The sequence below is a fragment of the Flavobacterium lindanitolerans genome, assembly GCF_002846575.1.
Classification (GTDB): Bacteria; Bacteroidota; Bacteroidia; order Flavobacteriales; family Flavobacteriaceae; genus Flavobacterium; species Flavobacterium lindanitolerans.
Genome location: NZ_PJND01000010.1, coordinates 229,665 through 283,405, shown reverse-complemented (window position 1 = coordinate 283,405; position 53,741 = coordinate 229,665). Strand labels below are relative to the sequence as shown.

At 38.5% G+C, this 53,741-nt stretch carries 36 protein-coding genes and 1 pseudogene (1 of these 37 only partly in view); 12 read left to right on the top strand and 25 right to left on the bottom strand.

What is annotated here, in order from left to right; translation table 11 throughout:
• Positions 1–106: 106 nt before the first annotated feature.
• A complete protein-coding gene (gene gcvP, locus B0G92_RS15435) occupies positions 107–2,956 on the bottom strand; it encodes an aminomethyl-transferring glycine dehydrogenase (protein WP_101472897.1) in 2,850 nt (949 codons plus the stop codon).
• 137 nt (positions 2,957–3,093) lie between these two features.
• On the opposite strand from gcvP, the gene B0G92_RS15430 reads away from it, so the two are divergent.
• Positions 3,094–3,903, top strand: a complete 810-nt coding sequence (locus B0G92_RS15430) for a hypothetical protein (protein WP_101472896.1) — start codon at positions 3,094–3,096, stop codon at positions 3,901–3,903.
• Positions 3,904–3,953: 50 nt separating this feature from the next.
• On the opposite strand, the pseudogene B0G92_RS15425 reads toward B0G92_RS15430, so the two are convergent.
• The 12 genes and pseudogenes from B0G92_RS15425 to B0G92_RS15365 form a co-directional block, all read right to left on the bottom strand.
• Positions 3,954–4,857: pseudogene (locus B0G92_RS15425) on the bottom strand (TIGR01777 family oxidoreductase).
• A 66-nt stretch (positions 4,858–4,923) separates the two neighbouring features.
• A complete protein-coding gene (locus B0G92_RS15420) occupies positions 4,924–5,745 on the bottom strand; it encodes a DCC1-like thiol-disulfide oxidoreductase family protein (RefSeq protein ID WP_101472895.1) in 822 nt (273 codons plus the stop codon).
• A 55-nt stretch (positions 5,746–5,800) separates the two neighbouring features.
• Entirely contained in the window at positions 5,801–6,121 is a 321-nt protein-coding gene (locus B0G92_RS15415) for a hypothetical protein (protein ID WP_101472894.1), read from the bottom strand.
• A gap of 55 nt (positions 6,122–6,176) precedes the next feature.
• Complete coding sequence (locus B0G92_RS15410) at positions 6,177–6,680, bottom strand: GbsR/MarR family transcriptional regulator (protein ID WP_101472893.1); 504 nt, start codon at positions 6,678–6,680, stop codon at positions 6,177–6,179.
• Between the two features lie 109 nt (positions 6,681–6,789).
• On the bottom strand, positions 6,790–10,557 hold the full coding sequence (locus tag B0G92_RS15405; RefSeq protein ID WP_143395057.1) for a T9SS type B sorting domain-containing protein: 3,768 nt from the start codon (positions 10,555–10,557) through the stop codon (positions 6,790–6,792).
• Positions 10,558–10,709: 152 nt separating this feature from the next.
• Positions 10,710–12,737, bottom strand: a complete 2,028-nt coding sequence (locus tag B0G92_RS15400; RefSeq protein WP_101472891.1) for a M3 family metallopeptidase — start codon at positions 12,735–12,737, stop codon at positions 10,710–10,712.
• 182 nt (positions 12,738–12,919) lie between these two features.
• On the bottom strand, positions 12,920–13,402 hold the full coding sequence (gene purE / locus B0G92_RS15395) for a 5-(carboxyamino)imidazole ribonucleotide mutase (RefSeq protein WP_101472890.1): 483 nt from the start codon (positions 13,400–13,402) through the stop codon (positions 12,920–12,922).
• A 31-nt stretch (positions 13,403–13,433) separates the two neighbouring features.
• Complete coding sequence (locus B0G92_RS15390) at positions 13,434–14,591, bottom strand: 5-(carboxyamino)imidazole ribonucleotide synthase (RefSeq protein WP_101472908.1); 1,158 nt, start codon at positions 14,589–14,591, stop codon at positions 13,434–13,436.
• 52 nt (positions 14,592–14,643) lie between these two features.
• Positions 14,644–15,720, bottom strand: coding sequence for a serine hydrolase domain-containing protein (locus B0G92_RS15385; protein ID WP_101472889.1), 1,077 nt, complete (start codon positions 15,718–15,720; stop codon positions 14,644–14,646).
• Between the two features lie 161 nt (positions 15,721–15,881).
• Complete coding sequence (locus B0G92_RS15380) at positions 15,882–16,541, bottom strand: response regulator transcription factor (protein WP_101472888.1); 660 nt, start codon at positions 16,539–16,541, stop codon at positions 15,882–15,884.
• Between the two features lie 2 nt (positions 16,542–16,543).
• On the bottom strand, positions 16,544–17,320 hold the full coding sequence (locus tag B0G92_RS15375; RefSeq protein ID WP_101472887.1) for a sensor histidine kinase: 777 nt from the start codon (positions 17,318–17,320) through the stop codon (positions 16,544–16,546).
• 680 nt (positions 17,321–18,000) lie between these two features.
• Positions 18,001–18,603, bottom strand: coding sequence for a hypothetical protein (locus tag B0G92_RS15365; RefSeq protein ID WP_143395056.1), 603 nt, complete (start codon positions 18,601–18,603; stop codon positions 18,001–18,003).
• 314 nt (positions 18,604–18,917) lie between these two features.
• Here B0G92_RS15365 and B0G92_RS15360 point away from each other — a divergent pair, with 314 nt between their 5' ends.
• On the top strand, positions 18,918–20,639 hold the full coding sequence (locus tag B0G92_RS15360; RefSeq protein ID WP_101472884.1) for a hypothetical protein: 1,722 nt from the start codon (positions 18,918–18,920) through the stop codon (positions 20,637–20,639).
• A gap of 72 nt (positions 20,640–20,711) precedes the next feature.
• Here B0G92_RS15360 and B0G92_RS15355 read toward each other — a convergent pair whose 3' ends face one another.
• Complete coding sequence (locus B0G92_RS15355) at positions 20,712–21,341, bottom strand: hypothetical protein (protein WP_101472883.1); 630 nt, start codon at positions 21,339–21,341, stop codon at positions 20,712–20,714.
• A gap of 134 nt (positions 21,342–21,475) precedes the next feature.
• On the opposite strand from B0G92_RS15355, the gene B0G92_RS15350 reads away from it, so the two are divergent.
• The 3 genes from B0G92_RS15350 (at position 21,476) to B0G92_RS15340 (ending at position 24,369) form a co-directional block, all read left to right on the top strand.
• Positions 21,476–22,921, top strand: a complete 1,446-nt coding sequence (locus B0G92_RS15350) for a sensor histidine kinase (protein ID WP_101472882.1) — start codon at positions 21,476–21,478, stop codon at positions 22,919–22,921.
• On the top strand, positions 22,918–23,595 hold the full coding sequence (locus B0G92_RS15345; protein WP_101472881.1) for a response regulator transcription factor: 678 nt from the start codon (positions 22,918–22,920) through the stop codon (positions 23,593–23,595). The genes B0G92_RS15350 and B0G92_RS15345 overlap by 4 nt, the downstream gene beginning before the upstream one ends.
• Before the next feature lie 66 nt (positions 23,596–23,661).
• Positions 23,662–24,369 (top strand): DUF2461 domain-containing protein, encoded by a 708-nt coding sequence (locus tag B0G92_RS15340; protein ID WP_101472880.1) that lies wholly within the window; start codon positions 23,662–23,664, stop codon positions 24,367–24,369.
• Between the two features lie 124 nt (positions 24,370–24,493).
• Here the strand turns inward: B0G92_RS15340 and B0G92_RS15335 are convergent, their stop codons facing one another.
• From B0G92_RS15335 to B0G92_RS15310, 6 genes are all read right to left on the bottom strand, one after another.
• Positions 24,494–25,537: an NAD(P)-dependent alcohol dehydrogenase gene (locus tag B0G92_RS15335; protein WP_101472879.1), complete on the bottom strand. Its 1,044-nt coding sequence runs from the start codon at positions 25,535–25,537 to the stop codon at positions 24,494–24,496.
• A 156-nt stretch (positions 25,538–25,693) separates the two neighbouring features.
• Complete coding sequence (locus B0G92_RS15330) at positions 25,694–30,712, bottom strand: T9SS type A sorting domain-containing protein (RefSeq protein WP_101472878.1); 5,019 nt, start codon at positions 30,710–30,712, stop codon at positions 25,694–25,696.
• 16 nt (positions 30,713–30,728) lie between these two features.
• Positions 30,729–31,844, bottom strand: a complete 1,116-nt coding sequence (locus tag B0G92_RS15325) for an ABC transporter substrate-binding protein (protein WP_101472877.1) — start codon at positions 31,842–31,844, stop codon at positions 30,729–30,731.
• Between the two features lie 42 nt (positions 31,845–31,886).
• A complete protein-coding gene (locus tag B0G92_RS15320; protein WP_101472876.1) occupies positions 31,887–32,468 on the bottom strand; it encodes a phage tail protein in 582 nt (193 codons plus the stop codon).
• 550 nt (positions 32,469–33,018) lie between these two features.
• Entirely contained in the window at positions 33,019–33,504 is a 486-nt protein-coding gene (locus B0G92_RS15315) for a hypothetical protein (RefSeq protein ID WP_101472875.1), read from the bottom strand.
• 12 nt (positions 33,505–33,516) lie between these two features.
• Positions 33,517–33,918 carry a helix-turn-helix domain-containing protein gene (locus B0G92_RS15310; protein WP_101472874.1) on the bottom strand — a complete coding sequence of 134 codons (402 nt, stop codon included), beginning with the start codon at positions 33,916–33,918 and terminating at the stop codon, positions 33,517–33,519.
• A 416-nt stretch (positions 33,919–34,334) separates the two neighbouring features.
• Here B0G92_RS15310 and ppk1 point away from each other — a divergent pair, with 416 nt between their 5' ends.
• Positions 34,335–36,401: a polyphosphate kinase 1 gene (gene ppk1, locus B0G92_RS15305; RefSeq protein ID WP_218971864.1), complete on the top strand. Its 2,067-nt coding sequence runs from the start codon at positions 34,335–34,337 to the stop codon at positions 36,399–36,401.
• On the opposite strand, the gene B0G92_RS15300 is transcribed toward ppk1, so the two are convergent.
• The 4 genes from B0G92_RS15300 to B0G92_RS15285 all read right to left on the bottom strand — a co-directional run bounded on the left by B0G92_RS15300 (position 36,398) and on the right by B0G92_RS15285 (position 40,437).
• Positions 36,398–37,630 (bottom strand): cation:dicarboxylate symporter family transporter, encoded by a 1,233-nt coding sequence (locus B0G92_RS15300; RefSeq protein WP_101472873.1) that lies wholly within the window; start codon positions 37,628–37,630, stop codon positions 36,398–36,400. The genes ppk1 and B0G92_RS15300 overlap by 4 nt on opposite strands.
• 70 nt (positions 37,631–37,700) lie before the next feature.
• A complete protein-coding gene (locus tag B0G92_RS15295; RefSeq protein ID WP_101472872.1) occupies positions 37,701–38,255 on the bottom strand; it encodes a hypothetical protein in 555 nt (184 codons plus the stop codon).
• A gap of 2 nt (positions 38,256–38,257) precedes the next feature.
• On the bottom strand, positions 38,258–39,004 hold the full coding sequence (locus B0G92_RS15290) for a DUF3667 domain-containing protein (RefSeq protein ID WP_101472871.1): 747 nt from the start codon (positions 39,002–39,004) through the stop codon (positions 38,258–38,260).
• Between the two features lie 170 nt (positions 39,005–39,174).
• Positions 39,175–40,437 (bottom strand): PQQ-dependent sugar dehydrogenase, encoded by a 1,263-nt coding sequence (locus tag B0G92_RS15285; RefSeq protein WP_101472870.1) that lies wholly within the window; start codon positions 40,435–40,437, stop codon positions 39,175–39,177.
• 189 nt (positions 40,438–40,626) lie between these two features.
• On the opposite strand from B0G92_RS15285, the gene B0G92_RS16825 reads away from it, so the two are divergent.
• From B0G92_RS16825 to B0G92_RS15255, 6 genes are all read left to right on the top strand, one after another.
• Positions 40,627–41,157: a phosphoribosyltransferase gene (locus B0G92_RS16825; RefSeq protein ID WP_056068897.1), complete on the top strand. Its 531-nt coding sequence runs from the start codon at positions 40,627–40,629 to the stop codon at positions 41,155–41,157.
• 66 nt (positions 41,158–41,223) lie between these two features.
• Positions 41,224–41,796, top strand: coding sequence for an adenylate kinase (locus B0G92_RS16820; protein WP_056068895.1), 573 nt, complete (start codon positions 41,224–41,226; stop codon positions 41,794–41,796).
• Positions 41,797–41,811: 15 nt separating this feature from the next.
• On the top strand, positions 41,812–43,086 hold the full coding sequence (locus tag B0G92_RS15275) for a hemolysin family protein (RefSeq protein ID WP_082482183.1): 1,275 nt from the start codon (positions 41,812–41,814) through the stop codon (positions 43,084–43,086).
• An 88-nt stretch (positions 43,087–43,174) separates the two neighbouring features.
• Entirely contained in the window at positions 43,175–44,188 is a 1,014-nt protein-coding gene (gene obgE, locus B0G92_RS15270) for a GTPase ObgE (RefSeq protein ID WP_056068891.1), read from the top strand.
• A 527-nt stretch (positions 44,189–44,715) separates the two neighbouring features.
• Entirely contained in the window at positions 44,716–46,761 is a 2,046-nt protein-coding gene (locus B0G92_RS15260) for an LTA synthase family protein (RefSeq protein ID WP_101472868.1), read from the top strand.
• 148 nt (positions 46,762–46,909) lie between these two features.
• Positions 46,910–49,057, top strand: a complete 2,148-nt coding sequence (locus B0G92_RS15255) for a S46 family peptidase (RefSeq protein WP_101472867.1) — start codon at positions 46,910–46,912, stop codon at positions 49,055–49,057.
• Between the two features lie 83 nt (positions 49,058–49,140).
• Here B0G92_RS15255 and B0G92_RS15250 read toward each other — a convergent pair whose 3' ends face one another.
• A protein-coding gene (locus B0G92_RS15250; protein WP_101472866.1) for an alpha-2-macroglobulin family protein crosses the window boundary here: on the bottom strand, positions 49,141–53,741 show its 3' portion. The gene runs 1,936 nt beyond the window's last position; 4,601 of the gene's 6,537 nt are visible here — the last part of the coding sequence; its start codon lies off the right edge, out of view; the stop codon is at positions 49,141–49,143.

Sequence of the window (53,741 nt, the reverse complement as noted above, 5' to 3'; positions counted from 1 at the left end):
CACCTAACTTTATACATGAAAAAAACCAGCCAGGAAACCTGACCGGTTAATATATTTTTATTCTAAAATCTGTCAACCTATTTTAGGACGACTCAATAAATTTCTGTTAGCTTTCCATGTAAGCTTCAATAGGAGCGCAGGAACAAACCAGATTTCTGTCACCATAAGCATCGTCAACTCTGCGAACAGATGGCCAGAATTTGTTTTCTGCAATATATTCCAGAGGGAAAGCCGCTTCTTCTCTTGTGTATGGAAAATCCCAGGTGTCTGCTGTAAGCATAGCCAATGTGTGAGGAGAATTTTTCAAGACATTGTTCTTGTCATCTGCTGAAGCTTTTTCGATTTCTTTACGGATGGAAATCATAGCATCGCAGAAACGGTCCAGTTCTTCCAGATTTTCACTTTCCGTAGGCTCAATCATCAAAGTTCCTGCTACAGGGAAAGAAACTGTTGGTGCGTGGAAACCATAGTCCATTAAACGTTTGGCAATATCTGTAACTTCAATACCTTTTTCTTTGAACGGACGGCATTCGATAATCATTTCGTGAGCCGCACGTCCCATTTCGCCGGAATATAAAGTAGCATAGTGTCCGTTCAATCTTTCTTTGATATAGTTGGCATTCAGGATGGCATGTTGTGTTGAGCTGGTCAAACCTTCAGCGCCAAGCATAGTAATATAGCCGTATGAAATCAAACAAACCAAAGCAGAGCCCCATGGTGCTGCAGAAATTGCGGTGATTGCATGGTTTCCGCCAGTCGGGATTACAGGGTTTGTAGGCAGGAATTCTACCAAATGTGGAGCAACACAAATTGGTCCTACCCCAGGTCCTCCGCCTCCGTGAGGAATAGCAAAGGTTTTATGCAGGTTCAGGTGGCAAACGTCCGCTCCGATTGTAGCCGGATTTGTCAATCCTACCTGTGCATTCATATTGGCACCGTCCATGTAAACCTGTCCGCCGTTTTCATGTATGATTTTTGTTACTTCAATAATTGAAGCTTCATAAACTCCGTGGGTAGATGGATAGGTTACCATCAAACATGCCAGGTTATCTTTGTATTGAATAGCCTTGGCTCTTAAATCTTCAACATCAATGTTTCCGTTTTCAGATGTTTTTGTAACCACAACCTGCATTCCTGCCATAGTTGCCGTTGCCGGATTTGTACCGTGGGCAGAAGCCGGAATTAAGGCAATATTTCTGTGTGATTCACCTCTTGACTGGTGGTAAGCACGAATAACCATTAAGCCGGCATATTCCCCTTGCGCTCCAGAATTTGGTTGTAGGGTAGTGCCTGCAAAACCGGTAATAACATTTAATTGCTGTTCTAGTTTTTTCAGCATAGTTTGGTAACCCTCAGCTTGTTCAATAGGGGCAAAAGGGTGGATATTGTTCCAGTTTGCCATGCTCAAAGGCAACATTTCTGCAGCTGCATTCAGTTTCATCGTACACGAACCCAAAGAAATCATGGAGTGGTTCAAAGCCAAATCCTTTCTTTCGAGCATTTTGATGTAACGCATCAGTGCTGTTTCTGAATGGTGTTTGTTGAAAACTTCATGTGCAAGGAAAGTGCTGGTTCTGTTCAGACTTTCACTGTATTGTGTTTGGGTAGCCAATTCGGCTACTTTTATCGTTTCTTTTCCGGCAGCTTCTGCAAAAATAGAAACGATAGTATTGATGTCTGCCAAACCGGTTGTTTCGTTAAATGAAATGGCAACCGTATTGTTGTCAATATAATAGAAGTTGAATTCGTTTTTCTCAGCAATCGCTTTTACTTTCTGAGCATCTGCCTTTACAACAATTGTGTCGAAGAAAGATGAGTTTGTTTGCTCAATCCCCAATTTGCTTAAAGCATTGGCTGTTGTTACTGCAGAAGCATGTATTTTTCCGGCAATATAATCCAGTCCTTTTGGACCGTGATATACGGCATACATTCCTGCCATGACAGCCAAAAGAACCTGAGCCGTACAAATGTTAGATGTTGCTTTTTCACGTTTGATATGTTGCTCACGAGTTTGCAAAGCCATACGAAGCGCACGGTTTCCGTTAGTGTCGATAGTTACACCAATGATTCTTCCAGGCATACTTCTCTTGTATTCTTCTTTGGTAGCGAAATAAGCAGCATGAGGTCCGCCGTAACCCATCGGAATTCCGAAACGTTGCGTTGTTCCAACAACTACATCTGCACCCATTTCTCCGGGAGAAGTTAGTTTTACCAAACTCATAATATCTGCTGCAACAGCTACTTTTATCTCGTTGGATTTTGCCTGTGCAATGAATGCGGCATAATCGTAAACCTGACCATATTTACCAGGATATTGAAGGATGGCTCCGAAGAAATCATTTCCGAATGTAAATTCTTCGTGATTACCTACTACTAATTCCACTCCAATTGGAGTCGAACGGGTTTCCAAAACCGATAAGGTTTGTGGTAAAATTTCTTCGGAAACAAAGAATTTGTTAGCGTTATTTTTCTTCTGGTCGCGTGTTCTTACATCAAAAAGCAATGCCATTGCTTCGGCAGCGGCAGTTCCTTCGTCAAGTAGGGAAGCGTTTGCAATTTCCATTCCTGTCAATTCAATAACAGTTGTCTGGAAATTCAATAGTGCTTCCAAACGGCCTTGAGCGATTTCAGCCTGATAAGGCGTATAGGCCGTATACCATCCCGGATTTTCAAAGATATTTCTTTGAATAACCGCAGGAACAATTGCAGGATGATAACCCAAACCAATATATGACTTGAATACTTTGTTTTTATTTCCTAGTTTTTGAATATGATTCAAATATTCATATTCGGTCATGGCTGGTTCTAAATTCAGCGGCGCTTTTAGACGGATGTCATCAGGAAGCGTTTCATAAATCAATCGGTCAATTGATTCAACACCAATAGTTTTCAGCATATGCTGCAAATCGTTTTCTCTCGGACCGATGTGTCTTAAAGCAAAAGCATCTGTTTTCATATAATATTGTCGTGGGTTGTTTTTTGTGGCACAAAAATACTTATTAATCTCAAAAATAAATCCTTTTTTAACATGGTTTTTTTAGGAAATTTTCAACGAAAACTCGGTGTTGTTAACAGTTTCGTTATTTTTGCAGTATGCAGGCTATCAGACGACTATTTAATTTTTATATTAATGGCAGCATACACGTTGCGGTAGCCGTTTTGTCACTGGTTTTAATGACCAACCATATGTTCCGAAATCCTTTTGATTTGCACATGGCTGGTTTTGCTTTTTTCGGGACTATTTTCGGATATAATTTTATCAAATATGAAGATTTTTTCAGAAATAAAAAACCTTTACGATTTGAACTTAAAGGGATAGCTGTTTTAAGCCTGATTGCTTTTATAGCAGCTGCTTATTTCTTTTTTCATTTGAAATTCTTCACCCAGGTTACGGCTTTTATTTTCTTTGGACTGACTTTTTTGTATACGGTGCCAGTATTTTCAAGCAGAAAAAATATCAGGAACTGGAGCGGTGTCAAGATTTATATTGTTGCTCTTTGCTGGTCAGGAGTTACTACACTGTTACCGTTAATTAATGCGGGCACCGAAGTTTTTTCGGATGTTATTCTTAAATTTTCTCAACGATTTTTACTGGTTATAAGCCTGATTTTGATTTTCGAGATTATCGATTTAAAAACAGACAGCCCGGCATTGGGTACTGTACCTCAGCGAATAGGGGTGAAGAAGACCAAAATTGTGGGACTGCTTCTGTTGGTGCCGCTTTACTTTCTGGAGTTTTTGAAAAGTACTATTGACACCAATCAGCTTTTTGTCAATGCCATTTTGGTTATTGTTACTTCGCTGTTTATGATTTTTGCCAATGAAAACCGTTCCAAATACTATACATCTTTTTGGGTCGAGAGTATTCCGGTTTTTTGGTTGGGGTTGGTGTATTTGTTTTGATGCTAACTGCAATCCTGTCAGTGTTTTAAACCCTGGAAGGGTCGAAATTATCATAAATCTTCCAAAGCTTTCTTTAATTCTCCAAATTCAAATGTAAAACCATTTTCCGTTAGCCGTTTCGGGATAACATTCCTGCTTTTTAAGACGAGTTCCGTTTCTGTACCAATCATTCTTGCGCCAAATTTTAAGAGTTTTTCGCTTATTGGAATTCCGGTTGGAACACCTAAACTTTTACGAAGCGCTTTCATAAAAAGCATGTTTCGAATAGGTTTTGGAGAAACTATATTTAAAACTCCTGTAAGTTCTTTTTCAATAATAAAGGCTACCGCCCTTGCAAAATCTTTTTCATGAATCCAACTGATAAATTGGTTTCCTTTTCCTTGCCTTCCACCAAAACCTACTTTGGTCAGATTTTTTAAAGGATGATAGGCACCTCCGTTTTTTCCTAATACGATTGAGGTTCGCAATGCTGTTTTTTTAGTATGTGGAGTTTGTATTTCAAAGAAGACTTTTTCCCACGATTTGGCAACATTCATAGAAAAGTCATTTCCGATTTCACCATTTTCTTCGTCCATTTCTTTGTCTAATGAATGTCTGTAAATAGTAGCGGTAGATGAGTTTAGCCAGTGTTTAGGAGGGTTTTGGCATTGCTGTACGGCAAGATTCAGGATGCGTGTGCTTTCAAGTCTGGAATCCAGAATTTCTTTTTTTGTTTCCTTCGGTATACCTGCAATCAACAGATTTACCGGCAAGATTGATGAGTACATCCGCATTTTCTAATTCTTTTTCCCAGCCTGAAAATGTTTTGGCATTCCATTTTATGTGCCTGATGTTTCCTTTTATTTTCGAACTTCCTCTGGTAAGAATAATAATTTCTTCAAATTTATCTTTAAAATGATTCACCAGAACTTGTCCTAAGAATCCGGTTCCTGCTGCAATTATTAATTTTTTCATGATTTTTTGTGTTTTCTTCCTATCTGCCAGAGTTATTAACCCTGGCAGGTAGGAGGGTTGGTTAAATTAAAAGGTTAAGATGACTAACAAGACAATTACTCTGTAAATTACCCAGGTGTAAGAAAGTATAGTTGGAAGTCGCAATATTTTAATCCTTCTGGAATGTTCCATAAACATAAATAAAACTACAAGGGCAAACCAGATTAAGATGGTGATTTGTGGAATATTTATAAATTGGTTCAGGAGTAAGATGGGTGTCAGGAGCAGAGCACCTGCCAGTGACACTGTCATCAGATTTCCGGTATAGTTTACCAGATTTCTTTTTTCAATTTTTAGTAAAAACAAGGCTTGAAAAACAATTTGTCCGAAAGCAATAGCCAACTCTCTTCCGAAATTTCCCTGAGGGAGATTAGTGATGAGGTTTGAAAAATTATGCAGTGTCAGGGCAGTAATTACAAGGGTAAAGAGAATGTAAATAATCCTATATTTATAATTAAAACTTGGAACACATTGCAAAGCAGTGGTATTGGTATTTTGATTGGGGATAATTACTTTACGATTGTATGAAATAAAAGAATAAAGTTTTTTCAACAGGTATTTCACAGGAGGAATGTTTCCGATTTTTTCTATCCATGGAAAAGAATTTCCGATCACTTTCAACAGACTGTCTATTCCATAAATGACGGTTTTGTTTTTGTTATCAACCAAAGCAATTTCATTAGAAGCTCTTTTGAAATCGATAAAACTGTGTTCTTCTTCTGTCAGATTAGAAAATGGTTTTTTGCCGTTTTTGTCCAACATCCCTGTTTTTATAAAACCTGTTGTGTAGGCCTGGCAGAGTGGACAATCTTCATCATACAATAATGTTTGGTTTTCAAGTGTTTTCATAATCAAGCGTTTTGATTAATAATTTGAAGAAATAACATATGATACATATAGAATTTTAGTGTGGCTTTTCTAATATTATATAATGCACAATGACCGTCATATAAAGGGCTAAAGATGGCGGCATTGCCCAAATCCATCCCCAATCTGTTGCATACCATAATGAAAAGAAGAGAATGCAAAACAAAAAATAGGCCTGGAGATGTCTGTTTTTGTAATGATTAACAAAAAGTACTAACGCAATAGAAACCTGAAGAAATCCTGTAATAACTTTTGATAATAAGGCAAATGATAACATCCCGACTTCAAATACAGCCAATGCGGCTATTGCAAGGGGAAGGCCAATAGCGAAACAATTAATTTTTTGTAGTAATGTCATGGTTAATAATTTTTAAACTTTCAGAAAAAAATGAAAGTTTGGATTAAATTTTTTTTTACTTCATGATTTTCATGACCAGACGGCCAATCCAATTGTCTTTAAATTCGGTTACCTTGTCAATCATATTATCGGCTTTTAGTACAAAATCATAGAGCTTGGAAGTCTGTTCTACAAAATGTTTTGTCTCTTTGGTTTCATTGCCTTTGATGGAAGAAACATCTTTTAAGACTCTTAATGCGGGTTTGATTTCTCTTTTACTTCTTTCCTGTGCAATTTTTACGGCTAATTCATCTAAATCTTTTTCGGCAGTAAAAAATTCTTTTCTTTCGCCCGATTTGTATTCTTTGTATACAATTCCCCAATCCATCAAGGCACGAAGGTTCATGCTGGCATTCCCTCTGGAAATCAATAATTCTTCCATAATGTCTTCCATAGAAAGCGGCTCTGGAGAAACCATCAGTAACGCATGGATTTGCGCCATCGTTTTGTTGATTCCCCATTGAGAACCTAATGCTCCCCATGTTTGGATGAATTTATTTTTTGCCTCTTTGAATTCCATACTTCAAATGTATAAATTTATTTTTGAACTTTCAAAAATAATTGAAAATAATAATTGATAAAAAAAACCGTCAGCTTCTGCCAACGGTCTTTTATTTTAAAAGTGAGGACTAATTTACTTCACGATTTAAGTAAACCCAGCCTGTTTTTTCTTTCCCATCCCTAAATGCAATATAATAATAATAGGTTGCAGTAGGAAGCAGTTTGCCGTCAGAACATTGTCCGTGCCATTGGTTTACGTAATTGTTCATTTCGTAGACTTCTGTTCCATAGCGATTAAAAATTTTAACTTTCAGAATATCAAGTCCGGCCAGATTCCAGGTGTCGTTTTTATTATCGCCGTTTGGAGAAACTCCTTTTGGTATTTTACAATAGCTTTTTTCTACAGGAATTGATGTAGTAGCGGTACAACCTTCTTCATTGGTTACTACAACGGTGTATACTCCCGATTCCAGCCCGGTAATGTCTGTCGATTGTGTTGTTGCATTAAAACCATTTGGTCCTGTCCAGGTATAGGTAGCGTTTGATTCATTGAATGAATTGTCTATTGCAAAAGCGGTAAGCATGTAGTGCTCGTTTTCACATTTTGCCTGGGCTCCTACAGAAAAAGTATCTGTGTTTTCGTCAACTTGTACCGATTTTGAAAAAGTACAATTGTTGACGTTTACAAGGACACTATATAATCCGGGTTCATTGATTTCAATTTCTGCGGAATTACCGCCCACGATTCCTCCATTTTCATTACGCCAGATATAATCAGCTTCCGATTCTTCAAAATTGTCAGGCACTACTTTCAGAGTGGTTTCCTGTCCGAAGCAGATTCTGGTGTTTTCCTGTGTAAAATGAAATTCCGGCTGTGGTGTTACAACAAGTTCAAATGACAGAGGTTCAGAAGGACAGTTGACCAAGTTGGTTGTAACGGTATAAGTTCCGGACATTGCAATTGTCGCATTTGGAAATGTCGGATTGATACCGGTAGCCGTAAATCCGTTCGGTCCGGACCAGGTATAATTGTACAGAAGATTTGGATTTTGAATACTGATATTAATTGGAGAACCTTCACAAAGAGGACCAACAGGATTAATAATAGGAGTAGGGACAACATTATTAAAATGTATAGAGACTATAGCTTCGTCTTCAACGCCGCAAAATCCTCTCACGAAATACCTGAAGTAATAAGTTGAGCCTTGTTGGACTCCTTCGGTATTCCATACATTTGATGAAAGAGCACCTGTAGAAGGGATTTGTTCCCAGGTTCCGTTTTGGTCTGCATTGCCTAATAAATAGTCAAATAGATTGATGGAAGGAGGAATAGAACATAGGTCTACATCATTGTCATTTCCGGCATTTGGCGGGTTTCCGGCATCGATTTGATAGTTCAGGATTTGATTCAGGCAGGAATCCGGTTCTGCCGGATAGGTAATGGCCACATGATACATTCCTGACTGTGTGCTGACATTTAAAGGTGCAAAAGTTAGCGTAGAACTTGTGCTCAATGTGACATTTTCCGCTCCTTGTTTATACCATTTGTATTGCAGGTAAGGAAAGTTAGGAACAGATAGTGTACTGTTTTGTGCGTCACATAAAGAAGCAGCTATAGAAAATACAAATGGAGCTGTAACATCATGAGTATAGGTGCTCGTATTTTGACATTGGTCTTTTATTTCGAAAACATAAACGGCAGATTCCAAATCTGTAAATAATGGACTGTTCCCGTTTGAAAAGTTGAATGGCTGTCCGTTTTTTTCAATTATCCTGAAGGTGAAATCTCCTTCACCTATTACATTTAATAATACATCAGATAGGGTACCCGAACAAGAAAAGTTTAATGCCCCTTTTATTTCAGGAAGTATTCCTGTTTCAAATTCTTTTATAGAAAATGCACAAAAATTGTCATTTCCTACGCTGTTGTAGATGGATGTCGCAGTGATGATTCTAAATTTTCCACCTATTGGGAAATTCAGGTTCCATGCATTATTATTGGTAACCGGAAGTGAATTGCTCGAATTAGGATAAGTATTTTCAGGATAGCTAACATTTGTGTCAGGATGGCCCCATTCACCTGTTGCCGGATTGAATTTTTGTAGCCAGTATCCTAAATTTGAAACTGAACCATTGTTATTAGTATGGTTAAATCGGATATTAAAAGAAGAACATCCTTCTACAATTTCAAAAGTGGTATTGCCAATATATTCCTTGATTTGTAAGGTTAAGTTATGTTCTGCATTACAAGAGTCTTTTATCTTGATACGATAAGTTCCGATTGGTAAAGAATTCATCATAAGATAACTTCCTCTAACATTACTGAAAACATTCATGGGTCCGTTATAGCTACTGGGTACGGATATAAATTCAGCACTTAATATTCTGATATCTGCTGCCCCTCCAATATAAACGGAGCCAAATCCGGGTTCGCATCCGCCAAGATAATTGACTCTTGGTGTGCCAGATCCAACGGCTGGTACCGTTACGGGTTTTGTATAAGAATTTCCGCAATCGTCTAAAAGAGTTATAGTGTATTGACCCGGAACAAGTATATTGTTGATTATTATGCCCCCATCAGCTTGTATATAGGCATTGGCGTTATAAGGAGTTGGAAAAGCAAAGCCCGAAGGCGCTATGTCAATTGTTACAGATGTAATATTGGAACCCAGAATTTCACCAAAAATAACACCGGATGCGCCACAGGAACCCGTAGCTACAAATTGAGCATCTGTTCCATGGTAGATGGTTAGTTCAGAGGTCTTTATTCTTCCGCAGGCATCGGTTACTTTTACAATATAAGTGCCTTCCGGAAGTATATTGGTAGTATTCCCGTAGGTTGGATTGTAATTGAAAGTAGGGTGTGATGGCTCATAGGCTAAAGGATTAAATCCAACCGGGGCAGAAAGAAATTCTACAGTTAATGGATAAGTAAGGTTTTTCGTTTTAACCAGAAAAGATTTTATTCCGCAATTTAGTGTATGCTGTTCCAGGTTTATTGAAAACTCTTCATTCATAGCATTGCCATCCAGGCGGTATTCTTTGCCGCAGGCATCAGTAATCAGCAAATTATAATTGTAATGAGTGTTGTAAAATGGGAGTTCAAAGTCATATTTTTCCTGAGGGCTATTTGCTATAAAGGTTCTTGTAATAGGAGCACCACCACCTGGAGGAAAAATAGTAAATACAAAAGTAAGCGGGAAGTTTACCGTAGCTCCGGCAGTTATTTCTAAAGCATATGAAACCCCAATTGTATTACAGTTGACGAGTTCTTCATTAGGGGATGAAGCCGCCGAAATTTCCAAATTGTTCGGAAGTTCTTCAAGGGTTACTAAAGTATAGGATCGGGATACTGCGTTGCCACAAGAGTCATAAACTTTAATCAGGTAGTTTCCTGCTACAAGATTGGTGAAAATATTGGACGTTTGGCGTGGCCTTATAATGGGGCCTGAAATAATTTCATATCCTATAGGATTACCGCTGGTGACATTGACAATTAAGTTTCTATTGAGGCTACAGTTAATATCGCTAAAGGTCATGTTGAATTCTAAAAATTCAACTGTACTATTAATGACATAATCTTTTTGCTTTTGGTTATTTTCTGTGCCTAAAGTCTGCGTGGCGATAACCCTGTATGTTCCTCCTGTGAGCCCCGATAAAGAATTGGTCGAGACTGTGGCATAAGGACTGTTAAGTACCGGTAGTTTGTATATTGTATATATAATACCTGCATTTGGATGGGTTCCGCTTACTGTAAAAGATAAGGTTCCGTTTCTGTTACAAGTTTCATCCGTTCCGGTAACGGTAAGGGTAAAATCCGGCAATTGTCCGTAGGAACTGATTGCGTTTAAAGAAAAAATTAATGCAAATATAAAATTGAGGTAAAGTTTTTTCATAAGCAAATCGTTATGGAAGATTCCAAATATATAAAAAACTGTAAGAAAAATTATGGTTTCCCACAGCTGTAAAGGTAAAAAAAACACATAAAAAAAGGGACTGCCTTATTTTACAGGTAGTCCCAAGTATTTTGAAATCAAATAATTGTGTGTTAAAGTAATCCGGCTCTTTTTAGCAGGGCATCCGGTTTTGGTTCGCTTCCCCTGAATCTTTTGTATAGAATCATCGGATGCTCCGTTCCGCCTTTTGACAATATGTTTTCTTTGAATTTTGTAGCCACTTCAGAATTGAATATTCCTTGTTCTTTAAAATATTCGAAAGCATCTGCATCAAGTACCTCAGCCCATTTATAACTGTAATAGCCCGAAGAATAACCACCCTGGAAGATGTGAGAAAATGAAGTACTCATAGCATTTTCTTTCACATCCGGATAAAGTTTGGTGGAAGCAAACTGAACGTTTTCAAATTCTTTTACATCTTTGATAGGTGTTGGATCCTGACCATGCCAGCCCATATCCAGTAAGCCAAAGCTTAACTGTCTCAAAGTAGCCATGCCTTCCTGGAAGCTGGCGCTTTCTTTTATTTTCTGAATGTATTCTGTAGGGATGATTTCTCCCGTTTGATAATGACGTGCAAATAATGCCAGAGCTTCCGGTTCATAACACCAGTTTTCAAATATCTGGCTTGGCAATTCGACAAAATCCCAATATACGCTGGTTCCGGAAAGGCTTGGATATGTGGTATCAGCAAACATCCCGTGCAATGCATGTCCAAATTCGTGGAATAAGGTGGTTACTTCGTTGAAAGTAAGTAATGAAGGCTTGGTTTCTGTTGGTTTTGTAAAGTTGCAGACAATAGAAACATGTGGTCTTTCGTTAATTCCACCCAACACATATTGTGATTTGAATGAAGTCATCCACGCACCGTTTCTTTTTCCTTTTCTAGGGAAAAAGTCAGCATAGAAAACAGAAACCAGATTACCGGCAATGTCTTTTACCTCATACGTTTTTACATCAGGATGGTATTTCTCTATGTCGTTTATTTCTACGAAAGTCAGTCCATACAATCTTCCGGCAACGGTAAAGGCACCTTCCAATACGTTTTCCAACTTAAAATAAGGTTTTAATTTTTCGTCATCCAGATTGAATAATTGTTGTTTTAGCTTTTCGGAATAGTAAGCCCCATCCCATTTTTCAAGCTGTTCAATGCCGTCCAGTTCTTTGGCAAACTGCGTCAGTTGATTGAATTCTCTTTCCGCCGCCGGACGTGCTTTCGCTAACAAGTCATTCAGGAAAGTATTTACTTTTTGAGGGCTTTCTGCCATTCTTTCTTCCAATACAAAATGGGCATGCGAGGCATAGCCTAAAAGTTTGGCTCTTTCAAATCGGAGTCTGGCAATTTGAAGCACGATTTCCTGATTGTCATGCTCGTTTTTCTGGAAACCTTTCGCACCAAAGGCAATTGCCATTTTTTTACGAAGCTCCCTGTTGTCAGCATAGGTCATAAAAGGAATATAGCTTGGATAGTCTAACGAAAAAATCCAGCCTTCTTTTTCGTGGCTTTGAGCTAATTCTTTTGCGGCTTCAATGGTGCCTTCCGGCAGTCCGGAAAGGTCTTTTTCGTCTGTAATATGGAGTTGGAAAGCGTGTGTTTCAGACAGTACGTTTTCGCCAAACTCCAAACTCAGTTTAGAAAGTTGCTTGTCGATTTCACGCAGTTCCATTTTTTTGTCTTCAGATAAATTGGCTCCGTTTCTGGAAAAGCTTTTGTATTGTTTGTCTAACAGAGTTGCCTGTTCTGCCGTAAGCGAAAGGCTGTCTTTTTTGTCATAAACCGCTTTTACTTTTTTGAACAAATCGGCATTGAGGCGGATGTCATTTCCAAACTCGGATAATAGCGGAGAAACTTCCTGTGCAATTTTTTGAAGTTCGTCGTTGGTTTCGGCAGAATGCAGGTTGAAGAAAATAGTAGATATCCTGTCTAAAGTGGCTCCACTAAAAGCCATGGCTTCTATTGTGTTCTCAAATGTTGGTAATTCAGAATTGTTAACGATATCGTCTACTTCCTGTTTTGCGCTGGCAATTGCTTCTTTAAATGCCGGAAGGAAATCCTCAATCTTGATTTGAGAAAAAGGTGCGGTATCGTATTTTGTTGTAAATTTTTTGGTAAGAACTGACATATCAGGGTCTTTTTAAATATCTGTAAATAAAAAATAAGCTGTGGCACGGGAATCGCATTCCCACATGCTGTTTTCAAAAGTATAAAATTGGAAAGGAATTACCTATGGCGTTATGAAAACGTTGAGGTTTAAAATAAAAAAACCAAGCTTATCGGGCTTGGTTTCTACTGTTTTATCTGAAGTTATTTTTTCAGGTTTTCGGATGCTTTAAGCACAGCCTGTTTCAAGCCTTCTTTATAAGCAATAATTTTATCTAAAACGGCCTTGTTGCTGCTTCCGATAATTTGTGCTGCCAGAATTCCTGCATTTTTAGCACCATTTAAGGCAACTGTTGCAACTGGAACACCGCCAGGCATTTGAAGAATGGAAAGCACGCTGTCCCAACCATCGATAGAATTGCTTGATTTTACCGGAACGCCAATTACGGGAAGCGGCGACATTGAGGCTACCATTCCCGGAAGGTGAGCAGCACCTCCGGCTCCTGCAATAATAGCAGCGATACCACGTGTATGTGCATTTTTACTAAAGTCGAATAATTTTTCCGGTGTGCGGTGTGCCGAAACAATATCTACTTCGGTTTCAATTCCAAATTCTTTCAGTATGTCGATGGCTTCCTGCATGACCGGCATGTCAGAAATAGAGCCCATTATGATTGCAATCTTCATGGATATAAGTTATAATTGAGTAAATAGTTGATTACGAATTGCTGATTACCCGTATTAGTTTTTTTACTTCTTCTGCTGTTGTTCTGGCTTTGGTGATGTCTTCATTTACGATAGTAACATGACCCATTTTTCTAAAAGGTCTTGTTTCGCGTTTTCCGTAAATATGTGGCGTTACACCGTCAATGGCCAAAATCTGTTCTATGTTTTTATAAACTACCTGACCTGAGTGGCCTTCTTCTCCAACAAGGTTGACCATAATTCCGGCTACTTTGCTTTCGGTATTGCCTAAAGGCAGGTCGAGTATGGCTCTTAAATGGTTTTCAAATTGGGAAGTATAGCTGGCTTCAATGCTGTAATGACCTGAATTATGAGGTCTTGGCGCTACTTCATTAACCAGAATATCGTCATTTTCTGTCTGGAACATTTCAACAGCCAGTAATCCTACATGTTCAAAAGCTTCCGAAACTTTCAAAGCGACTTCTCTTGCTTTTGCAGCTACTTTGTCGTCAATACGTGCCGGACAGATAACATATTCTACCTGATTGGCTTCGGGATGGAATTCCATTTCAACCACCGGATAAGTCTTGATTTCGCCTTTTGGATTTCGAACGACAATTACAGCCAGTTCATTTTTGAAAGGAATCATTTCTTCGGCAATGCATTCTACATCCGGCAGGTTTGCGAGGTCAGTTGCCGTGCGTACAATTTTAACACCATTTCCGTCGTAGCCAAATTCAGCACTCTTCCAAACAAAAGGCAGGGTAGTATTATTCTTTTCAAGACTTGTTTTTAATTGTTCCAGTGTTTGGAATCTTTGAAAAGGAGCCGTTGGAATATTATGGGTTTTATAAAAATCTTTTTGCCTTCCTTTATTTTGAATGTTTCTGAGTGTTTTTGGCGATGGATATACTTTTGTACCTTCTGATTCCAGTTTTTCGAGGGCTTCCAAATTAACCAGTTCTATTTCAAAAGTCAGGACATCGGCTTTTTTGCCAAATTCATAAACCGTATCAAAACCCATAAGATTGCCCTGAAAGAATTTGTTGCAGCCTATTCGGCTTGGGGCTTCCTCGCTTGGGTCCAGTACATAAGTCTGTATGTCAAATTTTCGGGTATCGGCCAAAAGCATTTTGCCAAGCTGTCCTCCGCCTAGTATTCCGAGCTTAAAATCGGATGAGAAGTAATTCATTGTTGTGTTGTTGTTTGCTGCAAAGATAAGCATTCTTTAGAATGATGGAATATCATGGTTTAGATTTAAATGTTTTCCATGCTTCCGAAGCAATATCCCGCACTAATTGTGTAGGAGAATTGCAGTCGCAATTGCTGAATCCGATGACATAGATGTCTTCATCCGGGATATAAACGCCCATAGATTTAAAACCGAAAACACTGCCGCCGTGTTCCCGTGTTGCAATTCCGTTTAACCGGGACAAATGCCATCCAAAACCGTAACCAATTGTTTCGCCATTATCCAGCGTTTTTTTAGTAAAGGCTTTTTCAGAAGTCTTTTCATTCAGCAACAGATTATGGTTTAGGGCATTTTGCCATTTCAACATATCTTCTGATGTGGACATGAGCGAACCGGAAGAATAGGGAATGGCGAAACTAATCCGCCCTTTATTTACATAGGCTTCCCCTTTTTTCTGATAGCCATAAGCTCTTTTTTTGATAATCGCACTGTCATCTGCATATCGGGAATTGACCATTCCAATTTTTTCGAAAATATTTTTTCTGATAAAGTCCCTGTAAGTTTCTCCGGTAACCAATTCAATGATGTAGCCTAAGATGGCATAGCCTGAATTGTTATATTCGAATTTTGTGCCCGGGAGAAACTCAACAGGTTCATTCTTAAAAAAGTCAATCAGTTCTTTAGGGGAGAGGTCTTTTTGGGCAATTTGCTGAATAGATTTCATTTTGGTGAAATCTTTAATCCCTGAAGTGTGGGTTAGCAGATGGTAAATCTTGATATTATCACCCGAAGGATAATCGGGGATGTATTTTGAGATACTACTGCCTGTATTTATTTTTCCCTGTTCTTCAAGCATCAGGATGCCTACAGCGGTGAATTGTTTTGTTATGGAACCTATTTGAAAAATCTGGTCTGCAGTCATGTCAACATCCAGTTCAAGGTTGGCTTTACCTACAGCCTTATGGTAAATAGTTTTTCCATTTTTAGCGACTAAAAAGACACCACCAGGACCGTTTTTGTCTTTAAAGACGTTCGAAATCATGTTGTCGGTTTTGCGCGTAAAGTCTTGTGCTTGGACGATTGCGGAAATAAAAAGAAGTAACAGGGCGGTTGCAAGCAATTTCTTCATGGGTGAGGGTTTGCTCTTTTGGACGATATTGGTTTATGTCTGGTTACGGTTTTTTATAATCTTTGGAGTTCTGTGTCTTTGTGAATGACTATTTTCACGCAAAGGCGCAGAGCCGCAAAGATAAAACGCATCAATGGATAGGGAGATGTCAGATAATTGTTTTAAATAAAAGGCGGTGTTATCTGGTATTTATAGGAAAATAAAACCAGCCCTACTTTTGATTTGATACCAAACCTTTCAAAAAGTGCCGTACGGTAGGATTCAATAGATTTTACAGACAATCCCATGCTATCAGCCATCTGGTCATAGGTCAATTCTCTTTCATCACAAACCAGTTTCAGAAATTCCCGTTCTCTTTCAGACAATACAATTTGACTTTTAGCATCCTTGTCGGGTGCTGTTTCATAGTTTCTCATGCGTTTCAGTATTTCGGAAACGTTGTTGTAGCCTATTTTTACGATATTGTCAATGGCAAACTTCAGGTCATGAGCGGTGCAGTTTTTATGAAGAAATCCTCTTGCTCCATGATGGTAGGCCGCATCGATAATCTGCTCGTCAAAATGCTGGGTCAATAGCAATATTTTATATTCGTCGTCTATTTCTTCCAGTGCTTTTAATACTTCAATACCGTTCATTCCCGGCATGGAATAATCTAAAATAAACAGGTCTGGCTTATTTTCCAAAGGCAGCGATGCCAGAAAATCGGTCCCGTTGTCAAATTCTGCAGTTACGGCAAAATTGCTGATTTTTTGCAGAAGCTCTTTCAATCCCTGTCTCACAATTTTATGGTCGTCAATAATGCCTATCGTAATTTTTTCCATGTTTAGGTAAGTTTGTTTTCGGTAAGCGTGATTTTTGTTCCTTTTCCATTTTCGGACCAGATAGTTACAGAATAATCAATAATAGCCGCCCGACCGATTATGTTCTGTAGTCCTATCGTGGCGGTACTGTTTTTGATTTTTTCATAGTCAAATCCTTTTCCGTTGTCGGAAATTACCATTTCAAAGTCAGGATTTGCCTTTAATCTTATTTCAATAAGGCTGGCTTTGGAATGTTTGAAGCAGTTGTTCATGATTTCCTGAAAAATCCGGTAGATGACAATTTTTTCATTTGTTGAAAATATCCTTTTGCTTTCTCCCTTGAGGTCGAAATGGATAGGAATGGAGCCTTTTTGCAGGCGTATAATTTCAGATTCTATAGCCTTTATAAGGTCTTGTTGCAGGAGCATCTGGCTGTTGAGTGAATGGCTGATATTTCGGATGGATTGGGACAGATTGCCAACGGATTCTGATAAGGGCTGTAAGGTCTGGTTCAGTTCCGGCGAATCGAGTTTGAGATTTTCTATCTGGAAATTGATATAGGTAAGCTGTTGTCCGGCATCATCATGGAGGTCCTGGGAAATGTTCTGCAATACCTGTTCCTGCGTTTCAAGAATCGTTTGGTTTACTGTTTTCTGAAAATCAATGTCTTTTTGGTAGATGACCTCGGTGTAGTTTTTGATTTTGCGGATGTATAGTTTTACCAATACCACACAAAAAAGGATTAGCAGGCTGACAAAAAGCAACCCGATGATAATTCCGAAGGCTACATTATTCAACATGTTTTAACTTTTTTTCACGATAAATGTAAACATTAAGTAGCGAATAATAAGTTATGTTTACAAAATAACTAATGAAATCATAGAGTTTAAAACGATTTAAAATCATTATTTTATGGATGTTCTTATTGTTAAATCCAAATAAAAGACTAAATCCTATAAAGAACAATACCGGCGATAACATCAATATGAAATTATTGGATAAAAAATAATTTAAATTTTCTTTTTTTAATTCTGAAGAGCAATTATAAATGAAAAGGATTAAATACAAAAAAGCGCCTATCACAAAAGAATAGGAGTTGAATTCCTTGATTCCGTTTAAAAGGAAAAGATTATATACAGTGAAGCTTAGAAAAAATAATATCACTATTAAAAGCAAAGATTTTTTTATAGAGGATACATTATATAAGATAAAAAACCACAGGATGTTATTGATGACAATAAAAATGGAAGCATTGAGGCGAATCGGAATGTTGTTATATTTAAGTATAGCAGACATTGATTCATTTATTACGCTTAAAAGTAATATGATGAATAAGATTCTATGAGCCTTTTTGTCTTTATTGTAGCTTATGACTAACATAATGAAAGTGAAAAGAATATAAATTCTTATGGGTGTTAGTAATTCAAAAAAGCTCATGGAATCTTAATATTAAGTTAGTTTAATAAATACTATTGATCTTTTATTTATCCTTTTTTGCAGGATCGTCACTTATGTCATAATAAAAATGCTTTCCGAATGCATCCTCCACTTTAAAAATAACACCTTCTCGAATTACAATTCCTTGCTTTTCTTTAAATGGTACTATTGCTCTAGTGAAATAAATTGTATTAATATTTCCATGCACTTTTTTTATTCCTTCAAATAAAGGAACTGAATAAACGGATTCATCTTGTGTATAATCGGCTCTTCTTGGTTTAGCAATGCCTCCTTCAAGATCAAAAGCGATATAACCGGAGTAACAATGAAGGTTTTGGTTTTTAATAAAATCTTCCAAATCTTTCCAGGATAATGAGTAAAAAACAATGCCTGTTGTTCTATTATCACCATGTTCTCTTGCCATATCCTCAAATTTTGTAGAACAGATAGCATGCGAGTTTTCAATACAACCGTATAAATCATATTTGCATATTGCATCTCCATATTTCTTAAGCCATTCTGCACGTCCGCTATAAGACAAAGTTTTAAGATACCTCATTAGTGGGTCATCTGAACAATTTGTGGATAGGGGTGGGCAATCTGCGGGGTGAATTGCAGGTACTTCAATTTCTTTGTTAGTTTTCATGAGTTAATAATTTGAGGGTTAATAATTAAGTTTGCTACAAAGTTTACTTTTCTATACTTCCAACCCAATAGGGTTTTCCCTATTTTTTTTAGGTATTTCCCTATACTTCAACAAGCCTGGCTAAAATATCGCTTTTTTCTTAATAAATTACTCTAGTATCCCTGTTTTCAGAAGGTTAGGGTAAAATCTCGTTTTGTCTAGGGTTTTCCCTATTGTTCGCTGTTTTTGGGTGGTATAGTTTTGAAAAACAATTAGTAATAATGCAAAAATGACTGGATGTCTGCATTCTACAACTTAACTTAAAAACAGTAAAAATGAAAACAATAACTAACCTAATAATTGTTCTGGTGTGTTGTTGCAGTTATGCACAGAACAAAGAAACTCCCGAAGAAAAAGCAGCAAAAAAAGAACTGACCGCCCTTTATCAGGACTTCTCTTATACGAAAGGACTTCTCGAACTTGAAAGCAAAAAACTTCGGGATATGAATAGTGCGGGGAAACCACTGGCCGATATAGAGGTACAGGCAAAAAAAGAACGCGGAATCAAAAAAGAACTGGATGGTTTGTATAAACAATACGAGACTGTAAAAGCCTACCATCTTAGAAAAGTATCCGAAAAGAAACTCAATCAGTATTTTCCGCCACCAGCTAATTACAAACCGCTTGATGGGGAGCAGGTAGATGAATCAAAATCAGCCGAAGAAAATGAGACCTCTTCAAAAGATACTGTTGAGACTGAAAAGGCAGTATATATAATGTATGGCGATAAAAAAATTGCAGATGAAAGTATTTTTAAAAACAGGGAAGCAGAGACTGTTTTCAAAGAAATTTTGTCTGTCAAAAGCGAAACCTGTCTGGGTAATTTTGAGATACCTGGTCATAAGCAAAAGATACAGCTCTATGATGTAAGCTATGATGCCGTTGCCAATCAATTTGTCTGTTTTAAGCAAGTAAAGTTTTCTATCAGAGATGGTAATATTTATGATATTCGGGTAACGGTAACCAATTCCGAACAGACAAAAGAATATTATTTTGAAAACAGGGTACCAATTTCAATGCTCAATTATCCAAGGGAGGCCAAACGAAACTTTTTGTCACATCGAAGTACCCTGTTGATGGGGGATTCCCTAAATGGGAAAGATGAGGTAAAGAATAGTTACATCCGAATTTCTGATGTGCTCACCTATTTGCCTAACCCAGGCAATAATTTTGTGCCTGACGATGTTGAATATACTTTTCCCACCGGGCTGGAAAAGGAAGTCAATGAAGAAAAGCGCAGACTGTATCTGTTAAATCAGGATACTAATTTGCAGAACGTAATGGAATTACGAACTTATACGGATTTTTTAGGATTGTTTGATGATACGCCAAACGGCATTATGCAAATAGAAGGTAAAGCCGATTTTTTTGTAGTTCCTTTTCAGGTGGGACGTCTGCATCCTATGAATTTTTTCAAAAAAGTATCTCCATATGTGCATTATACCCGACTTGATGATGACCATAAAGGATTAACGCTAATTGATAATCCGTCATTGCCCGGAACCCAGATGATTGGAAGGCCGCTTGAAATTATCGAAAAGTCCTATCTGGATATGGGAGCTGTATTGGATGTTTTTAGTTTTTCTTTTATCAAGGAATCACCGTTTAATATCAATCTGTATTATGCACTTCGCTACCAGATTGCAACGATTGACAGGGAGAATGAAGAGAATCTTAATTTTAAGACTTTGGGTCATGCTGCCGGTGTTCGCTTCGAGTTCAAAAGATTCAATAATTTCGGATTTAATTTTTCTCCGGAATTTGCCTATTATAACCATATGAATAAAATTGATTTTATGGAAAATCCCAAAAACATATGGGTGTTCCGAAACGAGGCAGAGATTTTTTACTACCCGGGAGAATCAAAGAAGCAATCGGTTTTTCTTCGATTGAGAACTTTTATGGATGTGAGCGATAGTGAAGACTCCTTTTTTCAATTGCAGTTTGGGTATCGTTTTTCTATAGGACTGGGCAGTGTAAAGGGAAAAGGTTTGTAACAGGTAGCTCTTTTGTCACAATGACCCTATTAAACCAAATTTTATAGGGTCATTGTTTTTTATGCTGATTTTCTATTCGCCAAACTGCATCTCAAATAAAATATAATGTTTTATCCCAAATTCCTTTCCCCAGCTTTCGATATCTTTTCCGCTGCTTTCTACGGCACACCAGAACTTATTTCCCTGTTTGTCTTCATAGGGCAGGATATAGGCAAAAGCATAAAAAGGCTTACCTGTAATGATAGGGAAATGAGAACCGAAATCCCTGAGGCTATAGTCGTCAGAACGGATACTCTTGTATTCTTTTTGTACTTCAAAGCGGTCAAACATGAATTTAATCTTTAAGGTCTTATTTGAAGATTTTCCCGCAATTACCCGAAGATTCATGCTGTCCTTTTCTATTTTTCCGATATAGCTGTTGGTTGATGAGTTGAAAACGGTGTCGGTTTTTTTAATCTTGCCATTCCAGATTTCCTTGGCTACAATATAATATTCTTTATTTTTCAAAGCCGTTCCGGTGAATTTTGTAGTATAATAATCAATGTCTTCAAAACGCATAATATCTGTCAGGGTTTTGTTTTCGGAATAGATATCGCTTTTCATTTGTATTGTGTTTTCTTGCGCTGCTGTGACAAAGCATGAAAAGAAAAGCCATAATCTTGCTAAACGAATAACGGTAATCTTGATGGTCTGTTTTTTCATAATCAGGTTGGTTAAAGTTTCGAATACAAAGGTAGTCCCGTATTGCAGCTGTTGAGGTTAACCGCCCTGAATAAGGGTTAATTAGTGTTAACGAAAATGGGAAGGGCACTTTTAAAATTTTATCTTTGGCTTGTATGAAAAGAAAGATACTGTTAGCTTTTGCCCTAATGTCTGTTAGTGTTGCCGGAATTGCAGCACTGCAACTTTTTTACAGCTATACGACCTATGTTTCAGAACGCAGGCAGTTTGAAAGAGATTGTAATGAAGCTCTTGACGAGGCCGTTGACAGTTCTTTTACCAGATACCGCAAGATTGTGACCGGCACATTTAGGTCATGGTTAAACGATCCTTCTTTTATTGAAATCACGGCGCGATGGAATCCGGACGTAAAAGAAACCGTATTTACAATAAAAGAAAGACAACCTTCGCCTGTTGGTCAGAGCCAAATCAGTATGAGCATTGGCGATTTAAAGGAAAGGTTTGATAGTATCACTCCCGGGAGTAAAGAATTGCTTGTCAATCATATGGTAAGTCAGGTTGATGCAGAACTGAAAAAGGGATATGTGTGGTTTTATACACAGAAATTGGGAGACAGCCTTACAAAAATAGCATATGACACCCCTATAGAAAAAGCACTGCTCAAAAAAGAATATAAGGTCGCTTTGGAAAAAAGAGGTATTATGCTTCCATTTTTTTTCAATGGCAAAGGAGATGGAAAAAGCTACCAGACCAAAAAAGTAAACATTTCCTTGAGACGGCCTCATAAGAAAGAAATGTTGCAGGTATCTGTTGTTAATGTAGATTTGTTTTTGCTTGGACAGCTAAAATGGGTATTGGCAGGGTCAATACTGTTATTGCTCATTACATTATTCTGTTTCTGGTATACGCTAAGATTACTGCTTTCACAGCAAAAACTTAATGCAATAAAAGATGATTTTATCAATAATATGACACATGAAATTAATACGCCGCTCACTTCTATTGCCATAACCGCCGAGTCATTAAAAAAGTTTAGCCACGACAAGGAGGCACAGGAAAATTATATAGATATCATACTCCACCAAAGTAGTAAACTTATGTCGCTTACGGACGAAATACTGACTTCTGCACGATTGGAAAGTTCTGAAATGGAATTGCAAGATATGATTGCTGTCGATACGATGTTACAGCAAATTGCTGCCCAAACAGAGAGCCCGGTTCAAATCTCTGTTACAGCAAATAGCAATGCTACATTGCAGGGTAACAAAAAACATCTGGACAGGGCTATTGCCAATCTGATTGATAATGCGGTTAAATATAGTACATCAACAAATTCCGTTGTCGAAATAAGGAGTTCTATAGAAAACGGGGAACTGCTAATTGCCATTGCAGATAACGGGCCTGGAATTCCTGACGAACATAAGGAAGCGGTTTTCAGCCCTTTTTACCGCATTCCTTCGGGCAATATCCATAATGTCAAAGGATATGGTTTGGGATTGAGCTATGTCAAAAAGGTGATTACAGCCCACAAAGGGAGCATCTTACTGAAAGACAATATTCCTAACGGGAGTCTCTTCCTCATTAAACTTCCTTTATCATGAGTACTACTATACTTTTGGCAGAAGACGAACAATTTCTAGGCAAGGTCGTCAAAGAGAGTCTTGAAAAGCAGGGTTATATTGTTATGTTGGCTCCGGATGGGAAAAAAGCATGGGAACTTTATAAAGCGCATACGTTTTCATTGTGCATACTTGATGTAATGATGCCTTATAAAGACGGTTTTACTTTGGCATCGCAAATCAGGAATGACAATCCTGAAATACCTTTGATGTTTCTGACGGCAAAATCAGATATTAAAGATATTACGGCAGGCTATGCCAGTGGAGGAAATGATTATCTCAAAAAGCCATTCAGCCTGGATGAACTTTTTTTGAGGGTGAAAGAACTGCTTAGGAGGACATCATCAGAAAAAGAAAAAAATGATGAGGAACGAATAGGCAATTATCTTTTTCACTTTCAAAGGCAGGAACTGAAAATTAATGACAAAATCATAAAGCTTTCCCATAAAGAAACCCAGCTTCTAGAACTGTTATTAAAGCATAAAAATCAGGTGTTGGACAGGAAATCGACACTATTGCTGCTTTGGGGAGATGATAATTTTTTCAATACCCGAACGATGGATGTCTACATCACAAAACTTCGAAAAAAACTGGAAGAAGACAAAAATATTGAGGTAATCAATATCAGGGGATTTGGATATAAGCTGATTTGTTGAGAAACGGTTTTTTGCATTGAAAACTATCCGAAAAGGAACTAACTTTGACAGAACAAAACCAAAAACATGGATTCAAAGATGCCGACAAATATACCTGCTTCAAGCCTGGACTTTTTAAAACAGCTCAAAGAAAATAATAACAGAGAATGGTTTAATGATAATAAGGACCTGTATTTGAAAGAATACGATGCCATAGAAAAATTTGCGGAGTCGTTATTACAGGAACTCCGAAACCACGATGTTATCGAAACAGTTTCAGGTAAAAAGAGCCTGCATCGGATTTACAGAGATACCCGCTTTTCAAAAGACAAAACACCATATAAGACCAACTGGAGTGGTGGTTTCAAAAGAGCAACTGCCTTGCGCAGGGGAGGTTATTATTTTCATATCGAACCTGGCAACAGTTTTATAGCCGGTGGTTTTTGGGCTCCTAATACAGAAGATATCAAACGCATTCGTGAAGACATCAGTTTTGACCCGGAACCTTTACGAAAAATTATAAATAGTAAATCCTTTGTAAAAACTTTCGGTTCATTGCAGGGAGAACAGCTAAAGAAAGCGCCAAAAGGCTTTGATACTACAGATGAGGCTATTGATTTATTACGCTATAAACAATTCCTGCTAATCAGAAAGTTTGCAGATGCTGAGGTGTTAAGTTCTTCTTTTTTGAAAGAAGCGGACCAGACGTTCAAAAACATGCGTCCTTTTTTTGATTATATGAGTGAAGTTTTGACTACAGATGCCAATGGAGAACAACTTCCGGGCTTGTCTTAAAAGGATTGTCTGAATTTTCAAAATACAAAAAGAGCAGGGAAGAGGTAAAGAGAAAACAGTACTAAAATTGGCTTTATGCAGAAAGTATATTCTTCCGCATAAAGCCAATAATAATTTTTGTTTTTTAAAGAGTCGCCATATCAATAACGAAACGGTAACGCACATCGCCTTTCAGCATTCTGTCATAAGCGTCCTGAATATTTTTGATGTCTATCATTTCGATTTCAGAAACAATGCCGTGCTCTGCACAATAGTCAAGCATTTCCTGAGTTTCGGCGATACCTCCAATTCCGGAACCGGCCAGGCTTTTTCGCCCTCCTAACAAGCTGAATGCCGCAACAGGAGCAGGTTTGGATGGAACACCAACACAAATGTGTGTGCCGTCTGTTTTTAACAGAGAAAGATACAAATTCAGGTCATGTTCTGCAGAAACCGTATCTAAGATGAAATCAAAAGAATTTCTGGCCGCTGCCAACTGTGCTTCATCTGTGGTTACCACAAAATTATGGGCGCCAAGTTTTCGGGCATCCTGTTCTTTGGAAGGAGAAGTACTTAAAACCGTAACTTCCGCTCCAAATGATACTCCAAATTTTACTGCCATATGACCCAAACCTCCCAAACCAAGTACAGCCAGTTTGTGTCCTTTTCCTACTTTCCAGTGGCGTAAAGGTGAATAGGTTGTGATTCCGGCACATAATAACGGAGCAACAGCTGCAAGATTCAGTTTGTCTGAAACATGCAGAACGAAATCTTCATGGACTACAATAGTATTGGAGTAGCCTCCGTAAGTAGGCGTCTTTCCGTCCTGTTCCAAGCCGTTATAGGTTTGCGAATTTCCTTTAAGGCAATATTGCTCCAGGTCTTTTTTACAGTTTTCGCATTCGCGGCAGGAATCAACCATACATCCGGTTCCGGCAATATCGCCTACTTTAAATTTTTTAACATGGTCGCCAACCTTGACAACCCGTCCTACAATTTCGTGGCCCGGCACCATTGGGAAAATTCCCGGAAACCAGTCATCTTTAATTTGATGAAGGTCTGAATGGCATACTCCACAATATTGTATGTCGAACTGCACATCATGAGGCCCAACTTCACGCCTTTCAAAGTTCCAAGGCGCTAACGGACTTTTATTGTCCTGGGCAGCGTATCCTTTTGTTGCTATCATCTTTTTTGTTTTTAAGGGATTAAATCGGTACTACTAAATTAGCGAAAAAAGCAATCCGATTTGTTGAGCCGTTTTTAGCTTTTAATCAGAAAAAAACCGCCCATGCAATATGCATGGGCGGTTTCGGGTAACTATATTCACTTTAACCTAACTAAATTATTCTCTCATCAAACGTTTTACTTGTGTTCCGTGAGCAGTTGTAATCTTAACCAGATAAACTCCTGAAGGGAATCTTTCCATGTTAAACTGACGACTTGATTGAGTTGTTGTATTGGTGTCAGAAAGAATAAGCTGTCCGGTGATTGAATAAACTTCTATCTTTTCTGCCGTTATATCTCTTGAGAATTCAACAGTTACAATTCCGTTGGTAGGGTTTGGATACAATCTCATTTTGATGTCTCCAAACTCCGGTACAGAAAGACCACAGAAATTGGTAGGGTCTGTGATAGTTACTGTAGCCGTACCTGTTGCGGTATTGCCGCTGTTATCTGTTACTGTTAATGTTACGGTATTTGGGCCTACATTACTACAGTTAAAAGTGCTAGGCGAAACAGAGATGCTTGCGATGCCGCAATTGTCTGTACTTCCATTGTTCACCTGTGCTGCGGTAATTGTAGCAACTCCTGCCGTAAGTGGTACCGTAATATTGGTAGTAACAACAGTTGGCGGTGTTGTATCTGCGGTGGTAGTAATAGTAAAGCTTTGTGTAGCTGTACAAGAATTTGCGTCAGTTACAGTTACAGTATAGGTTCCTGCCGCCAATCCGGTAGCAGTAGCTCCGATACCTCCTGAAGGTGCCCATGAGAAGGTATAATTACCTGCTCCTCCCGATACTCCTACTGTAGCCGAACCGTTAGAGCCACCTGTACAACTCACGTTGGACTGTGATGGAACGATTACAATTGGAGAAGGTTGTGTTACGGAAACCGTTCTCGTAATCTGACACATATTAGCATCAGTGATTGTTACGGTATAGTTTCCGGCCGCAAGTCCAGAAGCCGTGGCAGCTGTTCCTCCGGATGGAGCCCAAGAGTAAGTATAACCACCTGTTCCACCAGTAACTGTTACTGTTGCAGAACCATTAGAACCACCATTACAACTTACGTTAGTGCTTGATGTGGTTGCTGATAATGCAGTAGGTTCAGTTATTGTAAAACTTCTTGTGATTTGACACGCATTGGCATCAGTGATTGTCACCGTGTAGGTTCCTGCAGCCAGTCCTGTTGCTGTAGCACCCGTTCCTCCTGAAGGAGCCCATGAATAGGTGTAAGGAGCTGTTCCGCCTGTTACCGTAACACCAGCGATTCCATTAGTACCTCCGTTACAACTTAGATTTGTCTGCGATGTTGTAGCGGATAATACAGCAGGCTCAGTTATTGTGAAAGTTCTTGTAAGCTGGCAGTTATTGGCGTCAGTTACGGTCACAGTATAAATTCCTGTGGCTAATCCTGAAGCCGTAGCCGCTGTTCCACCGGATGGAGCCCATGAATAGGTATAAGGGCCTGTTCCTCCTGCTATCGTAACTGTAGCGCTTCCGGTAGCACCACCGTTGCAAAGAACATTAGTTTGCGCTGTAGTAGCTGATAGTACAGCAGGTTCAGTTATTGTAACAGTAGTCGTAATCTGGCAGTTATTGGCATCAATTGCAGTTACCGTGTAGATTCCTGCAGCCAATCCAGAAGCCGTGGCCGCTGTTCCTCCAGATGGAGCCCATGCATAGGAATAAGCGCCTGTTCCTCCTGTTACTGTAACAGTAGCACTTCCGTTAGTACCGCCATTACAACTTACATTAATTTGTGATGTTGTAGCTGATAATATAGCAGGCTCGGTAATTGTGAAGTTTCTTGTAATCTGACAGTTATTGGCATCAGTTATGGTTACCGTATAGGTTCCTGCAGCCAATCCGGTAGCAGTAGCTGCTGTACCTCCTGATGGAGCCCATGAATAGGTATATCCAGGTGTTCCTCCTGAAACCGTAACCGAAGCAGTTCCGTTAACACCTCCATTACAGCTAGTATTAGTCTGTGATGTGGTGGCTGTCAATGCAGTTGGTTCATTTATTGTAAAACTTCGGGTTGCCTGACAGTTATTGGCATCGGTTACAGTTACCGTATAGGTTCCTGCAGCCAGTCCTGTTGCTGTAGCCGCCGTTCCTCCTGATGGAGTCCATGAGTAGGTATAGGGTGGCGTACCGCCTGTTGGCGTTACGGTTGCCATTCCGTTAGCACCTCCATTACAACTTGCGTCAGTCTTGCTTCCTGTAGCTGCAGATAAGGCTGTTGGCTGGTTGATAGTAAATGTCCTTGTAACCTGGCAATTGTTATTGTCAGTCACGGTTACTGTGTAAGTTCCCACAGCCAGTCCTGAGGCCGTAGCTGCCGTTCCTCCTGAAGGAGCCCATGAGTAGGTATAGGGTGGCGTACCGCCTGTTGGCGCTACCGTTGCCGTTCCGTTGGAACCTCCATTACAGCTCACATCTGTTTTGCCGCCGCCTGTTGCAGCAGATAAGGCTGTTGGCTGGTTGATAGTAAATGTTCTTGTAACCTGGCAATTGTTATTGTCAGTTACTGTTACCGTATAGGTTCCTGCAGCCAGTCCTGTAGCCGTAGCTGCCGTTCCTCCTGAAGGCGCCCATGAGTAGGTATAGGGTGGCGTACCGCCTGTTGGTGCTACTGTTGCCGTTCCGTTAGCACCGCCATTGCAACTTACGTCTGTTTTGCCGCCGCCTGTTGCAGCAGATAAGGCTGTTGGCTGGTTGATAGTATAGATTCTTGTAACCTGGCAATTGTTATTGTCAGTTACAGTTACCGTATAGGTTCCTGCAGCCAATCCTGTAGCCGTAGCTGCCGTTCCTCCTGAAGGAGCCCATGAATAGCTGTAAGGCGGTGTTCCTCCTGTAGCCGCTACGGTTGCTGTTCCATTAGAGCCACCATTACAGCTCACGTCTGTTTTGCCACCACCTGTTGCGGCAGATAAGGCTGTTGGCTGGTTGATAGTATAGGTTCTTGTAGCCTGGCAGCCATTAAAATCAGTTACGGTTACCGTATAGGTTCCGGCAGCCAATCCTGTAGCTGTAGCATTCGTTCCTCCGGATGGAGCCCAGGAGTAGCTATATGGAGTTGTTCCTCCTGTAGCCGCCACGGTTGCCGTTCCGTTAGAGCCACCATTACAGCTTACGTCTGTTTTCCCGCCACCCGTTGCGGCAGATAGAGCTGTAGCAGGTTGGTTAACTGTAGTTGTTCTTGTAATCTGGCAACCGTTGAAATCGGTCACGGTTACTGTATAAGTTCCCGAAGCCAGTCCTGTTGCAGTAGCATTCGTTCCTCCGGATGGAGCCCAGGAATAGCTGTAAGGTGTTGTTCCTCCAGTAGCTGTTACGGTTGCTGTTCCGTTAGAACCTCCATTGCAGCTTACGTCTGTTTTTGTGATGGTTCCGTCCAATGCAGCAGCAGGTTGTGTTACTGCTATGCCTGAAACGGTACCTGTACAGCCATTGGCATCCGTAATTGTTACTGAATAAGTACCTGCTGCTAATCCAGAACGGTCTTCGGTATTAGCCCCGCCAACCCAGTTATAAGTATAGGGAGGTACTCCTCCGGTAGGAGTTAAATTGATTGCTCCGGTACTGCCTCCAAAGCAGGCAACATTTGTTACTACTGTTGTTCCGGACACAACTGCAGCAGGTTGTGTTACATTAATGTTGCTGATTGTACGTGTACAGGAATTAGCGTCAGTAATTGTTACTGAATAATTACCAGCTGCCAATCCGGTACGGTCTTCGGTTGTAATACCGCCACCCCAGTTAAATGTATAAGGTGGTGTACCGCCTGATGGAGTCAGGTTGATGGCACCAGTATTGCCTCCAAAGCAAGCAATGTTAGTTACTACCGTACTTCCGTTAAGGACAGGAGGCTGTGTAATTGTAAAATTACGTGTAGCCTGGCATAAATTAGCATCGGTTACTGTCACGGTATAAACTCCTACACCCAGTCCTGTTGCCGTAGCGTTCGTTCCTCCGGATGGAGCCCATGAATAGGTATATGGAGGTGTTCCTCCTGTTGGAGCTACAGTAGCTGTTCCGTTATTACCTCCGTTACAGCTTACGTTTGTCGAGCCTCCTCCGGTTGTCAATACTATAGCCGGATTTACGCTTACTGTTATTGTTGCACAACCTCCAGGCGTCACACAACCGCCTTCACCACGAACATAATATGTTGTTGTTGTGGTTGGGCTTACAGAAAATGAACCAGTTGTGGTACTTGTTACCAATGTTCCCCCACAGGAGCCAGAATAAACATGCCATGCTGTAGCGCTGTTCAGGCTTCCTGTAATAGTGATGGTCCTGCTGCTTCCATTACAAAGTATGGATGTAGATGCTGTCAATGTAGGAACGGTTGGGCTCGTACAATTAATACATGTCACAGAAGGTGTTGGAAAATTGGAAGGCTGTATAGGAATAGCCGTGGTAGTAGAATTATCATGTATCCAATTACTCGGGTTATTAATTGCAGCACGAAGCGCAATAGAAGTTCCCGTTAAAGTTCCGTTGTATTTTGCATTTGCAAATTCTGGCCCTGGAGCCGGATATAATGAGATGCAATTTACTCCGTTTTCTAAGTCGGTTGGTATGGCTGAATCAGACGTTGCCCATAGAGTGCTGTTACTTCCTGTCGCCGGATTCCATGTTGTTACAGGGTCATACTTTGATGAATTGTAATCTCCATGGATTGCTGAAATAAAAATAGGAGCAACTGGAGCTACACCAGAAGCAGATTGGTAAGCAATAATTTGGTCACCACCGGAAAGATTAAAACTTGTACCCAGTGCAAAAGTAACGCTTCCGCCTCCTGTTACTGTAATTACATCCGGAGCCGTTTCTACAAACGAGATAATCTTGCCGCACGTAATTCCGGGTGGAATAACATAAGCAAGATGCGGTTCGTTTAGGGTATTCATCCATTGGGTTCCGGACCATCCCTGTTCCGTAAAATAGAGCGTCTGTCCGGCAGGAAGGTCATTTAATGCGATAAACGCAAAACCGTCCTGACCACCGGTATTGTAGCCTATAAAGGCGATATCGCCTTTATTCATTGTCTGTGCTTCCGATTTGACTCCGCTCAGGAGGCAAATCATGAAAAACAGGCAGGCTTTAAAAAAAGTAATTGTTGTTTTCATATGATTGATTTAAGGTTTAATGACACAGATAAGCATTGTGCCAGCCTCCCATAGATTGCGGGCGCTGGTCAGACATGATGTTTTGGACGAACTGTCCGTCATTTTTCAAGACAGTTTCAATTTGGATTCCATCGTCTGTAATTTTGAAAATATAGTTGTCAAAGCTGGTTCTGTTGGTTTCCGGATGGAACTGTATTTTTCCTCTCGGGCCTTCCAGTGCTTCTTCCATTTTGTCAATAAGCTGTTCCAGACTCGGAATACTATCGTTGTCTTTTAATAGGTTTTCCAGAATCATTCCGGTTTCATAACCCAGTAAACTGAAAATGTTTGGAGCCTGATGAAATATAGCCTTATGTTTTTCTACAAAGGATAGGTTCTTTTTGCTTCTTAAACTATCCGACCATGAGGATACAATCATAGTGTTCTGAAGAGCCTCCCTGTTTTCTTCCTTTATCTTATCAGATATAGAAAAAGAAGTGAAATAAAAAGGATAGTCTTGGGTCAGTTTGTTTTTAGTAAGATAGGAAGCATGTTCTTCTGCATAGATGCCGCTGTGGAAAGCAAATATGGCGTCTGGTTTTAAAGGAGCCAGAGTCTCCTGCATACAGTCTGCCTCGTTTTCTCTCGGATTCAAAGGCGTGATGTAATGTCCTGAAAATTGACTGTCGTTTTGATAAAGTGCCATTTCAATGGCCTGGTTGATGCCATAGCCTGAATCATAATACGAGGATGAAGTGGCTATGTTTTTGTAATTCTGTGATGCAAAATAAGCGCCTAAATGATAGGAACTTTCGGCAATACCAAATGAATTGATATATACGCCTTGTTTCTTTGGCAGGGCATAAGGAAGTGTTGAACCCATATCCGTAGCCAATAAAAAAAGATTGTGATTTGAAGCGTAGTCATACACGCTTTGGATGTTGCGATGTCCCAAAAAACCAATAAAAATGCTGATATCTTCCTGTAAAGAAAGCTTCTGCATCTTTTCGATAATTATTTTTTCATCTGCGCCAATGCCAATGCTCTCAATAAAAAATTTGACGTCCAGGTCATTTAATTTCATGCCTCGCATAAAATCCCTGTCTAATGATGGGTATTGTTTTGATTGGGGCAACAATATTCCGATTTTCATAAATAATAAAATAAAAGGGGGGAAGTGACTCCCCCATATTAATTAGTTTCTGGAAGGAAAAATTCCTTCAAGAGCAATGCTCGTGTATATTCCAAGGTATGGATTACGTATTCCAAAAGGTATACTTCCCCCTGCAATGCCGGTAGTACCGCTGATTACAGATTTCACACCGCCTACTACATTCGTTCCCGTTGGACTTTCTCTGTAGATTTCCGGCATATTACCTGAATCTCCAAATCCGTTGGAACCACCATCAGTAGTATTGCTTCCATTATTGTTGTTAGTGGCGAGGATAGTGGTAGCAACATGTGCCTGGCCGTCAACCAAAGGGTGAGCGTGCATAGGCATATTGCTTGTTGTTAAAGTCACGTTTTGGGTTCCTCCAATTTCTCCCCAAACAACAGGTGTTAGTCCTGGTCCGTTTCCGGGATGAACAACAGACCTTCCTCTCAAGTCAGGAAGACCGAATGTTGTTTGTCCGTTTCCACCATAGGTAGTACCTAAAAGTGAAAATAATGCAGTGTTTTGAGCAATTGACATGATTTGTCCGTCACAAAATGCCCACCCTCTAGGAGGAAAGTTGAATCCAAATGTCTGAATTTGTCCAAGAAATGGTTCGTACATAGTTTTAAAGGTTTAAGTTAATAGTTGAATTATCGAATTTATTTATTCGTATAGGAAGGTGTAATATCAGAAGAAGTATGCCATAGAAAAATGTTCTCGCAATGTGCGAAAGTTTTTCTTTCCTGAAAGTAAGGGTAACGCTGGAATTTTTTGCTTGAAATAAGCAGTCAACTTTCTGAATAGTAGTTGTATGCATAACAAAAGATTTAGCAGGTTAGTTTTTGGGCATGTCTTTAAAACGCTCTGTTTTTTTGACTTTTCAAAGTTGCAATATTTCAAAAACGCATACAATACCACAATTTTGGTATATTTTTTTATCACTAAATTTGGTGATGCGGGCAGTGGCTTTTTTCTGTCTTGTAGAAATTAAAAAAGAGTGTTTTTTATGACAGTGTGCGAAGAAGTAAAACACGCAGACTGATTAGAGAAAATAACTATTCGGAAGAATATTAAAATGAAATAGAAACAAAAATGTTTACGCCCAATAAATCCCAAAGCATTAGCCAGGAACCTTAGTCCCCCAATCCCTTAATAACTTATCAACTCAGCTTTAAAGCCACTTTTGTTCCCCGTCTGTAGAATCGAGAATTTTAATGCCAAGTACGTCTGCCATATCTTTGGCAACAGCAAGAGCTTCTTTTTTGGAATTGGACTTATATAATGTAATAGGCCTTCTGTCTTCCCAAAAAGAATTGACAATATAGGAATTGCTTGTGAGTGTAGGCCAGTTGGCAGCGGGACTATTTAGTGTTTCGCGTGATTTATAGACAGAAATGTATTCCGTTTTTGGAAAAGATTCCCATTCGCCAAATACAATACCCAGAAAGGAATATAGCTTACGATAGTATTTTTGTTCTGTGTTGATTTCAATTCCCGTACAGACAGAGTTGCTGATAAGCAGGCCAAGGCCAATTATCAGTGCGGCAATTCCAAACGCTTTTTGTTCTTCAGAAAGCAATATAATGCTGGCAAAAATGAAAACAGCAGAAATTATTCTCTCTAAAAAGGGTTTCTTAATATAACGGATATTAGGCACAACAAGAAAAGTTTATGCCTGTTCAAAATCAGAGTCAGGATTCCTCTTGACCAGATTTGAATCGATAATCTTTTTTAGAAAATCCTTATCGCTTCTGAGATCTTGAACTTCACGTTGTAAAATTTCAATAGTTTGGTTTTTGGCATCAACCACATTCGGAATAAATTCACCGTCCGGTTCTTTTAAAATCACGTTATCCGGTTGGAGAAACTCATTTTCGTAAGCCGTGCCTTTAATGAAATAATAAACAGATGCATTTACCGCTTTTGAAACCTCGATTAAAAAATCCAAAGTAATCTCTTTCGATTTGAATCGATTTTGAAGATTTTGAGGAGAAATGTTTAATCTCTTTGCGACTTCAGTCATTTGGATGTCAAGTGATTGTAATTTCTTTTTTAAAATTTTTCCATCCATATGAAAAATAAATTTGTTTATTATAAATTAAATTATTTACTTTGTTTTGTAAAAATGTGTAAATACAACAAATCGTAACAAAACAAACAACGAATATAGAAAAAATATATCGTCACGGCACCCTGTATGCCATTTCTTTACGTAAAAGACAATCGTAAAGTTATTGATTTTTGCCTATTCCATAAGCAAAAAATAAAAAATACTCCCACAAAATTTGCACTGCACGCCAAAACAGATGGAAACGTTACTACTTTATTACGTTTGCCATTCGGGTAATTATTGGTTATTCCGAAATAGGCGAAAACCGTTTTTTGTCATAATTGTAAACAAAAAAGAAGTATAAAAGCAAACGATAATAGTATCTTAATGATATAATCATCATAAATTAATACTTTTATAACTACTTTAAAAACGATATGATTCTGGAAACCAAGACCAAAGAAGTGAGCATGAAACCTGATTTTTTTGACAGAGATATCAGCTGGCTTTCATTTAACCAAAGAGTGCTTCTTGAAGCAGAAGCCAATGACGTGCCGCTTTTTGAAAAAATAAAGTTTCTTTCCATCTATTCCTCCAATCTTGATGAATTTTACAGGGTTAGGATACCGTCATTAATGGCACTCAAAAAAATTTCCAAAAACAAAAAGGAAAATAGCTTTGCCTATCAGCACATTCTGGATAAAATACAGCATATTGTTGACGACCAGCAACGGGTTTTTGGAACAATAATGACCCAAAAGATTCTTCCCGCACTCGAAAAAGAAAAATACCATCTGCTGTACAACGAGCCAATTCCTGAAAACATCCACAACGAAATAACCCATTACTTTTTTAAAGAAGTATTGGCATTCCTGCAGATTGTAGAAATAACAAAGGAAACGGATTTCTTTCCGGAGAATAACAAATTATACAAACTTGTTGTTGTCGAAGAAAATACAGACACACACCAGCTGTTTCTTCTAAACATACCATCAGACGATTTGCCACGATTTTTTGCCGTTAAAAAAGGAGCAAAAACATATATCCTTTTTCTGGACGATATTATCAAATTTGGCTTGAAATTTATTTTCAAAGACCAGAAACTGCCGGCAGATTATAACTTCAAAATAACGCGCGATGCGGCTCTGGAACTTGACGACGAATATGATGAGGCTATTGCCGAAAAAATGGAGAAGAAGATTGCCAAAAGAGATTACAGCTTTGCCACCCGTTTTTTATTCGATTACCGAATGCCGCCGCCTTTTTTACAGTCGCTGATAGATACTTTCAAGCTAAAAGATGCCACGATTGTTCTGGGCGGAAGCTACCATAATCTAAAAGACCTGGCTTCATTACCGCTAAAAAAACAAAGCCTTTCTTATACCGAAATGGTTCCGGTTTCTTTAGACGCCCCTGTAGCAAAGAGTATTTTTGATACCGTTGCAGAAAAAGATCTGATGCTGCATGTGCCATATCAGTCCTACGACAGCGTACTCCGTTTTTTTAACGAAGCTTCCATACATCCCAACGCCGAAGAAATATATGTAACGCTTTATCGCGTGGCAAGTGATTCAAGAATTGCCAATGCACTCATTAGTGCCGCCAGAAACGGGAAGAAGGTGACTGTTGTAGTAGAACTGAAAGCCCGTTTTGACGAAGCTAACAATATAAAATGGTCAAAACAATTGAAAAAAGCCGGAGTTAAAATCGTACACAGCATCCCGTCACTAAAAGTACACGCCAAAATAGCGCTGGTAAAGTTTAAAAAACAAAGTAAACTTCCGTCTATAGGATTATTGGCTACCGGAAACCTGAATGAAAATACGGCCCGTTTTTATACAGACCATATATTGATGACGGCTCATAAGGAAATGCTGAAAGATTTGGAAAAGACTTTCCTTCTTTTGGCTACCATCAAAAAAAATCCGAAGAGATACAAAATGGATTTTAAGCATTTGCTCGTGGCTAAATTCAACCTGCGGGAAAAATTTATTAAACTCATTGATAACGAAATCCAGAACAAAAGAAAAGGACTTGCTGCCGGAATCACCATCAAGCTGAACAACCTGGAAGAAAAAAGCCTGATTGAAAAATTATACGAAGCTTCAAATGCAGGAGTGAAAATCCAGCTGATTGTTCGTGGAATTTGCTGCCTTGTGCCGGGAATTCCGGGCAGGAGCGAAAACATTACGGTTCGCAGAATCGTAGACAGGTATCTCGAACACGGACGTATTTTTGTATTCGAAAATAATGGCAATCCGTTACTGTTTATGGGTTCTGCCGATTGGATGAACAGGAATATATACCACAGGATAGAAGTCTGCTTTCCGTTATATGACCCCATTCTGAAAGAAGAAATGCTCGATATTCTTAAAATTCAGTTAGACGATAATATCAAGGCTTCCTTATTAGGAGCATCGCTCGAAAATATTCCGGGAAAAAATGAAAAAGAACCAACACGTTCACAGGAAAAAATTCACGAATACCTGAAACGGAAATCCTAATCGAGTTCCATTGGATTTTCAATATCGACAAACTCGTTTTCGTTTTTAGAAATCACAATAGTTGCTACACCGTTGCCAATAAAATTGGTAATGGCTCTTGCTTCGCTCATGAATTTGTCAACCCCTAAAAGAAAGGCCAATCCTTCAAGCGGAATTTTGTGAATAGCTGTAAGTGTTGAGGCCAACACAATAAAGCCGCTTCCGGTAACTCCGGCTGCTCCTTTTGAAGTAATCATCAGCAGTCCGATAATAGTCAGTATTTCCCCAAAAGAAAGATGTACATTATATAACTGTGCTAGAAAAATGACACACATTGAAAGATAGATAGAAGTGCCGTCCAGATTAAACGAATATCCGGTTGGCACTACAAGTCCAACGACTGATTTGCTGCATCCCAGTCGTTCCAGCTTATCCATCAGATTGGGCAATGCAGGTTCAGAAGATGAAGTTCCTAACACGATCAACAGTTCGGCTTTCAGGTATTTTATCAGGTCCCAGATTCTCATTTTATAATAACGCATGATACCGCCCAAAATCAAAAAGATAAAAACGGCCATAGTCAGGTAAACGGTAAACATCAGTTTTCCTAAAGGAATCAAAGTGTGCAATCCGAACTTTCCTACTGTATAGGCCATGCCCCCAAAAGCGCCTAATGGTGCCAGGAACATCACAAACTTTAAAGCCTTGAAAACAATTTTTGAGGCTTTGTATAAGGTAGCTACTACAGATTCGCGTTTGCTGTAATAATTGAGCAAAATGCCGCAAACAATAGCCAGGGCTAAAACCTGCAAGGTGAAGTTATCCATGAAAAACTGCCACCAGTCAAATTCAGTCCTTGGATTGGAGGTGTATTTTGAAGCATCCTGAATGTCAAGGCCAGACTTGTCGATTTTTCCGGGTTGGATAATATAAGCCGCTATAATGCCAATAGCCAGGGCGAATGTGGTAACGATTTCAAAATAAATCAGCGCTTTTATCCCGATACGGCCTACTTTTCTCAGGTCACCCATACCGCTGATTCCTAAAACAATAGTAAGAAAAATAATCGGGGCGATAAAAAGCTTGACAATCTGGATGAAAGTATCACCTATGACCTTCATTTTTGTGCCGGTTTCGGGCAAATAATGTCCAACCAAAACTCCGGAAATAATTGCTATCAGCACCCAAAAAGTAAGATTGGTGACTATTTTGAATAAAAGGCCATTATTTTTTGCAATGCTTTCGCCCATAAAAGGAAATTAAAGCGTGCAATTTAAAGTCTTAAAATGAATTGGCTCGCAAAAAGAAGATATTTTTTAGCTATTTCAGCTTTTTCAGGATTTCTTTTGAAGCTAATTTGTATGCCGCCGAATGATTTGGATAATCCTGTGTCAAAATGGTCTTGAGCTCCGGATATATCCAGTCGTTTATTTTTCCAAAAGCATAAAGAGCCCTCATGGCATAAGCCTTGGTGGCTACTTTCTGGTCGCTGATAAGCCAGTCAAAACAGGATTCTACCATCAGTTCCAACTGCTCGTCTGTCAGAAAAATTGCTCCCAACTTTTTCTTTTTCAAATGGTAGGTTGCAGAAAAAAGACATATTTTAGAAACAGAACGTAATGCCCCGTCATGCGAATAGGACGACAGTGTCTTGCTAAAAACATCAAGATAGGGAATAAGCCATTCGATATGCTTTTCAAAAACCAATTCCGAAGTCCAGCAGGCTTTATAATGATTTTTGTTTTTGGTGTCTAACAGCACGCCCATTAAAACAGGCAACAGTTCCGGATTGGCAGAAATACTGTCAGATATTGATTCGCGGCTTTGCCTGTGTGCCGTGCTATTTTCTAATTTTCGGATAAAATCAGAACTCATTTTTATGCTTTTTTAATAACTAGTTCCAAAACTAGACCTATTGCAATGGTCAGGACCGTAAACATGATGAAAAAATAAATATAGGTCAGTATTGTTTTCAAAATGTTCTTTATGGTAGATTGAGTGTCAAAAAACTGATTATAGGTCCAAAAAGCAAGCAGTATATCAATAAACACAGATATTACGGAAAGTAGCAAAATAGTTTGGGTGCCGCTGTAAATATAAAGAAGCGGGAAAAAAATAAATTGAAGCATTAGTTTTTGTCCGGCAATGAAACCGTTTAGCACCAAATGTTCTACCAAATTATAGCCTGTTTTTCGAAAAGCAAGAAAAGAGGCGATTGATAGGAGAGGAATAGTAAACAGGGTAGCCAATGCATAATGTGCAGTAATCCAATCTCCCATAACATTGAATGTCTGACCCGTATCTTCGCCGGTTACATTAGCGGGAATTTCAATATGGAAAAAATGATACAGCAACCCGTAGAAAGAACCGAGCAGGAAGACCAACGAGGTAGGTTTGAAATGGCTGACTCTTTTGCCTTCGATAAATTCCCTGATGGAATGACCGGGTCTCGTAAAAAGTTCTTTGGCAGTAAAAAGCAAACCTTTGTCAAAATGAAAAATGCCATGTTGTATGTCGTGCCAGAGGTAATGAAAATTTATAGGATGCGTGTGAGTAGACTGTCCGCATTCGCTACAGAAATTTCCATTAACTTCGTGTTCGCAATTCTTGCAAATCGGATTCATAGAATTAGGCTGTTTGGAGTAAAAGTATTAAAATAAAATAACAGCCAAAAGTTTATAATGAAAGGTGAGGTAAAAAAAAACTCTGTTAATAACCGTTGTGCCCCTGCGCCTTTGCGAGCAATTATTTCACGCAAAGACGCAAAGGCGCAAAGAGTGGTTTGTCTGAAAACTTATTTTTTAAAAGCCACTCTCCATATCGTATTGCCGCTGTCGTCATTCACCAATAACGAGCCGTCTTTCATAACCGTCACAGCAACGGGACGTCCGTAAACTTCCGCTTTTTCTTCGTTGGCAATGAATCCGGTCAGGAAATCTTCGGGTTTTCCGGAAGGCTTTCCGTTTTTAAAAGGTACAAAAAGCACTTTGTATCCGCTTAGTTTTGAACGGTTCCAGGAGCCATGCTGTCCTACAAAAGCCCCGTTTCTGTATTTAGCCGGAAAAGCATCTTGGTTGTAAAAAGCAAATCCGAGTGAAGCGGTATGTGCACCAACAGAAACATCGGGAACGATAGCTTTGGCAACCAGTTCTTTTCCCTCTCCTTTCATTCTTGGGTCTGCAATTTGTCCGTAATAGGAATAAGGCCATCCGTAAAAACCTCCTCTTTTTACGCTTGTAATATAATCAGGAACAAGTTCGTCACCCAAATCATCGCGTTCGTTTACGGCAGTCCAGAGTTCGTTATTGGCAGGATTCCAATCCATTCCAACAGGATTTCGCAAGCCGCTGGCATAAATTTGTTCTCCGGTTCCGTCAGGATTGATTTCTAAAATATTGGCGCGCCTTTTTTCTACTTCCATCCCGTGCTCAGCATTGTTGCTGGCAGAGCCTACGGAAACATATATTTTTGAACCATCAGCATTGGCAAGCAGATTTCTTGTCCAGTGATTGTTATAACCTCCGGCAGGAAGTTCCAGTATTTTTGTTCCGTTTCCTCTTAGCTTTAAGTCACCTGCACTGTATGGAAAACGAAAAAGACCATCAGTATTGGCTATGTAAAAATAATTATCAAGAATCAGCATCCCGAAAGGCATGTTAAGCCCGTCTTTAAAAATTTCACGGGTCTCAAAAACGCCATCACCATCCTTGTCTCTGAAAATAGTAATTTGGTTGGCGCTTTTAAAAGTGTTGCTTTCCACTACAAAAATATCATTGTTGGGAGCAATATAGGTCCAGCGTGGATTTTTCAATCCGTCTGCAAATTTTGTTACCACAAATCCTTCCGGAGCTTTAGGTGTAACTCCTTCAGGCCACTCTTTCATGCGGCTTATTTTTCGGGCAGATTCTGTAGCATACGGAGCAGGAAGTTCCAAATCGCCCACAGCAGTTTTTACAATAGTAGTACTGTTTTTTACAGGCGGTTTCTTTTCTTGTCCGTTACAGGATAAGAATGAAAAAGCAATGCAGGAAAGTAGGGGTAAAATACGTGTTTTCATAGCTTGGAAAAATTAGTGGTTGTATTTTCAGGATATTGAATTTACTGATTTTAAATTTTTTATCTTCGGAGTTTAAAGAATATTAAAAAACATTTAACAAAAATAAAATTGTAATAAAACTGAAATAAATTGTAAAATAGCTGGATTCTATTTTAGTATATTTGCAACTTATTATTTAATAAAATCATTGTGATACAACTTCACGACAAACATTTTGTTCCTTTCATCAGCGGAAAGGAAATCGATTCAGCTATAGCCAAAATGGCGCAGGAAGTAGCTGAAGACCTGGACGAAGAGATACCCTTATTTGTGGGCGTCTTAAACGGCGCCTTTATGGTGGTTTCAGATTTTATGAAACACTATCCGAAAGCCTGCGAAGTAAGCTTCGTAAAATTAGCCTCCTATGAGGGCACTACTACAACCCATGAGGTGAAAAAACTCATCGGACTTAATCAAGATTTATCGGGAAGAACCGTTGTCGTAATAGAAGATATTGTCGACACAGGAAATACTTTGGTCGAGCTGAAAGCAATGTTTGAGTCCCAAAATGTAAAGCAGCTTAAATTCGCTACCTTATTTTTAAAGCCCGAAGCATACAAAAAAGACATAAAAATTGATTATATTGGTATTGAAATTCCAAACAAATTCATTGTAGGCTATGGCCTGGATTATGATGGGCTCGGAAGAAACATTCCGGAAATATACCAATTGAAAGATTAAGTCGGATTAGAAAATGAAATATTTTGGATTGAAAAACCTGGCATATAATAACTCACAACTAACAAAATGATTAATATCGTATTATTTGGGAAGCCTGGAGCAGGAAAAGGAACCCAGGCTGAATTCTTAAAAAAGAAATACAATCTGACCCATCTCTCAACAGGAGATATTTTTAGGTTCAATATTAAAAATGAAACAGAGCTTGGCAAATTAGCCAAGACCTATATGGATAAGGGAGATTTGGTTCCGGATGAAGTAACCATCCAGATGCTTCAAAGTGAAGTAGATAAAAACCCGGAATCTAAAGGATTTCTTTTTGACGGATTCCCAAGAACCCTGTCACAGGCAAAAGCTCTGGATAACTTTTTGGAATCTAAAAACGAAGAAATAACGGCAACGGTTGCTTTGGAGGCCAATGATGAAATTTTGGTAAAAAGACTTTTGGAAAGAGGAAAAACTTCAGGAAGACCAGATGACCAGGATGAAGAAAAAATCAGAAACCGTTATCAGGAATACAACGAAAAAACAGCTCCTTTAATGGACTATTATAAAGCACAGAATAAATTTCACGCTGTGGACGGAATTGGTTCCATAGAAGAAATTACACATCGGTTAAGTACAGTAATCGATAGCCTTTAACTTAATTTATAAAACTTGGAAATAGCTATAATTTTCTTTTTAATCCTTTTGAATGGTGTTTTTTCGATGTCGGAAATCGCATTGATATCAGCGCGAAAAAACAGGTTGGAAACTTCTGCAAAAAAAGGGAATCCCAGCGCCAAAACTGCTTTGGATTTGGCCAATTCGCCAAACAAATTTTTGTCGACTGTTCAAATCGGAATCACATTAATCGGAATCTTAACAGGTATTTATTCAGGTGATAATATCACTGGCGATGTAAAGATTTTCCTGGACCAGTATGAATTCCTGCAGCCGTATTCAGCAAACCTTTCGGTTGGAATCGTGGTTGTTATTCTGACATTCTTCTCCTTGGTGCTTGGCGAATTGCTTCCTAAAAGAATCGGGCTCAATTATCCTGAAACAATTGCAAAGACGGTAGCCTTGCCTATGAAAGTAATTTCGATAATTACCGCGCCTTTTATCTGGCTTTTGACCATTTCAACAGAATCTTTGCTGAAATTGTTCAGAATCAGGCCAACGGCAGATGGTAAAGTTACCGAAGAAGAAATTAAGGCCATTATCAAAGAAGGAACTGAAGTAGGAGAAGTACAGGAAATCGAACAGGACATCGTGGAACGTGTATTCCATATTGGTGACAGAAAGGTAAACTCCTTGATGACCCACAGGAAATCGGTTGACTATCTTTCATTGGAAGATGACCTTCCTACACTTAAACAAAAAGTTCTGGATGAAATTCACTCCGTTTATCCGGTTTGTGAAGAAAGCCTGGACGAAGTTGTTGGGGTTGTGCTGTTAAAAGATTTGTTTGCCAAATTTGAAAGCGGTGACTTTAACCTTAGAGATATAATGAAGGAGCCGGTCTATTTGATAGAACATACTTCTGCCTATAAGGCATTGGATATTTTCAAGAAAACCAAAGTACACTATGCCATAGTAACAGACGAATACGGAATCACACAAGGTATGATTACCCTGAACGACATTCTGGAAGCTCTGGTAGGTGATGCGTCAGATTTCTATCATGAAGAATTCCAGCTTGTGGCAAGAGAAGACGGTACCTGGTTGGTTGACGGACATTATTCGTTACACGACTTTTTGACCTATTTTGATTTGGATGAACTGATTAACGATTATGAAGTTACGACAGTAAGCGGCCTAATCATGACAGAGCTTTCCTATATACCAAAACAGGGCGAAAAATTAATCTGGAACTTATTTGAATTAGAAGTTATAGATATGGACGGCGTTAAAATCGACAAGGTTTTAGTCCGTTCGCTAAAAGAATAAACAAAAAGAAACAGTATAAAGTTTAAGGTTTAGAGTTGTCAGTATACTGTAGCTTTAAACCTTAAACTTTACACTTTAAATAAAGAAAATGACAGAGGGAAATTTTGTAGATTACGTTAAGATTTATGTTTCTTCCGGAAAAGGAGGAAAAGGGTCGACGCATTTGCATAGAGAGAAATTTATTGAAAAAGGTGGTCCTGACGGAGGTGACGGAGGACGGGGCGGACACGTATATCTGGTAGGAAACAAAGGACTTTGGACATTGTTCCATTTAAAATTTGCAAAACACGTCAAAGCCGGACATGGTGGCGACGGAGGAAGTGCCAGAAGTACAGGTGCTGACGGAGAAGATAAGTATATTGAAGTACCGTTGGGAACCGTAGTGCGCGATAAAGAAACCAACGAAATCTTATTCGAAATCACCGAACACGGCGAGAAAAAGATTGTGGTAAAAGGCGGAAAAGGCGGATTGGGGAACTGGCATTTTAGAAGTTCCACAAACCAAACCCCAAGATATTCGCAGCCCGGGATGCCGGCTAATGAACTGGATATTATTCTGGAACTTAAAGTTCTGGCCGATGTAGGTTTGGTAGGATTTCCAAATGCAGGAAAATCGACTTTGCTGTCTGTATTGACATCTGCAAAACCAAAAATTGCGGATTATCCGTTTACAACCCTAAAACCGAATCTTGGAATTGTAGCCTACAGAGATTTCCAATCGTTTGTAATGGCAGATATTCCCGGAATTATTGAAGGTGCTGCCGAAGGCAAAGGACTGGGGCATTATTTCCTGAGACATATCGAAAGAAACTCAGTATTGCTGTTTTTGATTCCTGCTGATGCAGACGATATTAAAAAAGAATATGAAATTCTTTTGGATGAGCTGCGACGCTATAATCCGGAAATTTTAGATAAGGAACGCTTTATCGTAATTTCTAAATCAGACATGCTTGATGAGGAACTGAAAGCAGAAATGAAAGCACAGTTGGACAAAGAGTTTAAAGGCTTGAAATACCATTTCATATCGTCAATAGCAAACCAGGGATTAGTAGAATTAAAAGACAAACTTTGGCAGATGTTAAATGCTGAAGAAAATCAGTAATAAAGACAAACAAATATAAAAGGCGACCATCAGGTCGCCTTTTATATTTTATTTTCGTCTATCCGCTTGAAAAATCATCTTTATAGGCGCCAACAGGCAACTCCTTATTGTTGATGAAAACAGAGTAATTATAAGTTGGTTCGATTTGTTTTACCTACACTTTAGTGTAGTATGCATTGCCGTATTCCAAATTTACATTTCAGATATCAACCAGCCCTGATGTAAGGCCAAGCTGCGTTATCAATAAGGAAAGTGTCTTTCAGGATATTGTAATTGACGACAGCCAGAACGCATTGCGAAAAGCAATAGAAGTGATACAAAAAGAAAAATTGAAGCATCTGCAAGGATGCTTTTTTTATGAGTTTAAAATGGTTGATATAAATTTTTCAGGCACGTAAACCGAATGTGAATTATTCGTTATTTTTGTGTGAACAAACGTTTTACTTCGATTCCCCACCGCTTCTTCTGGAACCACAGAATTAGTTTTAGGACTTGTTTTGCAGAAGAACATAATAGAGTTAGATTTTATGAAAATCAACTGGAAAAATGATTTTACCGTTATGCTGTTGCGGCTTTTGGTCGTTTATGTCGCATTCATGCTCGGAAGATTTATCTTTTATTTTTTTAACGACCACCTGATTGACCCTATCCACCACAAGGATATTTTTTCTTTGCTTCGCGGAAGCCTGATGTTTGATACGGTTTCCATACTTTATCTGAATTTGCCTTTTATATTTTTGTCGCTGTTGCCTTTTCGGTTTCGGGAAAAAGAAAACTATCAGAAAAGGCTTTTCTGGGTTTACATGATTTCAAACAGCCTCGGGCTACTGGTCAATTTTGCGGATGTGTTTTATTATCCATACAAACAGTCCCGATTGGTTTTAGGAGATTTGTTTTTGGTTAAGGAAGACAGTTTCTCACTTTTGATACTCGACTTTATGGTTGACTACTGGTATGGCTTTATCTTCTATTTTCTTGTACTGGCTATGCTTTGTGTGGGCTATAGGCGTATAGGATATGAAAAATCCATATTATCAAACAATAGAGATTACTATGTGGTTAATTCGGCATATCTGGGTGTAATGGTTTTTCTAACCGTTTTTTTGGTGAGGGGAGCCAGTCTTTCAAAAGCTTCTTTCCCCATTTCGATGAGCGATGCTTTTCTTTATACAAGCAATGCTTCCCATACTTCCTTGATATTGAGTAATCCTTTCTGCCTTTTCAGGACAATAGGTAAATCTAAAAAAGTGCCTAAGCTTGAATATTTTGATAAAAGTACTGCCGAAGCTTATATGCCTACAACACACATGCCGTCGTCTTCAGGCAAATTTAAGATTGACCGGAATACCAATGTTTTTATCATAATTTTAGAAAGCTTCGGAAAAGCCCATATCAAAAGCCTTTCCGACCAGTTCAAGCCTAAACAGGAAACGCATACGCCGTTTTTAGATTCGCTCTTTAATGAAGGCTATCTCTTTACGAATGCGCATCAAAACGGCTACCGGTCTATGGATGCCTTACCTGCTATTTGGGCTTCAATTCCTACTTTCAAAGAACCGTTTCTTTCATTGCCAAATTCTGTTGCCGATTATCATGCGTTGCCGGCCTGTATGAATGAAATGGGCTACCATACGGCTTTTATGCACGGTGCCGTAAAAGAATCGATGGGATTTGTGTCTTTTGGAAAAAACCTCGATATTAAAGAATTCCAGTCCAGAGAAGAGTATGAAGAAGCAAAAGGAGATGATGACTTTGATGGGAAATGGGGGATATGGGATCATAAATTCTGGCCTTTTGTTCACGAAAAAATCAACGTGATGCCAAAACCTTTTTTTACGACTGTTTTTACGCTTTCATCCCATCATCCGTTTAGTATTCCGGCAGAACTTAAAGGCAAATTTGCAGAAGGAACGCTCCCGATACACCGTGTGATTAAATATTCTGATTATGCGTTGAAGACTTTTTTTGAAGGAATAAAAAAGGAACCGTGGTATAAGAACACTCTTTTTGTTATAACGGCAGACCATGCTTCCGGGGCAGATTCGCCAAAGTTTTTAAAGCCGCCTTTTGATTATTCTATTCCGATTTTGTTTTATCATCCGGGAAAAAACTTTAAAGGAACAGATGATAAAATTATGCAACATATAGATATCATGCCCACACTTTTAGGAATGCTTGATTATGATAAGCCTTATTTTGCTTTTGGTAAAAATCATTTTAATAAAGAGGAGCAGGAAAATCATTTTGCAATTAATTTTTCAAATAGCGCCTTTAACTGCACAACCGATTCCTATTATTACCAGTTCAATGAAAAAGACATCTTGGTCAAATCCGATTACAGAAAAGACCCGTTGTGGAAAAATAATCTTCTGAAAAGTAAAACCCCTCAGGACAAAAAAAATGTTTTGTACTTCAAGGCATTTATTCAGCAGTATTATTCGCATCTGAACGAGAGAAATTTTCTGCCGCAACAAAAAAGCAGGAAAGCAAAGGAAATAGCAGGTCGTGATGAAGATATCATATTAAAAGGGCAGGAAACAAGAAGTCTAAAACAAAAGTTAAAATTGCGATAACGATTTAGTTTTCTCATCGTTTATAAGTCTAAAATTCCAAAATGGAGTTATATTCGCATCGCAAAAATATATGTCAGGCAGTCAAAATGTAACAAAAAATCATTTTATGCGACTACTCACATACCTATTAAACTTTAAATACTAATAAATGAAAAAAATTATTTTATCCTTAATTACAGCTATACTGCTTGTTCCTACAACAGTAAAGGCTGACGAAGGGATGTGGTTCCTGATGTTCATTGAGCGTTTGAATCACCGTGACATGCAAAAAATGGGATTGCAACTGACTTCTGAGGAAATCTACAGTATCAACCATTCAAGTATTAAAGACGCAATTGTTCAGTTCAATGGTGGCTGTACTGCAGAAATTATTTCTAATCAAGGTTTGGTTTTGACTAACCACCACTGTGGTTATGATGCGATTGCTGAAGTTTCTACTCCAAAAGACAACTATTTGAGAGATGGTTTCTGGGCAAAAGACAAGAAATCTGAAATCAAGCCAAACTCACTTTATGTACGTTTCTTTGTGAGAATGGACGATGTTTCAAAAAGAATTCTTTCTAAAGTAAATGACGGCATGAGCGAGGCTGAGCGCGAAAAAGTAATCAACCAGGAAATTGCTAAAATCCAAAAGGAAAATGACGAAGGAGGAAAGTATACTGTTTCTGTTCGTTCTTTTTTCCAGGGAAATGAATATTACTATTTCGTTTATCAGGACTATAAAGACGTTCGTTTAGTTGGAACTCCGCCGGAAAGCATTGGAAAATTCGGAGGTGACACAGACAACTGGGAATGGCCACGTCACACAGGAGATTTCTCTATGTTCAGAGTTTATGCTGACAAAGACGGAAATCCTGCTGAATATTCTCCGGACAACGTTCCGTTAAAGCCTAAGCACCACTTGCCAATCAGCTTGAAAGGTGTTCAGGAAAATGATTTTGCTATGATTTTAGGTTATCCGGGTAGAACAAACCGTTGGATGCCGGCCGGAGGAATTGAGCAAAATGTAAAATTTGCATACCCTGCATGGGTTGAAGGTTCTAAAGCAGGTATGGACGCTATGAAATTCCACATGGACAAAAGCGACCAGGTTCGTTTAAACTACGCTTCTAAATATGCTTCTGTAGCAAACTATTGGAAAAACCGTCAGGGAATGATTGATGCATTGACAAAGTTCAAAACTGCCGCTACAAAACAAAAAGAAGAGGCTGAGTTCAACAAATGGGCAAACAAGCCGGAGAACAAGCAAAAATATGGTGATGTAGTTGCGACTATCAACAATTACTACAAAGCAACAAACGAAAAATCAAGACACGATAACTACCTGATTTCTATTTTAAGAAACAGCAGCCTGGCTGGTGGTCCTGCAAGTTTAGGAAACGGAATCGCTGCTTATGCCAAAGAAAATGATGCTAAGAAAGCAGAAATGCTTCCAAGACTTCAGGCAGCAATTGAAGGTGTTTACGAAGGTTTCTACCTTCCATTGGAAAGAGATGTATTGATTGCAGAATTAAACCTTTATGCTAAAAAAGCAGGTTACAAACTTGACCCGTTCATTGAAGGGCTAGCCAAAGAAAACAACAATGACTTCACGAAATTTGTAGACGAGGCTATCGCAGAGAGCGCTTTTGCTACAAAAGAAAAAGCTGAAGCATTTTTGAAAAATCCAAATGTGGATGCATTGAAAAATGATAAGTTGTATTTACTTTCATCTAGCATTTTGGCTACTTACAGAAGCAAGCCGGAAGATTTGGCGAAGTTAGAAAATGATTTCCAAAAGTCATTCCGTCTTCTTGTAGAAGGATTGCGTGAGTCTAAACTTAACAAAATCAAATATCCGGATGCAAATTCAACTTTGCGTCTGACTTACGGTAAAGTTCGTGCATTACCTGCTGATAAGAGAAATGATGCAAAAATCAACAACTATACTACACTTCAGGGAACAATCAAAAAATACAAGCCAAACGACCAGGAGTTTGATTTGCCTAAGAGATTGATTGAATTGAACGATAAAAAAGATTTCGGGCCATATGCTGATAAAAAAGGATATATGCCTGTAAACTTCCTGACAGACAACGATATTACAGGTGGTAACTCAGGTTCTCCGGTATTGAATGGAAAAGGAGAGCTTATTGGTGTAGCTTTTGACGGTAACATCGAAGCTATGGCCGGTGACGTAATCTTTGATTCTAAACTGCAAAGAACAATCAACGTTGATATCCGTTATGTTTTGTTTATCATTGACAAATATGCCGGTGCAAAACATATCATTGACGAAATGACAATCGCAAAATAATTTTCAGATTAGTTATTAGTTCAAATAAATTAAAAAGCCGTTTCAGTTTTGAAACGGCTTTTTTTATTCCTGTTGTTAAGAATCTATTCTTCTATTTTTACACGAATTCCTTTGCTATGGCTTGAGAACTCTGGGGCATACATGCTCTGAATTGTTGTGATGCCGTTTGATAATTCTCCGGGATTATTGACCCTGATGTCATATTCCAGTACATATTTTCCTTTACTGATGTTGTCAAAGAAGAAATGGGTAGCTGCATCTTTTGTGCTCATGTAGTATCCCAAACCGCCTTGCCATTTATATTCAGAAAGTACATCCACAGGTTCAAAGGCTGCTGCTCTCATGTCTTTCAGATGTATAAAATCCATATCGTCTTTGGCATAAATAACCAATCGGACGGTTACCAAATCTCCAACCTTAAGCGCTTTCTTATTCGTTATTTTCTGGAGCTCTTTGCCTTTATCTGTATTTCCCTTGATGTATAATTCTTTTTCAATTGAAAGCGGACTGTCCTGACTGGACTTTATCTTATCCAAATCTTCAAAATATTGCCAATAAAAGCCTCCATACCCGGGTATGCTACTTTTGTTATTGATGCTTATAGCGGACATGTCTTTAGTGATTTCATCCGCTTTCCAACTCATCTTGATATAGCCGCTCTCCGCCTCTTTTTCATTTTGGGCTAATTTTTTAGTCACGATTTTTTCATCGCCCAGCTTTATGACTGTATTGTCCTTGACAGAAAGCCAATCTTCTCCGTGGAGCAATAAGGCATATATGGCTTCGGTTGTAGCCTTGGTGGTATTCCATGATTTTGTTTGCCGGTTTTTGAGCAACCATACTTTCATCGCTTCAACCGATTTTTTCTCATCCCCAATTTCGCTGAAAGCTTCAATCAATAAGGCTTGTGTTTCAACAGGTGCCTGATACCAATACCAGCCTGCTTTATTGTTAAGCCAATACATTCCGTTTTCTTCGTTATTTATGGCTGTCTCTTTTAAGCTCGTTATTATTTTTTTTGCAGTTTCCTTTTCTCCAAAACGATTTAGTGCCAATGTGGCCATTGCTTTTTGATACAATCCATATTCCATCCAATGTTTCTTTGCGTAGTCAAGGTGTTTTAAGATTGCTTTTTGAAGACTGTCGTTTACTGGATAGGTGTTGGTGTAAAAACTTCTGGCATATAAGTAATGCAAATCATTGTAGATATCATAATTCCAGATTTTGTTTTTCTTTTGATTGATTTCTGCATTTTTGTTTCGGGCTAAAAACTTCTCATCAATAAAAGGAACTGCTTTGGCCGTAATTCGCCTGAATTTCTCAATATTTTGATTTGAGATTTTTAGTTTTTCGAGATGCCCCAGTCCCGTAACAATATGACGTGTAATGTATTCATTATCATTTCCACCGCTAAACCAAGGAAAACCACCACTTGGTGATTGTTTACGGTCTAACTTTTCAAAATTGTCATTGATATCCGTTTTCATTTTTTCTAAATCGAACAACAATGCCAGATTTTTCTTTTGCTGTTCTTCATTCTCGGTGTCTTTTGCCCATGGCGTTTCGGCTAAAATCAGTGATTTTAATTCTTCGTTCTGCTCTAATTTTGAAATCGGATTTCCTGCTTTTTTCCAGGCATCGAAAACGGCCGCAATCTTTGGATTGCCGGTTATAATTTCATTGGCTAAAGTATTGGCGTAATATCTTGAGAAAACCTGTTCGGCACATTCATGTTCATATTCCATCAGGTAAGGCAATGACTTGATGGCATACCAGGCAGGATTTGAAGTATATTCCAGAGTAAGCAAATGGTTTCGCAATGTTGCAGATTGGTTGTTTTTAAAGTTTTCAAAAACATATTCCTTTTTAGTGTTGCCGGGAATCCAAAGCGGTATACTCTCAGTCACCAGCATAGTATTGGTCAGGACAGGAAGTATGTTTTCTTCACCATCTGTAAAATCTCCGGCTTTTGCCAAAATTTTATACTGCACGCCTTGTAATCCTTGTGGTACGAATAATTTCCAGCTTACTGTTGTATTGCCATTTGCCTTGATATTAAAATTTTTGACATTGTCTGAATTCAGCATTTTTGCATCTATTGGCTCCATAGTTACTGCATCAAAAAGTTGTAGTATGGCGATTCCGCTTTTTGGATCGGAAGTGATGTTTGAAATTTTTGACGTAATTACGATGGTATCATTTTCTCTTAAAAAACGAGGGACGTTTGGAAGTACCATCAGGTCTTTTTGGGTAATAATAAAATTTTCCAAATATCCGGAAACTGCTTTTTTAGTATGGGCAAAAAGCCTTAGCTTCCATTGAGTCAGTGCTTCCGGCGATGTGAAACTGAATTTTAGATTTCCTTTACCATCAGTTTGCAATTGAGGAAAAAAGAAAGCCGTTTCTGAAAGGTTTTTTCGGGCTTTTACTCCAGTCAGGGCTTCCAGTGATTTTTTTGTAGTGATTATTACAACACCATTTGAAGCTCTTGAGCCATAAAGTGAAGTCGCCTCATTGCCTTTTAAGAAATTTGCAGAAATAATATCTTTTAGATCAATAGATCGATATTCGTCTTCTCCAACAGGTACACCATCAACAATAAATAATGATGCTTTGCCTGAATTTATTGAGCCATTACCGCGAAGAAAAATGGTAGTATCATAGCCCGGCTCACCACTCCCGGAACCGATATTCAAACCAGAAACCATACCTTGTAAGTTTTGAATTACTGAAGCATTTGATCTTTCTTCAATTACATCAATAGTATTAAAATTTACTGCTGCTAAACTTCTTTTTCTTTTAGTAGTTGCATATCCCGTCACGATAACTTCATTAAGAAATTCATCTCTGGCATCCATGTCAACATCTATGACACTATTATTGATATAGATGAATTTTTCTCTGAACCCAACAAAATTAAATTCAAGGATTTCGCCAAATATGGCCTTTATTTCATATTTTCCGTCATAATCGGTTTGAGTTCCTCTATCTGTTCCTGACACTATAACATTAACTCCGGGTAAAGGCATGCCGTTTTCCATAACAACTCCTGAAATGGTTTTTCCATTAGACAGTACTAACTTTTCTATTAAATATTGCTGATACCGTAAGTCGTTCTGCTCTGATCCCGTAAAATTAAAACCAAACCAGTTTAAGTCATTTCTTTGCGTACTGAATGAATAGTGTTTTTGTTTTAGATTTTTAAGTTCTGTAGTATTTTCACCAATACCTAAAATCTCTATTCTTGGTGTATTGTTGTAATTATAATCATTGAATTTAAAATCCTTATCCCATGCTTTTTTTCCAAATTGATCTAATGAAGCATCATACATAGAAGCTAGGACTTCTGCCATATTTCCTTTTTTGTCTTGATTTTTGATTAAAAAAGACCATGTTTCGCTGTTTCCGGGTTCTATCTTATTTCGAAGATTAATAGTTTCTATAGCAAGATTTTCTTTGTTTTCAGGAAGAGGGACATTTATTTTTTCTTCAAAGATTTGATTTTCCCAAATAAATCGTGTTATTATTTTCAGATCTTTTGTCCAATCTTTTTCTATTGGTATGCGTATTGTTTTTTCATTGCCTTGCAGTTCTATTATCTTATCGAAAATAGAATTACTGTCATAAAAAGCTTTAGTGTCAACATATAATAATGATGTAGCTGTTGATAACTGCAAGTCGATAAAACCGTCTTTTTTAGGATTATTGTTTTTTATTTCTGAAATGAAAAGTTGTTTGTCTGCGACTTCTTTATCAGCGTTATTTATTAAATAGAAATTTGATTTAGTTTCTATATCTTTTCCTGAAACATCTTTTGCGTTGAAAAATAATATATACTTACCCGACTTCCATTGGTTTAGATTTTCTAAGGTTATTTTTTTTGTCGTTTCAGTGTTTATCTTTTTAGAGTAAACCAGTTTGTCTTTTTCCCAGTTTTCAGCATAATCTGCGTCTTTATAAGGATCAGTTGGGAATAATTTCACAAATTCATTCTCAGGAATAGTTTGGATTTCAGGAATTGCCCAAGGGCGTTTTTTTAAAACCCTGTTTGGAGATTTTAATTTGTAAATTTTAATTTCTCCATCTGTCGGAATAAATTGTTCGTTGAGATTCTTACTATTTAAAAGGATTGGTTGTTTTGCCTGAGCATTTATGACCTCAGGAGTGGTAACGGCCAATACTAAAGAATGGTAACCTACTTTTACTTCAGTTTCACTACTTCTGGTTTCTCCATTGACGTCTGTAATAGATGCATATATCCTGTAATTAAAAATAGGGAGTCCTTTTGGGTCAAAGTTTTCAGTTGGAATAGCAGTGAAATCAATTTTAAAGTTTCCATTATCATCTGTTTTCGTTTCACCACTTGCTATTTGTGTAATGTTATAATTCTGGTGAAATCTTTCATAATACCATTCGGAATAGTAGGTACTCCTATTTATTGTATAAGAAACTTTTACGTCGGAAATATTTGAGCCTGCAAAAGCTGTCGCTTTACCCTTGATTTTTACCTTTTGATTTACAATAAAGTTTTCTTTAACAGGATCAAAAATTATTTCGAATTTCGGACGTTTGTATTCTTCTACATTGATATAAATTTCGCTTCTTTGAAATTCAGACATTTCATTATTGAAATGCTCGTCTATAGAAGCAGTAATCAATACATTACCAATCAAAATGTTTTTTG

Bases quoted from the DNA above. Each gene is read 5' to 3' on its own strand.
- gcvP (WP_101472897.1), bottom strand. From the start codon at position 2,956: ATGAAAACAGATGCTTTTGCTTTAAGACACATCGGTCCGAGAGAAAAC.
- B0G92_RS15430 (WP_101472896.1), top strand. From the start codon at position 3,094: ATGCAGGCTATCAGACGACTATTTAATTTTTATATTAATGGCAGCATA.
- B0G92_RS15420 (WP_101472895.1), bottom strand. From the start codon at position 5,745: ATGAAAACACTTGAAAACCAAACATTATTGTATGATGAAGATTGTCCA.
- B0G92_RS15415 (WP_101472894.1), bottom strand. From the start codon at position 6,121: ATGACATTACTACAAAAAATTAATTGTTTCGCTATTGGCCTTCCCCTT.
- B0G92_RS15410 (WP_101472893.1), bottom strand. From the start codon at position 6,680: ATGGAATTCAAAGAGGCAAAAAATAAATTCATCCAAACATGGGGAGCA.
- B0G92_RS15405 (WP_143395057.1), bottom strand. From the start codon at position 10,557: ATGAAAAAACTTTACCTCAATTTTATATTTGCATTAATTTTTTCTTTA.
- B0G92_RS15400 (WP_101472891.1), bottom strand. From the start codon at position 12,737: ATGTCAGTTCTTACCAAAAAATTTACAACAAAATACGATACCGCACCT.
- purE (WP_101472890.1), bottom strand. From the start codon at position 13,402: ATGAAGATTGCAATCATAATGGGCTCTATTTCTGACATGCCGGTCATG.
- B0G92_RS15390 (WP_101472908.1), bottom strand. From the start codon at position 14,591: ATGAATTACTTCTCATCCGATTTTAAGCTCGGAATACTAGGCGGAGGA.
- B0G92_RS15385 (WP_101472889.1), bottom strand. From the start codon at position 15,720: ATGAAGAAATTGCTTGCAACCGCCCTGTTACTTCTTTTTATTTCCGCA.
- B0G92_RS15380 (WP_101472888.1), bottom strand. From the start codon at position 16,541: ATGGAAAAAATTACGATAGGCATTATTGACGACCATAAAATTGTGAGA.
- B0G92_RS15375 (WP_101472887.1), bottom strand. From the start codon at position 17,320: ATGTTGAATAATGTAGCCTTCGGAATTATCATCGGGTTGCTTTTTGTC.
- B0G92_RS15365 (WP_143395056.1), bottom strand. From the start codon at position 18,603: ATGAAAACTAACAAAGAAATTGAAGTACCTGCAATTCACCCCGCAGAT.
- B0G92_RS15360 (WP_101472884.1), top strand. From the start codon at position 18,918: ATGAAAACAATAACTAACCTAATAATTGTTCTGGTGTGTTGTTGCAGT.
- B0G92_RS15355 (WP_101472883.1), bottom strand. From the start codon at position 21,341: ATGAAAAAACAGACCATCAAGATTACCGTTATTCGTTTAGCAAGATTA.
- B0G92_RS15350 (WP_101472882.1), top strand. From the start codon at position 21,476: ATGAAAAGAAAGATACTGTTAGCTTTTGCCCTAATGTCTGTTAGTGTT.
- B0G92_RS15345 (WP_101472881.1), top strand. From the start codon at position 22,918: ATGAGTACTACTATACTTTTGGCAGAAGACGAACAATTTCTAGGCAAG.
- B0G92_RS15340 (WP_101472880.1), top strand. From the start codon at position 23,662: ATGGATTCAAAGATGCCGACAAATATACCTGCTTCAAGCCTGGACTTT.
- B0G92_RS15335 (WP_101472879.1), bottom strand. From the start codon at position 25,537: ATGATAGCAACAAAAGGATACGCTGCCCAGGACAATAAAAGTCCGTTA.
- B0G92_RS15330 (WP_101472878.1), bottom strand. From the start codon at position 30,712: ATGAAAACAACAATTACTTTTTTTAAAGCCTGCCTGTTTTTCATGATT.
- B0G92_RS15325 (WP_101472877.1), bottom strand. From the start codon at position 31,844: ATGAAAATCGGAATATTGTTGCCCCAATCAAAACAATACCCATCATTA.
- B0G92_RS15320 (WP_101472876.1), bottom strand. From the start codon at position 32,468: ATGTACGAACCATTTCTTGGACAAATTCAGACATTTGGATTCAACTTT.
- B0G92_RS15310 (WP_101472874.1), bottom strand. From the start codon at position 33,918: ATGGATGGAAAAATTTTAAAAAAGAAATTACAATCACTTGACATCCAA.
- ppk1 (WP_218971864.1), top strand. From the start codon at position 34,335: ATGATTCTGGAAACCAAGACCAAAGAAGTGAGCATGAAACCTGATTTT.
- B0G92_RS15300 (WP_101472873.1), bottom strand. From the start codon at position 37,630: ATGGGCGAAAGCATTGCAAAAAATAATGGCCTTTTATTCAAAATAGTC.
- B0G92_RS15295 (WP_101472872.1), bottom strand. From the start codon at position 38,255: ATGAGTTCTGATTTTATCCGAAAATTAGAAAATAGCACGGCACACAGG.
- B0G92_RS15290 (WP_101472871.1), bottom strand. From the start codon at position 39,004: ATGAATCCGATTTGCAAGAATTGCGAACACGAAGTTAATGGAAATTTC.
- B0G92_RS15285 (WP_101472870.1), bottom strand. From the start codon at position 40,437: ATGAAAACACGTATTTTACCCCTACTTTCCTGCATTGCTTTTTCATTC.
- B0G92_RS16820 (WP_056068895.1), top strand. From the start codon at position 41,224: ATGATTAATATCGTATTATTTGGGAAGCCTGGAGCAGGAAAAGGAACC.
- obgE (WP_056068891.1), top strand. From the start codon at position 43,175: ATGACAGAGGGAAATTTTGTAGATTACGTTAAGATTTATGTTTCTTCC.
- B0G92_RS15260 (WP_101472868.1), top strand. From the start codon at position 44,716: ATGAAAATCAACTGGAAAAATGATTTTACCGTTATGCTGTTGCGGCTT.
- B0G92_RS15255 (WP_101472867.1), top strand. From the start codon at position 46,910: ATGAAAAAAATTATTTTATCCTTAATTACAGCTATACTGCTTGTTCCT.